The 55,160-nt window shown below is 69.2% G+C and carries 57 protein-coding genes (1 of these 57 running past the window's edge); 29 read left to right on the top strand and 28 right to left on the bottom strand.

Annotation, left to right across the window (positions count from 1 at the left end; all coding sequences use genetic code 11):
• The 3 genes from CEF10_RS07570 to CEF10_RS07560 form a co-directional block, all read right to left on the bottom strand.
• Positions 1-1,403 carry the 5' portion of an error-prone DNA polymerase gene (locus CEF10_RS07570; protein ID WP_101067530.1) on the bottom strand. It extends 1,474 nt beyond the left edge of the window, so only the first 1,403 of its 2,877 coding nucleotides appear in the window; its start codon is at positions 1,401-1,403; its stop codon lies beyond the left edge, outside the window.
• A 92-nt stretch (positions 1,404-1,495) separates the two neighbouring features.
• Positions 1,496-1,987, bottom strand: a complete 492-nt coding sequence (locus CEF10_RS07565; RefSeq protein ID WP_101067529.1) for a hypothetical protein — start codon at positions 1,985-1,987, stop codon at positions 1,496-1,498.
• A gap of 99 nt (positions 1,988-2,086) precedes the next feature.
• Entirely contained in the window at positions 2,087-2,569 is a 483-nt protein-coding gene (locus CEF10_RS07560; protein ID WP_101067630.1) for an RNA pyrophosphohydrolase, read from the bottom strand.
• Positions 2,570-2,745: 176 nt separating this feature from the next.
• Here CEF10_RS07560 and CEF10_RS07555 point away from each other — a divergent pair, with 176 nt between their 5' ends.
• On the top strand, positions 2,746-3,552 hold the full coding sequence (locus CEF10_RS07555) for a mechanosensitive ion channel family protein (RefSeq protein ID WP_101067528.1): 807 nt from the start codon (positions 2,746-2,748) through the stop codon (positions 3,550-3,552).
• A gap of 45 nt (positions 3,553-3,597) precedes the next feature.
• Here the strand turns inward: CEF10_RS07555 and ald are convergent, their stop codons facing one another.
• Positions 3,598-4,716: an alanine dehydrogenase gene (gene ald, locus CEF10_RS07550; protein WP_101067629.1), complete on the bottom strand. Its 1,119-nt coding sequence runs from the start codon at positions 4,714-4,716 to the stop codon at positions 3,598-3,600.
• Between the two features lie 136 nt (positions 4,717-4,852).
• Here ald and CEF10_RS07545 point away from each other — a divergent pair, with 136 nt between their 5' ends.
• Entirely contained in the window at positions 4,853-5,311 is a 459-nt protein-coding gene (locus CEF10_RS07545) for an Lrp/AsnC family transcriptional regulator (protein WP_101067527.1), read from the top strand.
• Positions 5,312-5,377: 66 nt separating this feature from the next.
• Here the strand turns inward: CEF10_RS07545 and pnp are convergent, their stop codons facing one another.
• Entirely contained in the window at positions 5,378-7,519 is a 2,142-nt protein-coding gene (gene pnp / locus CEF10_RS07540) for a polyribonucleotide nucleotidyltransferase (protein ID WP_101067526.1), read from the bottom strand.
• A gap of 47 nt (positions 7,520-7,566) precedes the next feature.
• Between pnp and CEF10_RS17510 the strand changes: the two genes are divergently transcribed.
• A complete protein-coding gene (locus tag CEF10_RS17510; RefSeq protein WP_456300078.1) occupies positions 7,567-8,211 on the top strand; it encodes a GFA family protein in 645 nt (214 codons plus the stop codon).
• A 137-nt stretch (positions 8,212-8,348) separates the two neighbouring features.
• Here the strand turns inward: CEF10_RS17510 and rpsO are convergent, their stop codons facing one another.
• From rpsO to rbfA, 6 genes are all read right to left on the bottom strand, one after another.
• Positions 8,349-8,618 (bottom strand): 30S ribosomal protein S15, encoded by a 270-nt coding sequence (gene rpsO, locus CEF10_RS07530; RefSeq protein WP_101067524.1) that lies wholly within the window; start codon positions 8,616-8,618, stop codon positions 8,349-8,351.
• A gap of 160 nt (positions 8,619-8,778) precedes the next feature.
• Entirely contained in the window at positions 8,779-10,017 is a 1,239-nt protein-coding gene (locus CEF10_RS07525; protein WP_101067523.1) for a calcium-binding protein, read from the bottom strand.
• 79 nt (positions 10,018-10,096) lie between these two features.
• Positions 10,097-10,621, bottom strand: a complete 525-nt coding sequence (locus CEF10_RS07520; protein ID WP_101067522.1) for a DUF1643 domain-containing protein — start codon at positions 10,619-10,621, stop codon at positions 10,097-10,099.
• Positions 10,622-10,661: 40 nt separating this feature from the next.
• On the bottom strand, positions 10,662-11,573 hold the full coding sequence (gene truB / locus CEF10_RS07515) for a tRNA pseudouridine(55) synthase TruB (protein WP_101067521.1): 912 nt from the start codon (positions 11,571-11,573) through the stop codon (positions 10,662-10,664).
• Positions 11,574-11,628: 55 nt separating this feature from the next.
• Complete coding sequence (locus tag CEF10_RS07510; RefSeq protein WP_101067628.1) at positions 11,629-12,336, bottom strand: phosphodiester glycosidase family protein; 708 nt, start codon at positions 12,334-12,336, stop codon at positions 11,629-11,631.
• Positions 12,337-12,388: 52 nt separating this feature from the next.
• The gene (gene rbfA, locus CEF10_RS07505; protein WP_101067520.1) at positions 12,389-12,784 is read right to left on the bottom strand and encodes a 30S ribosome-binding factor RbfA; all 396 of its coding nucleotides are present in this window, start codon (positions 12,782-12,784) and stop codon (positions 12,389-12,391) included.
• Positions 12,785-12,871: 87 nt separating this feature from the next.
• Here rbfA and dapB point away from each other — a divergent pair, with 87 nt between their 5' ends.
• On the top strand, positions 12,872-13,690 hold the full coding sequence (dapB, locus tag CEF10_RS07500; protein WP_101067519.1) for a 4-hydroxy-tetrahydrodipicolinate reductase: 819 nt from the start codon (positions 12,872-12,874) through the stop codon (positions 13,688-13,690).
• Positions 13,691-13,741: 51 nt separating this feature from the next.
• Entirely contained in the window at positions 13,742-14,095 is a 354-nt protein-coding gene (locus tag CEF10_RS07495) for a dihydrodipicolinate reductase (protein ID WP_101067518.1), read from the top strand.
• Positions 14,096-14,106: 11 nt separating this feature from the next.
• Here the strand turns inward: CEF10_RS07495 and CEF10_RS07490 are convergent, their stop codons facing one another.
• Positions 14,107-14,289: a DUF1674 domain-containing protein gene (locus CEF10_RS07490; protein ID WP_101067517.1), complete on the bottom strand. Its 183-nt coding sequence runs from the start codon at positions 14,287-14,289 to the stop codon at positions 14,107-14,109.
• Positions 14,290-14,357: 68 nt separating this feature from the next.
• Between CEF10_RS07490 and CEF10_RS07485 the strand changes: the two genes are divergently transcribed.
• The 11 genes from CEF10_RS07485 (at position 14,358) to CEF10_RS07435 (ending at position 26,934) form a co-directional block, all read left to right on the top strand.
• Entirely contained in the window at positions 14,358-15,626 is a 1,269-nt protein-coding gene (locus CEF10_RS07485; RefSeq protein WP_101067516.1) for an RsmB/NOP family class I SAM-dependent RNA methyltransferase, read from the top strand.
• A gap of 147 nt (positions 15,627-15,773) precedes the next feature.
• Positions 15,774-17,474 carry a heparinase II/III family protein gene (locus CEF10_RS07480; RefSeq protein WP_232796436.1) on the top strand — a complete coding sequence of 567 codons (1,701 nt, stop codon included), beginning with the start codon at positions 15,774-15,776 and terminating at the stop codon, positions 17,472-17,474.
• Between the two features lie 28 nt (positions 17,475-17,502).
• Positions 17,503-19,092, top strand: coding sequence for a bifunctional phosphoribosylaminoimidazolecarboxamide formyltransferase/IMP cyclohydrolase (gene purH, locus CEF10_RS07475; RefSeq protein ID WP_101067514.1), 1,590 nt, complete (start codon positions 17,503-17,505; stop codon positions 19,090-19,092).
• 10 nt (positions 19,093-19,102) lie between these two features.
• Positions 19,103-19,573 (top strand): signal peptidase II, encoded by a 471-nt coding sequence (lspA, locus tag CEF10_RS07470; protein WP_101067513.1) that lies wholly within the window; start codon positions 19,103-19,105, stop codon positions 19,571-19,573.
• A 52-nt stretch (positions 19,574-19,625) separates the two neighbouring features.
• Positions 19,626-20,162 carry a DUF3035 domain-containing protein gene (locus CEF10_RS07465; protein WP_101067627.1) on the top strand — a complete coding sequence of 179 codons (537 nt, stop codon included), beginning with the start codon at positions 19,626-19,628 and terminating at the stop codon, positions 20,160-20,162.
• Between the two features lie 90 nt (positions 20,163-20,252).
• Complete coding sequence (locus CEF10_RS07460) at positions 20,253-21,596, top strand: M16 family metallopeptidase (RefSeq protein ID WP_101067512.1); 1,344 nt, start codon at positions 20,253-20,255, stop codon at positions 21,594-21,596.
• A complete protein-coding gene (locus CEF10_RS07455) occupies positions 21,593-22,906 on the top strand; it encodes a M16 family metallopeptidase (protein ID WP_101067511.1) in 1,314 nt (437 codons plus the stop codon). The genes CEF10_RS07460 and CEF10_RS07455 overlap by 4 nt, the downstream gene beginning before the upstream one ends.
• 156 nt (positions 22,907-23,062) lie before the next feature.
• Entirely contained in the window at positions 23,063-23,995 is a 933-nt protein-coding gene (locus CEF10_RS07450) for a metal ABC transporter solute-binding protein, Zn/Mn family (protein ID WP_198586163.1), read from the top strand.
• Positions 23,996-24,009: 14 nt separating this feature from the next.
• Entirely contained in the window at positions 24,010-24,804 is a 795-nt protein-coding gene (locus CEF10_RS07445; protein ID WP_101067510.1) for a metal ABC transporter ATP-binding protein, read from the top strand.
• Positions 24,805-24,808: 4 nt separating this feature from the next.
• Positions 24,809-26,008 (top strand): metal ABC transporter permease, encoded by a 1,200-nt coding sequence (locus CEF10_RS07440; protein WP_101067625.1) that lies wholly within the window; start codon positions 24,809-24,811, stop codon positions 26,006-26,008.
• Positions 26,005-26,934 carry a metal ABC transporter permease gene (locus CEF10_RS07435; RefSeq protein ID WP_101067509.1) on the top strand — a complete coding sequence of 310 codons (930 nt, stop codon included), beginning with the start codon at positions 26,005-26,007 and terminating at the stop codon, positions 26,932-26,934. The genes CEF10_RS07440 and CEF10_RS07435 overlap by 4 nt, the downstream gene beginning before the upstream one ends.
• A gap of 9 nt (positions 26,935-26,943) precedes the next feature.
• On the opposite strand, the gene CEF10_RS07430 is transcribed toward CEF10_RS07435, so the two are convergent.
• The 3 genes from CEF10_RS07430 to CEF10_RS07420 all read right to left on the bottom strand — a co-directional run bounded on the left by CEF10_RS07430 (position 26,944) and on the right by CEF10_RS07420 (position 31,314).
• Positions 26,944-27,687 carry a 2-dehydro-3-deoxygalactonokinase gene (locus tag CEF10_RS07430; RefSeq protein WP_101067508.1) on the bottom strand — a complete coding sequence of 248 codons (744 nt, stop codon included), beginning with the start codon at positions 27,685-27,687 and terminating at the stop codon, positions 26,944-26,946.
• A gap of 35 nt (positions 27,688-27,722) precedes the next feature.
• Entirely contained in the window at positions 27,723-29,474 is a 1,752-nt protein-coding gene (locus CEF10_RS07425) for a SulP family inorganic anion transporter (protein ID WP_101067507.1), read from the bottom strand.
• Positions 29,475-29,640: 166 nt separating this feature from the next.
• The gene (locus tag CEF10_RS07420; RefSeq protein ID WP_101067506.1) at positions 29,641-31,314 is read right to left on the bottom strand and encodes a bifunctional protein tyrosine phosphatase family protein/NAD(P)/FAD-dependent oxidoreductase; all 1,674 of its coding nucleotides are present in this window, start codon (positions 31,312-31,314) and stop codon (positions 29,641-29,643) included.
• Between the two features lie 238 nt (positions 31,315-31,552).
• Between CEF10_RS07420 and CEF10_RS07415 the strand changes: the two genes are divergently transcribed.
• On the top strand, positions 31,553-31,840 hold the full coding sequence (locus CEF10_RS07415; protein ID WP_101067505.1) for a sll1863 family stress response protein: 288 nt from the start codon (positions 31,553-31,555) through the stop codon (positions 31,838-31,840).
• A 40-nt stretch (positions 31,841-31,880) separates the two neighbouring features.
• Here CEF10_RS07415 and CEF10_RS07410 read toward each other — a convergent pair whose 3' ends face one another.
• The 3 genes from CEF10_RS07410 to CEF10_RS07400 form a co-directional block, all read right to left on the bottom strand.
• Positions 31,881-33,233 carry an aminotransferase class III-fold pyridoxal phosphate-dependent enzyme gene (locus CEF10_RS07410; protein ID WP_101067504.1) on the bottom strand — a complete coding sequence of 451 codons (1,353 nt, stop codon included), beginning with the start codon at positions 33,231-33,233 and terminating at the stop codon, positions 31,881-31,883.
• A gap of 102 nt (positions 33,234-33,335) precedes the next feature.
• Positions 33,336-33,917: a DUF1523 family protein gene (locus CEF10_RS07405; protein WP_101067503.1), complete on the bottom strand. Its 582-nt coding sequence runs from the start codon at positions 33,915-33,917 to the stop codon at positions 33,336-33,338.
• Between the two features lie 11 nt (positions 33,918-33,928).
• The gene (locus tag CEF10_RS07400) at positions 33,929-34,195 is read right to left on the bottom strand and encodes a hypothetical protein (protein WP_101067624.1); all 267 of its coding nucleotides are present in this window, start codon (positions 34,193-34,195) and stop codon (positions 33,929-33,931) included.
• A gap of 155 nt (positions 34,196-34,350) precedes the next feature.
• Here CEF10_RS07400 and CEF10_RS07395 point away from each other — a divergent pair, with 155 nt between their 5' ends.
• Together CEF10_RS07395 and CEF10_RS16850 are read left to right on the top strand one after the other, a co-directional pair.
• Complete coding sequence (locus CEF10_RS07395) at positions 34,351-34,773, top strand: protease inhibitor I42 family protein (protein ID WP_101067502.1); 423 nt, start codon at positions 34,351-34,353, stop codon at positions 34,771-34,773.
• Positions 34,774-34,901: 128 nt separating this feature from the next.
• Positions 34,902-35,078, top strand: coding sequence for a hypothetical protein (locus CEF10_RS16850; protein ID WP_157932974.1), 177 nt, complete (start codon positions 34,902-34,904; stop codon positions 35,076-35,078).
• A 36-nt stretch (positions 35,079-35,114) separates the two neighbouring features.
• On the opposite strand, the gene CEF10_RS07390 is transcribed toward CEF10_RS16850, so the two are convergent.
• A complete protein-coding gene (locus CEF10_RS07390; RefSeq protein ID WP_101067501.1) occupies positions 35,115-36,323 on the bottom strand; it encodes an aminopeptidase P family protein in 1,209 nt (402 codons plus the stop codon).
• A gap of 158 nt (positions 36,324-36,481) precedes the next feature.
• On the opposite strand from CEF10_RS07390, the gene CEF10_RS07385 reads away from it, so the two are divergent.
• On the top strand, positions 36,482-37,477 hold the full coding sequence (locus CEF10_RS07385) for a P1 family peptidase (RefSeq protein ID WP_101067500.1): 996 nt from the start codon (positions 36,482-36,484) through the stop codon (positions 37,475-37,477).
• A gap of 118 nt (positions 37,478-37,595) precedes the next feature.
• Here the strand turns inward: CEF10_RS07385 and CEF10_RS07380 are convergent, their stop codons facing one another.
• On the bottom strand, positions 37,596-38,384 hold the full coding sequence (locus tag CEF10_RS07380; protein ID WP_101067499.1) for an alpha/beta hydrolase: 789 nt from the start codon (positions 38,382-38,384) through the stop codon (positions 37,596-37,598).
• Positions 38,385-38,468: 84 nt separating this feature from the next.
• Here CEF10_RS07380 and CEF10_RS07375 point away from each other — a divergent pair, with 84 nt between their 5' ends.
• Both CEF10_RS07375 and CEF10_RS07370 read left to right on the top strand, forming a co-directional pair.
• Positions 38,469-39,938 carry an NAD-dependent succinate-semialdehyde dehydrogenase gene (locus tag CEF10_RS07375; RefSeq protein WP_101067498.1) on the top strand — a complete coding sequence of 490 codons (1,470 nt, stop codon included), beginning with the start codon at positions 38,469-38,471 and terminating at the stop codon, positions 39,936-39,938.
• Positions 39,939-40,040: 102 nt separating this feature from the next.
• Positions 40,041-41,279 (top strand): META domain-containing protein, encoded by a 1,239-nt coding sequence (locus tag CEF10_RS07370; RefSeq protein WP_101067497.1) that lies wholly within the window; start codon positions 40,041-40,043, stop codon positions 41,277-41,279.
• 22 nt (positions 41,280-41,301) lie between these two features.
• Here the strand turns inward: CEF10_RS07370 and CEF10_RS07365 are convergent, their stop codons facing one another.
• Complete coding sequence (locus tag CEF10_RS07365; protein ID WP_101067496.1) at positions 41,302-41,838, bottom strand: invasion associated locus B family protein; 537 nt, start codon at positions 41,836-41,838, stop codon at positions 41,302-41,304.
• Between the two features lie 191 nt (positions 41,839-42,029).
• Between CEF10_RS07365 and CEF10_RS07360 the strand changes: the two genes are divergently transcribed.
• Entirely contained in the window at positions 42,030-43,025 is a 996-nt protein-coding gene (locus CEF10_RS07360) for an asparaginase (protein ID WP_101067495.1), read from the top strand.
• A 273-nt stretch (positions 43,026-43,298) separates the two neighbouring features.
• Positions 43,299-43,553 (top strand): EF-hand domain-containing protein, encoded by a 255-nt coding sequence (locus tag CEF10_RS07355; protein ID WP_101067494.1) that lies wholly within the window; start codon positions 43,299-43,301, stop codon positions 43,551-43,553.
• A gap of 45 nt (positions 43,554-43,598) precedes the next feature.
• On the opposite strand, the gene serB is transcribed toward CEF10_RS07355, so the two are convergent.
• A complete protein-coding gene (gene serB / locus CEF10_RS07350) occupies positions 43,599-44,471 on the bottom strand; it encodes a phosphoserine phosphatase SerB (RefSeq protein WP_101067493.1) in 873 nt (290 codons plus the stop codon).
• A 155-nt stretch (positions 44,472-44,626) separates the two neighbouring features.
• Between serB and CEF10_RS07345 the strand changes: the two genes are divergently transcribed.
• On the top strand, positions 44,627-45,784 hold the full coding sequence (locus CEF10_RS07345; protein WP_101067492.1) for a phosphoserine transaminase: 1,158 nt from the start codon (positions 44,627-44,629) through the stop codon (positions 45,782-45,784).
• Between the two features lie 83 nt (positions 45,785-45,867).
• A complete protein-coding gene (gene serA / locus CEF10_RS07340) occupies positions 45,868-47,463 on the top strand; it encodes a phosphoglycerate dehydrogenase (protein WP_101067491.1) in 1,596 nt (531 codons plus the stop codon).
• Between the two features lie 207 nt (positions 47,464-47,670).
• Here the strand turns inward: serA and CEF10_RS07335 are convergent, their stop codons facing one another.
• From CEF10_RS07335 to CEF10_RS07320, 4 genes are all read right to left on the bottom strand, one after another.
• Complete coding sequence (locus tag CEF10_RS07335; protein WP_101067490.1) at positions 47,671-48,414, bottom strand: DUF6969 family protein; 744 nt, start codon at positions 48,412-48,414, stop codon at positions 47,671-47,673.
• 78 nt (positions 48,415-48,492) lie between these two features.
• Complete coding sequence (locus CEF10_RS07330) at positions 48,493-49,245, bottom strand: fused DSP-PTPase phosphatase/NAD kinase-like protein (protein WP_101067489.1); 753 nt, start codon at positions 49,243-49,245, stop codon at positions 48,493-48,495.
• 21 nt (positions 49,246-49,266) lie between these two features.
• Positions 49,267-49,884, bottom strand: a complete 618-nt coding sequence (locus CEF10_RS07325; RefSeq protein WP_101067488.1) for a DUF6691 family protein — start codon at positions 49,882-49,884, stop codon at positions 49,267-49,269.
• Complete coding sequence (locus CEF10_RS07320; RefSeq protein WP_269801317.1) at positions 49,884-50,441, bottom strand: YeeE/YedE thiosulfate transporter family protein; 558 nt, start codon at positions 50,439-50,441, stop codon at positions 49,884-49,886. The genes CEF10_RS07325 and CEF10_RS07320 overlap by 1 nt, the downstream gene beginning before the upstream one ends.
• 242 nt (positions 50,442-50,683) lie before the next feature.
• On the opposite strand from CEF10_RS07320, the gene CEF10_RS07315 reads away from it, so the two are divergent.
• Complete coding sequence (locus tag CEF10_RS07315; protein ID WP_157932973.1) at positions 50,684-51,265, top strand: hypothetical protein; 582 nt, start codon at positions 50,684-50,686, stop codon at positions 51,263-51,265.
• 17 nt (positions 51,266-51,282) lie between these two features.
• Here CEF10_RS07315 and CEF10_RS07310 read toward each other — a convergent pair whose 3' ends face one another.
• A complete protein-coding gene (locus CEF10_RS07310) occupies positions 51,283-51,663 on the bottom strand; it encodes a hypothetical protein (protein ID WP_101067485.1) in 381 nt (126 codons plus the stop codon).
• 89 nt (positions 51,664-51,752) lie between these two features.
• On the opposite strand from CEF10_RS07310, the gene CEF10_RS07305 reads away from it, so the two are divergent.
• Complete coding sequence (locus tag CEF10_RS07305; protein ID WP_101067484.1) at positions 51,753-52,478, top strand: metallophosphoesterase family protein; 726 nt, start codon at positions 51,753-51,755, stop codon at positions 52,476-52,478.
• Positions 52,479-52,576: 98 nt separating this feature from the next.
• Positions 52,577-53,752, top strand: coding sequence for an acetyl-CoA C-acyltransferase family protein (locus CEF10_RS07300; RefSeq protein WP_101067483.1), 1,176 nt, complete (start codon positions 52,577-52,579; stop codon positions 53,750-53,752).
• A gap of 3 nt (positions 53,753-53,755) precedes the next feature.
• Here CEF10_RS07300 and CEF10_RS07295 read toward each other — a convergent pair.
• A partial coding sequence (locus CEF10_RS07295) for a penicillin-binding transpeptidase domain-containing protein (RefSeq protein ID WP_101067482.1) occupies positions 53,756-55,160 on the bottom strand: 1,405 nt, incomplete at its 5' end.

The raw sequence follows: 55,160 nt of genomic DNA, 5'->3' as shown, positions 1-55,160 counted from the left end.
CAGACCTGCGAGGACAGCGCCGCGACCGTGTCGCCGCTCAGCCCCATGGCCTTGCCCACCTCGCGCAGCGCGCGCTTGGCCCGGTAATGGATGACGGTGGCACACAACCCCGCGCGGTGGCGACCGTAGCGGTCGTAGATGTGCTGGATCACCTCCTCGCGGCGCTCGTGCTCGAAGTCCACGTCGATGTCGGGCGGCTCGTCGCGGGCCTCGCTCACGAAGCGCTCGAAAACCATGGTGCCGATCTCGGGGCTGACCGAGGTCACGCCGAGGCAGTAGCAGACCACCGAGTTGGCGGCCGAGCCGCGCCCCTGGCACAGGATGCCGCGGCCGCGGGCGAAGGCCACCACGTCGTGGACGGTCAGGAAATATGGGGCGTAACCCAGCTTGCCGATCAGGGCCAGTTCGTGCGCCAGCTGCGCCCGCACCCGCTCCGGCGCGCCGTCGGGGTAGCGCCACGCGAGCCCCGCCTCGGCCAGCCGGCGCAGACGGGCGTCGGGCGCTTCGCCGTCCGCGACCTCGCCGGGGTATTCGTAGCGCAGTTCGTCCAGAGAGAACGCCAGCCGCCCGGTCAGCGCGCCGGCGCGGTGCACGGCCGCTTCGTGCCCGGCGAAGAGGCGCAGCATCTCGGCCTCCGAGCGCAGGCGGCACTCGGCGTTGGCCAGCGCCGCGCGGCCCAGCGTGTCCACCCGCAGCCCTTCGCGGATCGCGGTCAGCACGTCGGCCAACCGCCGCCGCCGCGCGTGGTGCATGATCGGTGTGGCCGACGCGAGCGTGGGCACCCCCAGATCGGCCGCCCGGCCTGCCAGCCAGTCGAAGCGCGCGGCGTCCTGCCCGTCGTAGCGCGGCGCCATCAGCAGGTGCACCGCCCCGGCGAAGTGCCGCGCCAGCCGCGCGGCTTGCGCGTGCCACGCCTCCGCCTCCACGTTTTCGGGCGGATGCAACAGCAGCTCCATCCCCCCGGCGCCATCCAGCACGTCCTCAAGTGTCAGCCGGCAACCGCCCTTGTCCGCCCGCCGCTTGCCCAGCGTGAGCAGTCGGCACAGCCGGCCCCATGCGGCGCGGTCGCGCGGCATCGCCGTCAGCCGCGGCCCGTCCCCGGGGCACAGCCGCGCGGCCGGGATCAGCCGGGGCACGCAGGCCCAGCCCGGCGGGTCCGGGCGCCACGCCGGATCGGGCGGGCCGATGGGGCCGTCACGCGCCTCGATCGCCTGCCGCTCGGCCACCTGCCGGACGATCTCGCGCGTTTTCACATGCGCCCGCACCAGCCCCGCGACCGAGTTGTCGTCGGCGATGGCCAGCGCCGGCAGGCCGAGCGCGGCGGCACGCTCCACCAGTTCCTCGGGGTGCGAGGCGCCGGTGAGGAAAGTGAAGTTAGAGGTGATCGACAACTCGGCGAACATGACGAGTCGGGAGTATATTCACCTTTTGTTCCATTTCGAGTCCGGAACGCCACCGGCTTCGCGGAACTTCGCGTCATGCGGCCCCGGCGGCCTCACCGCCGCCCCGGCACCTCGGAAACGCACGGCCCGCCGCGAAAACACTGCACGATCCTGTCGCGTTGTTCCCGCGACGGCGCCGACAGCGCCATGCCCCCGCAGGGGTCAAGCACCAGGTCATGGCCGCCGTCCCTCCGCCGCAGGAACGCCAGGTGCTCGGTGCCGGATTCCGGGCTGGGGCACCACACGCCGAAGCATTCGACGACCAGCGTGATCGGCCGGTCGAACGGAACGACGAACCCCTCGCGCGACAGCGCCTTGCCGGTGAATCGGGCCGGCAGGCGGGTTTCGCTGTCTGACTGGTCCTCGGCGTTCGCCCGCGGCAGGCGCGATTCGTCGAAGGTCAGACGGCCATGCACCACCACGTAGGCGGCCTCGGCCGCGTCTGCCTGCTGGTAGAGATAGGGGGCATCCCGCGGCAGGCAGCTCAGCGCCAGTGCCGGACCGCCAAGAAGAAACGCGACGAGGGGGGCAATGAAACGGGTCATGGCGCAGCTCCCGGTGCACGTCCGGTGGCCGCGGGCGATGCCGCCGACGGCCCCGACGCCACGAGCCTGCCAGCACCGCCCGCGCCGGACAAGGCCGCGTCACAGCTTGTCGGCGAACTCCGCCAGTACCTGTTCATAGACCTTGCGCTTGAACGGAACGATCCGTGCCGGCAGGTCGTCGGGATCCAGCCAGCACCATTCGGAGAATTCCGGGTGGCCGGTGTCGATGTTCACCTGGTCGTCGCGACCGTGGAAGCGCAGAAGAAACCACTTCTGCTCCTGCCCCTTGTAACGGCCCTTCCAGATGCGTGGCACGATATCGTGCGGCAACTCGTAACGCACCCAGCCCTCGGTCTCGGCCTCCACCGTGACAAGATCGGGCGGCACGCCGGTTTCCTCCCACAACTCGCGCAGGGCGGCGTCGCGCGGGGATTCGCCCGCGTCCACGCCCCCCTGGGGCATCTGCCAGGCCGGGGCATCGTTGTCGATCCGCTGTCCGACGAAGACACGCCCGTCCTCGTTGGCCAGCATGACGCCCACGCAGGGGCGGTAGGGCAGTTTCTCGATCTCTTCGGGGGTCATCATGTTCCCTGCTGTGAGGCTCCTCCCTATTGCCGCCGGCATGCGCTCCGGTCAACCGACCTGACGCGTGGCCGGCACGCAGAAAAGCTTGGCAATCGCCGCCCTAGCCCTGTAGGGGCGTCACCGTGCAGGTGCGGCACCGGGCCGCACCGCGATTCATTGGAGGCATGCGAAACATGGACGCGATTTTCGAAAGCCTTGGCGCCTATGCGCCGCTCGTCATCAACGGGGCTAAGGCGCTGGTCGTCCTTATCCTGGGCTGGATCGTCGCCGGTGCTGTCAGCGGGCTGCTGCGCCGCCGGGTCAACGCCAACCCCCGCATTGACGACACCATCGGCAGCTTCGCCGCGAGCATCGTCAAATGGGTGATCCTGCTGATGGTGCTGATCGCCGTGCTCGGGCTGTTCGGGATCGAGGCCACGAGCCTCGTGGCCGTTCTGGGTGCCGCAACGCTGGCCGTCGGGCTGGCACTTCAGGGCACGCTGAGCGATCTGGCGGCCGGGTTCATGCTGATCCTGTTCCGCCCCTACAAGCTGGGCCAGTACGTGGACATCGGCGGCACCGCCGGGACGGTGGCCGACCTGAACCTTTTCTTCACCGAACTGGTAACCCCCGACAACGTGCAGATTGTCGTGCCCAACGGGCAGGCGTGGGGCGCGATCATTACCAACTATTCGCACCACGACACCCGGCGTCTCGACCTGACCTTCGGGATCGACTACGGCGACGATGCCGACAAGGCGATGAAGATCATCGCCGACCTCGCCGCGAGGGACGCGCGTGTCTTCGACGACCCCGAACCCTGGGTCCGGGTGACGAACCTGGGCGACAGCAGCGTCGACCTGACGGCGCGGCTGTGGTGCAACGCCGCCGATTACTGGGACCTCAAGTTCGAGCTGACCAAGGCGATCAAGGAAGCCTTCGACGCGGGCGGCATTACCATCCCCTATCCCCACGCGGTCGAGATCCAGAAGGCCGGCTGAGCCGGCGGCGCGCGGGGCCGGCCGCCCGGCCCCGTCCATCGGCGATCAGCCCTTCACGATCTTCTGCGGCGAGATCACGTCGATGCCCAGCGCGCGGCCCACGGCGTAATAGGTCAGTTGCCCCGCGTGCACGTTCAGCCCTTCCAGCAGGTGCGGGTTGTCGGCGCAGGCCTGTCGCCAGCCCTTGTCGGCCAGTTCCAGCATGAAGGGCATCGTCGCGTTGCCCAGAGCCATGGTCGCCGTGCGCGCCACGGCGCCGGGCATGTTGGCCACGCAGTAGTGCATGATGCCGTCGACCTCGTAGATCGGATCCTCGTGCGTGGTGGGCCGCGAGGTCTCGAAACAGCCGCCCTGGTCGATGGCCACGTCCACGATGGCGGCCCCCGGCTTCATCATCGAAAGCTGGTCGCGCGTGATCAGCTTGGGCGCCGCGGCGCCGGGGATAAGCACGGCGCCGACGACCATGTCGGCCTCGGCCACGAGGTCGGCGTTGTTGCCGGCGCTCGCGTAGCGCGTCTTGAACAGCCCCGAGAACGCGTCGTCGAGGTAGCGCATCCGCTCCAGCGACCGGTCGAGCACGGTGACATCCGCGCCCATGCCCGCGGCCACCCGTGCGGCATGCGTGCCGACGTGGCCGCCGCCGATCACGGCGACGCGCGCGGGCTGCACGCCGGGCACGCCCCCCATCAGCACGCCGCGCCCGCCGTTGGCCTTCTGCAGCGTCCAGGCGCCCATCTGCGGCGCCAGCTTGCCCGCGACCTCGGACATCGGCGCAAGCAGGGGCAGCCCGCCGTTCCGGTCCGTCACGGTTTCATAGGCGATCGCGGTGCAGCCCGACTCGAGAAGGTCGCGCGTCTGCGCCGGGTCCGGCGCCAGGTGCAGGTATGTGAACAGCACCTGGCCCTCGCGCAGCATCTTGCGTTCGTCCGGCTGCGGTTCCTTGACCTTCACGATCATCTCCGCCTTGGCGAAGACTTCCTCGGCGGTGTCCACGATCACCGCGCCTGCGGCACTGTAGTCGTCGTCGTGGAACCCCGCGCCGACACCGGCCCCCGACTGCATCAGCACCTCGTGGCCGTGCGCCACGGCTTCGCGCGCGGCGTGCGGCGTTATTCCGACCCGGAATTCCTGCGCCTTGATCTCGGTGGGGCATCCGATCTTCATGGCCTTCTCCTCCAATACCCTTTGGGCCATTTTGCCGCAGTCCCGCCGCAAGGCGGTTGAATTTTTCCTCGCATACGGCCCGGTTCCTTGAATATACTTCGCGAATTAGCTCGTTTTTCTGAAAGGTCTTGCATACATGCCGCTTGATGGAACGGATCGCCGTCTGCTTTCGGTGCTGCAGCGGCGCGGGCGCATCTCCAACGCCGATCTGGCCGAGGCGGTGAACCTGTCGGCCAGTGCCTGCCACCGGCGCGTCCAGCGGCTGGAGACCGAGGGCTACATCCGCGGCTACGTCGCGCTGCTCGACGCGCGCAAGATCGGGGTGCCCGCCACCGTCTTCGTCGAGATAACGCTGTCGACGCAGGCCGACGAGGTGCTGGAGGCCTTCGAAACGGCCGTCTCGCGCATCCCCGACGTTCTGGAATGCCACCTGACGGCCGGGACGGCCGATTACATCCTCAAGGTCGTCGCCGAGAACACCGAGGATTTCGCGCGCATCCACCGCCAGTACCTGACCCGCCTGCCCGGGGTGGCGCAGATGCAATCAAGCTTCGCGCTGCGCACCGTCTGCGACACGACGGCCCTGCCGGTGTGACGCGGCAAAGAAAAACCCCGGCGGATGGCTCCGCCGGGGCGATTGGCACGGGACCGGGGCGTTGCCTCAGCCGTCGGCCTTTTCCTTGTTCTTCGGCGCGATTTCCTCGCCCGTCTCCTGGTCGACCACCTTCATCGACAGGCGCACCTTGCCGCGGTCGTCGAAGCCCAGCAGCTTGACCCAGACCTCCTGGCCTTCCTTGAGCATGTCCGAGGGATGGTTCAGGCGCCTGTCGGCGATCTGGCTGACATGGACCAGCCCGTCGCGCTTGCCGAAGAAGTTCACGAAGGCGCCGAAATCGACGATCTTGACGACCGTGCCGCGGTAGACCTTGCCTTCTTCCGGCTCCGCCACGATCGAATGGATCATGTCGTAGGCCTTCTGGATCGATTCGGCGTCGGGCGAGGCGATCTTGACGATGCCGTCATCGTTGACATCGACCTTGGCACCCGAGGTTTCAACGATCTCGCGGATGACCTTGCCGCCCGAACCGATGACCTCGCGGATCTTGTCGGGGTCGATCTGCATCGTCTCGATACGGGGCGCGTGGATGGAGAAATCGCCCGCCTCGGACAGGGCCTTGTTCATCTCGCCGAGGATGTGCATCCGGCCGTCCCTGGCCTGTGCCAGCGCCTGCTTCATGATCTCGGGCGTGATGCCGGCGACCTTGATGTCCATCTGAAGCGAGGTGATCCCGCTTTCGGTGCCGGCGACCTTGAAGTCCATGTCGCCCAGGTGGTCCTCGTCTCCGAGGATGTCGGTGAGCACGGCGAAGCGCCCGTCGTCTTCCAGAACCAGCCCCATGGCCACGCCGGCGACCGGCGCCTTCAGCGGCACGCCCGCATCCATCATCGACAGCGACGAGCCGCAGACCGTGGCCATCGAGCTCGACCCGTTCGATTCGGTGATCTCCGAGACCAGCCGGATCGTGTAGGGGAAGTCCGTCGCCGACGGCAGCACCGCCTGCAGCGCCCGCCACGCCAGTTTCCCGTGTCCGATCTCGCGGCGGCCCGGCGGCCCGACGCGGCCCGCTTCGCCGACCGAGTAGGGCGGGAAGTTGTAGTGCAGCAGGAAGTTGGACCGGAAGTTGCCGTGCAGCGCGTCGATGATCTGTTCGTCGTCGCCGGTGCCCAGCGTGGTCACCACCAGCGCCTGCGTCTCGCCGCGGGTGAAAAGCGCCGACCCGTGGGTGCGTGGCAGGAAGCCCACCTCGGATTCTATCTGGCGCACGGTCTGCAGGTCGCGCCCGTCAATCCGCTTGCCGTCGTTCACGAGATCGCCGCGCAGCACGGTCGATTCGAGCTTCTTGAGCGCGGCGTCGAGGTTCGGGTCGGCGGCCTGCTCCTCGGACAGCTCGGCGGCGATCGCCTCGCGCGCCGCGGCGATGGCGGTGGTGCGTTCCTGCTTGTCACCGATCGCGTAGGCATCGCGCATCCTGGTTTCGCCCGCCGCCTTCACGGCGTCGAAGAGGGCCGAGTAGTCCGGCGGCGTGAAGTCGAAGGGCTCCTTCGCCGCGTCCTCGGCCAGGTCGATGATGAGGTCGCAGACCGGCTTGATCTGCTCGTGCGCGAACTGGACCGCGCCCAGCATCTCGTCCTCGCTGAGTTCGTAGGCCTCGGATTCGACCATCATCACGGCATCCTTGGTGCCCGCGACCACGAGGTCCAGGCGATGCTCGGGATCGTTGCGCAGATCCTGCATGTCCTCGACATCCGGGTTGAGGATGTATTCGCCGTCCGCGTACCCGACGCGGCAGCCGCCGATCGGCCCCATGAAGGGCACGCCCGAGACGGTCAGCGCCGCCGAGGCGGCGATCATGGCCACGATGTCGGGGTCATTGACCAGATCGTGGCTGAGCACGGTGCACATGACCAGCACTTCGTTCTTGAAGCCGGGCACGAACAGCGGCCGGATCGGCCGGTCGATCAGGCGGGCGGTGAGCGTTTCCTTTTCCGTCGGGCGCGCCTCGCGCTTGAAGAAACCGCCGGGCACCTTGCCCGCCGCATAGTATTTTTCCTGGTAGTGGACGGTCAGCGGGAAGAATCCCTGACCTTCCTTTTCCTCCTTGGCGAAGGTCACGTTCGCCATCACGCTGGTTTCCCCCAGCGTGGCAATGACCGAACCATCGGCCTGACGGGCCACCTTGCCCGTTTCCAGCGTGAGGGTATCCTCCCCCCACTGCATCGATTTCGTCGTCACGTTGAACATCTGCGTATCCTGTCTGGGCTCCCTCGGCGGTCCGAGTACCCGTTTTCATGGCGGCCCCATTGCCGCCGACCCCTCCATCATTCCCTCGAGTGCCGGGGTCGTGGCACAGCGTCTCAGATACGCGCGCCATACACGGGATGGCGGCGTTTGGAAAGTGCCGCGTTCGGCCCGGGACGACGGCCGCCTTTTGCGCCACGGGCCACGGCATGGGACGATCATGGCGGAAGGAGGGGACGACGCCGGCCGGCAATGACCAGACCGCGACCTGCAGTTGCGGCGCAATGCGCCTTCGGCTCCGGGGGGCGCCGCTGTTCCGCGCGCTGTGCCACTGCACGATACGCCAGGCGTTCAATGACGCGCCCCGTGCCGACATATGCGTGTTCCGCGACCGCGACGTGATCCGCAATGCCCGCGAGACGGTCGCGTCCAGGGTGCACAAGCAACCACCCTTCGTCCGCCGTGGCACCTGCACCGACTGCGGCCGGCCGGCGATGGAAACGCTTTGGCTGCCGATGCTGCCGCGGATGGTGGCCATCCCGAGCGGCAGCATCGCCGCCGGCAGCGCCATCAGGCCGCCGGATTTCAACATGTTCTACCACCGGCGGCAGGCCGATGCCGAGGACGCCCTGCCCAAGCACAGCGGGTTCCTCAGCAGCCAGGCCCGTTTACGCTGGCGGCCCTGCGCGGGCTGATGCCCGGCGCACAACGTCCGGAATGACCCGGCACTGCAAGGGACAGGAAAACGGGGCTCTTGAACGCGCAAACGCCCGCGCCGTGTGGCGCGGGCGTTACGAAAGATCGCTCTCGGAGGGCCGTCCGGCCCGCGCGTTCAGCGGCGGATGCCCAGCCGCTTGATCAGGTCGCGGTAACGCTCGACGTCCTTGCCGTGAAGGTAGTCCAGCAGCTTGCGGCGCTGCGCGACCATCTTCAGCAGGCCGCGGCGGCCGTGGTTGTCCTTCTTGTGGGTCTTGAAGTGCTCGGTGAGCGCCTTGATGCGCGTGGTCAGGATCGCGACCTGCACCTCGGGCGACCCGGTGTCGCCGTCCTTGGTCGCGAATTCCTTCATCACGCGGTCTTTTTCCTGCGGTGTGATCGACATCGGGGTCTCCTTTTCAGTTCGGCGTTTCGGGCACGAGCCGGGATGTCGTCCAGCAAGGTCCGTAGAGATGCGCCGCCCGGGCACGCCGGGCAACGAGCGGGCCGTATAAGAGAAATGCGCGCGAAAGAAAAGACGTAAATCGCGCGGCCCGCCGCAGCGGCTAGCGGATCAGCGCCGCCGCCGGCGCATCCCGGGGCAGGATCGTGACGTGCACCGGCGCGATCCGCCCCGCCCCCTCGACCACGGCGACGCGCGCACCGTCCAGCGTGACGTGCTGGCGGTCGGCATCGCCGGCATCGTCCTCGATCCCCAGCGCGGGCGGCGCGTCGGGGTCGAGCCGGTCCACGAGGATCACCAGCCGGTCCTCTTCCGGCGAGAAATCGGTGATTTCTACCGGCCCGGTCGCTCCACCCGCGATGCGGATCTCGTCCTTGCCCTCGCCGCCCGTCACCGTGTCGGCCGGCCCGGCGATCAGAACGTCATCGCCCCCGCCGCCGTTGACGAAATCGCCCGTGCCACCGTCGCCGGTACCCGACACCGTGTCGTCGCCCCAGCCCCCGAACAGCGTATCCTGCCCGGCGTCGCCGAACAGCCGGTCGTCGCCAAGGTCGCCATGCACGGCATCGCCACCCTCGCCACCGCTGAGCGTATCCGCGCCCATGCTGCCGACAAGGCTGTCGGCGCCGGCGCCGCCGGCAAGGATGTCGTCGCCACCGTGCCCGAAGGCATGGTCCCTGCCGGGACCACCGGACAATTCATCGGCGCCATCGCCGCCGTGCAGGCTGTCATCGCCCCGGCCACCCCCGATGGTGTCGGCGCCTTTTCCGCCGCGCAGTTCGTCGTTGCCGTCCGCACCTTCGATCACATCGTCGCCGGCGTAACCGTTCAACCGATCGTCTTCCGGAAAGCCGGACAGGGTTTCGCCACCCGGAGCCCCGGCGACGACGCGCGGGCCGGTGTCCGTGTGCGCCCGCCCGGTCGTGTCCTCGGGGTCGTCCACCTCGGCCATCGTCTTGTCCGACGCCGCGTTGCCCTCGTCTTCGGCACCGTCCGAGGCACCGTCGGCCTCGGCCGAGGGCCTCTCACCCGGCGGTTCCGACGGCGTATCGTCGCCCCGGTCCGCCCCCGTTGGATCCGGGGGCGCGGTGTCGTCCACCGTGGCGCTCCCGGCGGCATCGCTGTCGTTGCTGGCGTCACCTCCTTCGCCCGGCGCGCGATCCAGATGTGCCAGAATGCCGTCATCGTCATCGACGCCATCATCGCGCCCTGAAGTTTCTTCCGGGTCCCTTTCCTCGGCGGTCTCCGCATCGTCGGGCGGCCCGCCACCTTCTTCGAAGTCCATCATGACAAGGGCCGTTGCCCCGACGGCAACGCCCATCAGGCCCATCACCAGCAGCATACCTGCAACCCATCACTCACCCACACCGGACATTCAGGCACGCGGTCCGCCGGCGGTCAAAGAAATCCGGGCGGACTGGTTAATCGCCGGGCACGGACGCCGGCCACGGGTCGGGCTGGCGGCTGTAGGCGATGTAGAGGGGATGGCGCGGGTGCCCCGCCTTGGTCAGCCCGAGGGTGTGGAGCGTCTTGCCCGAGGCCCGCAACAGCCGTTCGACGGCCCGGCCACGGTCGAGATGCGCACCGTGCGCCCCCCAGGCCGCGATGATCTTGTCGGCCCAGGGACAGCTTTCGGCAATCGCGGCGTCATTGTCCGGGCCCACCGGGTCGGCGGCCGCGCGCATGTCCGACGGGTCGGTCGCGCGGAAGGCGAAGATGTTGGTCACGCGGAAGGCCCCGAAGCCGAGCGCCCGCGCCCGGCGTTCGCAGCGTTCGACCGTTGGGTCGTTCTGCACCTCGGTGGCCGTGGACGGGTTGAGCATGACGAAAAGCGCACGCGGCCCCGTCGGATCCCACGTCCGGGTAAGCATGTAGCGATAGCGCTCGCAGTTCGAATACACCGCGGTCGAGGCGGCATCGCCCTTCGTGTGTTCGCGCGTGATCATGGCAGCGCTTTTGCCCCGCCCCGGCGGGCGGTGCAAGCGGTCAGGGCTGGTTGAAAACGCGGGCGGGCTGCAGTTCACCTGCCTTGAAGCGGCCCACGGCCACCGCCCGGCCGTCGCAGGCGGCCCAGCATTCCTCGCCGTACTCGATATCGTCCAAAGGCACCACCGGCGCCGGGTTGCCGTTCCGCAGCTTGGCCACCGAGCCGGTGGGGCACCGCACCTGCGGCAACTCGGAAAGCCCCGCCTCGAGCGGCAGAAGATGCGTGTCCAGCTCGGGTGTCCGGGCCAGTGCCTCGATCCGGTCGAGGGTCATGCCCTGCCCGGCCTCGAACGGACCTGACCACAGCCGCCGCAGCCACTCAACGTGCCCGTGGCAGCCCAGCGCCTCGCCCAGGTCGCGGGCGATCGCGCGAACGAAGCCCCCCTTGCCGCAGGTCATCTCCAGCGTGGCGTGATCGGCGTCGGGACGGTCGATCAACAAGAGTTCCTCTACCCACAAGGGCCGCGCCGCGATCTCGACATCCTCGCCCGCGCGCGCGAGCTTGTAGGCGCGCTCGCCGTCGATCTTCACCGCCGAATACTTGGGCGGCACCTGCATGATCTCGCCCACGAAGGCGCCCAGCGCCCGCTTGATCTCGTCGTCGGTGGGGCGATCGGGGCTTTCTGCGATGACTTCGCCCTCGGCGTCGTCGGTGTTGGTGGCCTGCCCCAGCCGCACGCCGAAGCGATAGGCCTTCAGCGCGTCGGTGACGAAGGGCACGGTCTTGGTGGCTTCACCCAGCGCCACGGCCAGCACCCCGGTGGCTTCCGGGTCCAGCGTGCCCGCGTGGCCCGCCTTCTTCGCCTGGAACGCCCAGCGCACCTTGTTGACCACCGCCGTCGAGGTCATGCCGGCGGGCTTGTCGACCACCAGCCAACCGGAGATATCGCGCCCCTTGCGCCTGCGTGCCATGCCCGGATCCCGTTTTCGCGTGAAGCATGCGCCCTAGCGAAGGCCGCCCGCCGCGTCAATCTCCGCCACGGTCCACCACGCCCACGATCGGCCCCATGGGAAAGCCGCCGTCGTGCCGGCCCAGCTCCGGCGCGTAGAGCCGCGAGATGTTGCCATCGAGGTAAAGCGCCTGCGGCGTCTGCAGGACATCCCGGAACAGCCGGCCAAAGGCGTGGAAGGTTACCGGCCGGTTCGAAACGGCAAAGACGGCACGGCGCCCGTCGGCAGAGGTGCCGACACCGTTGCGGACATAACGGCTGTCACTGTCTTTCAGGAAACGCGGATGCAACCGCCCATCGATCACCAGCATCGGCCCCGACTGCGTGGCGTCGCGGCACCCGGGGGCCTGCGCAATGTAACGTTCCGTCTCGATCACGCGCACGCGGGCATCGTTGATGCACAGCACGCCGTTGGGCAGCAGCCCGAAGTTGCCCGGCCCCGCGCCGCGCACCACGCCTTTGACCTGGCGTCCCGCCTCGACGTAATGGCCAACCGGGCTGCGATCGGGGTGATACATGCCCGCGTTCATCGCGAAGGCCAGCTCCGCCCCCTGCCCGGCCAGCAGCGCGCGCAGGTTCTCGAAGCTGCCCAGCCGCCGGCCCGTTTCGGGATGATCGAGAAACAGGCGCAGGTCCTCGCGCGTGGCATCGACTTCGCAGACGGTGTATCCGGTGTCCGCGTGGGTCAGTTCGCGGCACTCGACGGCATCCGCGCGCCCCGGCATCGCCAGCAGTGGCAGCAATGACAGGATGACGGCCCATATCCCGCGCACGGGCCTACTCCTCGAGATCCTGACGCACCTTGTCCTGTGCGAGCAACCGGCGGGTTTCGTCCATTTGGTCGAAGGTCCGGTCGAGGCGGAAGCGCAACTCGGGTGCGAACTTCAGCTCCAGCTTGCCGCCGATGACGCGGCGCAGCTCGCCCTGGTTGCGTGCCAGCAGCCCGATCAGGTCGTCCTGCCCCTCGCCGCCCAGCGGCAGGACGAAGGCGGTCGCGACCTTGAGATCGGGGGACACCCGCACCTCGCCCACCGTCACCGACATGCCGTTGAGGTCGGGGTCATGGATGTCACCGCGCATCAGGGTTTCCGACAGCGTGCGCCGGATCAGCTCGCCGACGCGAAGCTGACGCTGGGAGGGGCCTGTGCCCTGGCGGGACTTGTTGCGTGCCATGGCCGAGCATCTAAGGGTTCGCAGAAGTTTTGCCAAGCGCCGATGCCCGCGCTAAGCAGGACAAAACCAGCGAACCGGAGAATACGGATGAGCGAAATTCCAGGCATCGTCGTGACAGGCGCCTCCGGGCGGATGGGCCGGATGCTGATCCGCACCATCACCGAAAGCCCGCGCGCCCGCCTGAGCGGCGCGGTGGAACGCCCCGGCCACGACTGGATCGGCCGCGACGCCGGCGAGGCGATGGGGGGCGCGGCCCTGGGCGTGACGGTCACCGACGACCCGCTGGAGGCGTTCGCCCCCGCGCACGCGGTGATCGACTTCACCGCCCCCGCCGCAACGGTGGAGTTCGCGGGGATTGCCGCGCAGGCGCGGGCCGTCCACGTCATCGGCACCACGGGCATGACCGCACAGGACCTCGAGGCGATCGCCGCCGCTGCGCGCCACGCCATCGTGGTGCGCGCCGGCAACATGAGCCTTGGCGTGAACCTTCTGACACAGCTCACGCGCAAGGTCGCCGCGGCGCTGGACGAGGATTACGACATCGAGATCGTTGAATCGCACCATAACCAGAAGGTCGACGCGCCCTCGGGCACGGCGCTGATGCTGGGCGAGGCCGCCGCCGAAGGCCGGGGCGTGTCGCTCGACCACGTGGCCGATCGCGGCCGCGACGGCATCACGGGGCGGCGCGAACGGGGCCACATAGGGCTTTCCGCGATTCGCGGCGGCGACATCGTGGGCGAGCACGACGTGATGTTCCTCGCCGCGGGCGAGCGGATCGTGCTGCGCCACATCGCCACCGACCGCGCGGTGTTCGCCCGCGGTGCGCTCAAGGCCGCGCTGTGGGGGATCGGGCGCAAGCCGGGGGAATACGACATGATGGACGTCCTCGGCCTGCGCGAAAACTGATCCGGCGCACCCTCGCCCGCGTATCCCGAACGGTATTCTCGGGAGGGCGACATGCGTGCGATCATCCTCATCCTGCTGTGCGCCGGGCTGGCGGGGCCGGCCGCGGCCGAAGGTTTCGACAAGGTGGACGACCGCGACCGCTTCATCTCGCTCGTTGATGGGCGGAAGCTGACGCGGTTCGGGATCCGGCTGGCCGTGACGCCGGACGGCGAGATCGCGGGCCGCGCGTTCGGCCGCGACGTCTCGGGCGCGTGGCGCTGGCGGTCGGGGTATTTCTGCCGCTCGCTCTACTGGGGCAGCACTGACCTTGGCCCGAATTGCCAGGCTGTGAAGGTCCAGGGGCGAACGCTGCGCTTCATCTCCGATCGCGGGCAGGGCCAGTCCGCCGATCTGCGGCTGCGCTGACCGCGGCCGCGTCAGAAGTCGATGGCGCGGCCCTTGATTTCCCAGTCACCGTAGCGCACTGGCTCAGGGCCGCCGCGTCCGCCGTACTCACGCGGGATTTCCTTTGCCTCTTCCTGCCGGCGGCGCTCCGCGGCCTCGGCCAGCGCCCGGCGGGCGGCGGCGGGAAGGCCGTCCTTGTCCGTGTCGTCGTCCATAGCGCAGGGTTCCTTTGCTGCCACACGCTTGATATACGCGCATTCCGTACCGCAGCAAGGAATCCCGCTTGAAAAACGCCGCCCCCTCCGCGCGCGCCGCTGCCGTCGGCCTTCTCGACAAGGTTCTGGGCGAACGGCGGCTGATGGCCGACCTGGTGGCCAGCGGCGCGCTGGCGTCTCTCGAACCGGCAGACCGGGCGCGCGCGCAACGCCTCGCGCTCGATGCGCTGCGGGGGCTGGACCGCGCGGATCGCGTCCTGAAGCCGCACCTGCGCAAACCGCCCCCCATGCACGTGCGCAACCTTCTGCGGCTGGCCACGGTGGAGCTGTGCACCGGCGGGGACGCGCACGGTGTCGTCCACGACGCGGTCACGCTCGCCGCGGCGCACCGCAAGCACCGTGCGCTCAAGGGGCTGGTCAACGCCGTGCTGCGAAAGGTTGCCCGCGATGGCCCCGGCGCGTGGAACGACCTTCCGGTCCCGCGGCTGCCCGCCTGGCTGCGCAAGCGGCTGATCGGCGCCTATGGGTCGGATGCGGTCGCGGCGATGGAACGGGCGCATTTCGCGCGCGCCCCGCTGGACCTGACCGCCAGGACCGACGCGGCGGCGGTGGCGCGGCAGGTGGGCGGCACGCTGCTGCCCACGGGCAGCGTGCGCCTTGACCGCGGCGCCCAGCTGTCGGTGCTGCCGGGATACGCCGAGGGCGACTGGTGGGTGCAGGACGCCGCCGCCGCCCTGCCGGCGCGCGTCCTGGGCGCGCGCCCGGGCGAGCGTGTGCTCGACCTTTGCGCCGCGCCCGGTGGCAAGACGATGCAGCTGGCCGCCGCGGGCGCCGCGGTGACCGCGCTCGACAACTCCGCCGATCGGATGGAGCGGCTGGCCGAGAACCTTGCCAGAACAGGGCTGGAGGCGGAGTGCATCACCGGTGACGCGCTGGCGCATGCGGGCGGCCCTTATGACGGCGTGCTGCTGGATGCACCCTGCTCGGCCACGGGCACGATCCGGCGGCACCCCGAGCTGCCGCACGTCCGCGACGGCCGCGAGATCGGCGCGCTGGCAAAGACACAGGCGGCGATGCTGGACCATGCGCTGGCGCTGGTGAAGCCGGGCGGGCGGCTGGTGTTCTGCACCTGCTCGCTACTGCCGGAAGAGGGCGAGCGGCAGATCGCGGCGGCGCTGCAACGGCACCCGCGTCTGCAGGTTGACGCGGCGGCGGGCGACCTGCCCGGCGTGGACCCGCAGTGGCGGACCGCCGACGGCGGGTTGCGCCTGCGGCCGGATTTCTGGCCGGAGCTGGGCGGCATGGACGGGTTTTTCATCGCCTGCCTTCGGCCATGAGGCGCCCGTTGCGCCCCTGGCGCGCGGGAACACCGTGACTCGCGCGCGGCGTCAGGGTATAGTGTCCGCAACAACGCCGCCAAGAGCGTCCCGAGGCCGAGCCCGATGTCGAAACCCGAAAAGCTGTCCGCACGATGGACGCGCCTGATGAACCGCGTTCAGGCGCGCCGCTCGGCTTTGACGCGCCCCGCGACAGCCTTCCTGTCCCAGCCCGAGCCGCGCACGATCGGCAGTTTCGCGCGGGGCCGGCAACTCGTGGCAGGCAATTTCCAGTTCGCCGGCCACCTGGTGCAGGCCCCGGAGGCAAGCCCGTGGGACATAGACCCGCCCGACGCGGCCTTCGCGCAGGCATTGCACGGGTTCGGCTGGCTCGACGACCTCGCGGCCACGGGCGACGCCCCCGCGCGGCGCTGTGCGAAGGACTGGCTGTGGCAGTGGATCGCCCGGTACGGCCAAGGCCGGGGGCCGGGCTGGACACCGGAACTGACGGGGCGGCGGCTGATCCGCTGGATCAACCACGCCCTGTTCGTCCTCAGCGGGCAGGATGCGGACGCTTCGGCGGCCTTCTATCGCTCGCTGGCACAGCAGACCATCTTCCTCGGGCGGCGCTGGCGCAGTGCACCCCCCGGCCTGCCGCGGTTCGAGGCGCTCACCGGGCTGATCTACGCCGGGCTCTCGCTGGAGGGGATGCATGCGCATGTGGCCCCGGCCGTGGCCGCGCTGGCCGACGCGTGCGAGACACAGATCGACACCCAGGGCGGGTTGCCCACACGCAACCCCGAGGAGCTGCTCGAGGTCTTCACCCTGCTGACCTGGGCGGCGGCGGCGCTCAGCGAATCCGGCCACGCGCCGGGACATGCCCACTGGGCGGCGATCGAGCGGATCGCCCCAACGCTGCGCACCCTGCGCCATGCCGACGGTGGCCTCGCCCGGTTCCACGGTGGCGGGCGCGGGCTGGAAGGGCGGCTGGATCACGCGCTGGCGGCCAGCGGCGTCAAGACCCGTGCGCCCGACGGGCTGTCGATGGGTTACGCGCGGCTCAGCGCAGGGCGCACGAGCGTCATCGTCGACGCGGCCCCGCCCCCCAGGGGGGCGGCCTCGGTCAATGCCCACGCCTCCGCCCTGGCGTTCGAACTCACCTCAGGGCGGCGCCCCCTGATCGTCAACTGCGGCTCCGGGGTCAGCTTCGGCGCCGAATGGCGGCGCGTCGGCCGGGCGACGCCATCGCATTCCACGCTCGTGATCGCGGGACAGTCGTGCGCCCGGCTCAAGCGCGGCGGCACCTACCCCGAACCGCTGGCCCAAGGCCCGCGCGACGTCCCCGTGAAAATGAGCCAGGCGCCCGACGGGCTGCGCTTCGAGGGCGGGCACGACGGCTATGGCGCCGAGTTCGGACTGATCCACGGCCGCAGGCTCGAAGTGACCTTCGACGGCCGCGGGCTGGCGGGCGAGGACCTGATCGTGGCGATCCGCGAATCGCAGAAGAAGCGTTTCGACAAGGCCCGCGCGAGCCTGGAGATGGACGGGATCCCCTTCGACATCCATTTCCACCTGCACCCCGACGTCGACGCGGCCCTCGACATGGGCGGCACGGCAGTGTCCATGGCACTCAAGAGCGGGGAGATCTGGGTGTTCCGGGGCGACGGCGAGACCGAATTGTCGCTTGAACAGTCCGTCTACCTGGAAAAGAACCGGCTGAAACCGCGTGCGACCAAACAGATCGTTCTATCGGGCCGCGCGATGGATTATGCGACACGCGCGCGGTGGTCGCTGTCGAAGGCGCAGGATACGCCGGTTGGCGTGCGCGACCTGAAGCAGGACCCCGTGGACCCGACATTCGACGACTGACCTCAACCCGACCCAGGACGCCTTTGACATGACCGATCTCGTGCCCCTGCGCCGTGCGCTTCTTTCCGTTTCCGACAAGACCGGCCTCGTCGAGTTGGGTGAGGCGCTTGCCGCCCGCGGCGTCGAGCTGGTCTCGACCGGGGGGACGGCACGGACACTGCGCGAGGCCGGGCTGGCGGTGCGCGACGTGGCCGATCTGACCGGCTATCCCGAGATGATGGACGGTCGCGTGAAGACGCTGCATCCTGTCGTGCACGGCGCGCTGCTGGGCCGGCGCGACGACGAGGACCACATGGGGGCAATGGCCACCCACGGCATCCGGCCCATCGACCTGCTGGTCGTCAACCTGTATCCCTTCGAAGAGACGGTCGCCAAGGGCGCCGACCACGCCACCTGCATCGAGAACATCGATATCGGTGGGCCGGCGATGATCCGCGCGGCCGCCAAGAACCACGACGCGGTGGGCGTGGTCGTCGACGTGGCCGACTACGCGCCGCTGCTCGAGGAGCTCAAGGCCAACGACGGGCAGACCTCGCTGGCGTTCCGGCAGAAACTGGCGCTCACGGCCTACGGCCGCACGGCGGCCTATGACGCGGCCGTCTCGAACTGGATGGCGACCGCGCTGGACGAACCCGCGCCGCGGCGGCGCACCTTTGCCGGGACGCTGTCTCAAACCCTGCGCTACGGCGAGAACCCGCACCAGCAGGCCGCCTTCTATACCGACGGGACGGACCGCCCCGGCGTGGCCACCGCCGAGCAGCTTCAGGGCAAGGAACTGTCCTACAACAACATCAACGACACCGACGCGGCCTTCGAGCTGGTCAGCGAGTTCCTGCCGGGCGACGGGCCGGCCTGCGCGATCATCAAGCATGCCAATCCCTGCGGCGTGGCGCGGGCCGACACGCTCAGGGCGGCCTACAGGAACGCCTACGACTGCGACCGCACCAGCGCCTTCGGCGGCATCGTCGCGCTCAACCAGCCGCTCGACGTGGAGACCGCAGGCGAGATCACGCAGATTTTCACCGAGGTCGTGATCGCCCCGGCGGTCCACTACGACGCGCGCGACATCTTCGCGAAGAAGAAGAACCTGCGGCTTCTTCTGGCGCCGGGGCTGGCCAACCCGGCCGAGGCCGGCCTGGCGCTGCGCCAGGTCTCGGGCGGCATGCTCGTGCAGGACCGCGACAACGGCCACCGGCATGAAAGCGACCTGAAGGTGGTCACGAAACGCGCGCCCGACGCGCAGGAGATGGCCGACATGCTCTTCGCGTGGCGCGTCGCCAAGCACGTGAAATCCAACGCCATCGTCTATGCCCGCGGCGGCGCCACCGTGGGGATCGGCGCGGGCCAGATGAGCCGCGTTGACAGCTGCCGCATCGCCGCGCGGAAATCCGCCGACATGGCCGAGGCGCTCGGACTGGCCGAGGCGCCCACGAAAGGGTCGGCCGTGGCATCGGACGCGTTCTTTCCCTTCCCCGACGGGCTGTTGACAGCGGCAGAGGCCGGTGCGACCGCGGTGATCCAGCCGGGCGGGTCGATGCGCGACGACGAGGTCATCGCCGCCGCCGACGAAGCCGGGCTGGCGATGATCTTCACCGGCATGCGCCACTTCCGGCACTAGGGGGCACGGAATGAAAACGGTCTTCTGGACAGGGTTCTGGGTTTTCCTCGCCGACCAGGTCACGAAGTACATCGTCGTGCACGCGATGGGCCTGCAGCGCGTGGGCAGCATCGATTTCTGGCCACCCTACCTGAATTTCCGCATGGCCTGGAACACGGGCATCAACTTCGGGCTGCTCTCGGGCGAGGCGGGGCTGACCCGCTGGATCCTGATCGCCGTGGCAGTGGCCATCTGCCTGGCGGTGGTGTGGTGGGTGCACCGCGATCCTGCCGGCCCGTGGCAGCGGATCTCGGCCGGGCTGCTGGTGGGCGGCGCGCTGGGCAACGTCGTCGACCGGCTGCTTTACGGCGCCGTGGCAGATTTCGTGAACATGTCCTGCTGCGGCATCGACAACCCGTTCTCGTTCAATGTCGCCGATGTCGCCGTGTTTGCCGGCGCGCTGGGGCTGATCGTCTTTTCCACCGACAAAAAGGCCCCGTGACCTCGGCGCGGCGATGCGATAAGGCTGGCGGCAAACCTTCAGGAGTATGGCGATGAGCATGTCGCGGGGATTGATACTTGTTATGGTGACGGCGCTCGGGCTGGCGGCGTGCAGTTCCGGCGAGGTCAAGCAGCTGTCCAAGATCCGCAATCCCGACGACGGCCCCGACGAGTTCTCGATCATACCCAACAAGCCGCTCGAGGCACCCGAGAACTACTCGGAGCTGCCACCGCCGACCCCGGGCGGGAGCAACCGCACCGACCAGAACCCCAAGGCCGAAGGCATCGCGGCGCTCGGCGGGCGACCAGACGGCTCGGCGGCCGGGGGCGTCCCCAAGGCCGACAGTGCGCTGGTGCGGCACGCCGACCGTTATGGCGCACCGGAAGGTATCCGCCAGAAAGTGGCAAGGGAAGACCGCGAGCTGCGGCGTCGCAAGGGCAGGCTGAACCTGCTGGGGATCGGTCCCTACGACAGCTACACGGAAGCCTACCGCCAGCAATGGCTGGACCCCTATGCCGAACTGCGTCGCCTGCGCCGGCGCGGGGTGACGGTGCCATCGGCCCCACCGGAACCCGAAGAACGGTTCTGATCGTCCCCGCCGCACCGACGGCGGCGGCTTGAACAAACGCGGCATCGCTGTATGTCTGATGCAGGCACGGCTTGTGAAGGACAGCACGCGATGCTCAGACTGATCGGACCTCTCCTGCTGGCGGCAGGCCTCGCCCTGCCGGTGCAGGCCGCCACGACACCGGCAGACGACGTGACGCGCTTCGCGCTCGACAACGGCATGGAGGTCGTGGTGATCGAGGATCACCGCGCCCCGGTGGCGGTGCACATGGTGTGGTACCGCGCGGGGGCGGCGGATGAACGCCCCGGCGTTTCCGGGGTCGCGCATTTCCTGGAACACCTGATGTTCAAGGCCACTGACGACCTGGACTCCGGCGAGTTCTCCGCCACGGTGGCGCGCCACGGCGGCAGTGACAACGCCTTCACCAGCCAGGATTACACGGCCTATTTCCAGCGCGTGGCCGCGGACCGTCTGGGCCGGATGATGCAGATGGAAGCCGACAGGATGGTCGATCTGCGCCTGACCGAGACCGACATCAAGACCGAGCGCAACGTCATCATCGAGGAACGCAACCAAAGGGTCGAGAACAATCCCGGCGCCCTTTTGCGGGAACAGCAAAGGGCCGCGCAATACCTGAACCATCCCTACGGCACCCCCATCATCGGCTGGCAGGCCGAGATGTCCGAACTGGGCATGGAGGCGACGATGGACCACTATCGCACCTACTATGCACCGAACAACGCCGTTCTCGTGGTCGCCGGCGACGTCACCACCCAGCAGGTGCGCACCCTGGCCGAAAAGCACTACGGCCCCCTTCCCGCCAACCCCGACCTGCCCGAACGCGCACGCCCGCAGGAGCCGCGACAACTGGCCGAGCGGCGCCTGGTGCTCGAGGATCCGCGCGTGTCCCAGCCCTACGTCAGCCGCTCCTACCTTGCCCCGGAACGCGACAGCGGCGCGCAGGAACGTGCGGCCGCACTGACACTTCTGGCCGAAATCCTTGGCGGGGGCCAGACCTCCATGCTCAATCGGGAACTCCAGTTCGAGAACAAGACGGCGGTCTACACCTCCGCATGGTACCGCGGAATGTCGCTTGACGACACGACGTTCAACCTGACGGTCGTGCCGGCCGCGGGTGTGACCCTGGAGCAAGCCGAAACGGCGATGGACAGGGTGCTCGAGGAACTGCTGGCCACGGGCATCGACGACGACCAGTTGGCCCGGATCAAGACACAGATCCGTGCCTCGCGGATCTACGAGCGCGACGACGTGACGGCACGCGCCCGGCGCTACGGCCGCGCCCTGACACAGGGCCTGACGGTGGACGACGTGCACGCCTGGCCGGAGATCCTCCAGGACGTGACCGAAAAGGACATCCTGAACGCGGCGCGCGACGTTCTTGACCGCAAGCGCGCCGTGACCGCCCACCTGAAAACCCCGGAGGTGACGCAATGATCCGTCTGGCTTTCGCCGCTCTGGCGTTTCTGGCCGCCGCGCCTGCGCAGGCGGAGATCGACATTCGGGAGGTCACGACGCCGGGCGGCATCGACGCGTGGCTCGTGGAGGATCACAGCATCCCCTTCGTCGCGCTCGAACTGCGGTTCCGCGGCGGCGCGGCGCTCGACCCGGCGGGCAAGTCGGGGGCCACGAACCTGATGTCGGGCCTGCTTGAGGAAGGGGCCGGTGACATGGATGCGCGCGCCTTCGCCCGCGCGACCGAGCGTCTGGCGACCTCCTTCGAATATGAAACCAGCGACGACGCCGTGTCCATTTCGGCCAAGTTCCTGACCGAGAACCGCGCCGAGTCGGTGCGGCTGCTGCGCGAAAGCCTCGTGAACCCGACGTTCTCGGAAAAGGCGCTGGAACGCGTCCGGGGGCAGGTCCTTTCGGTGATTCGGTCGGACAAGACGGAACCGCGGGCGATCGCAGGCCGCGCCTTCGACAAGCTCGTGTTCGGCGACCATCCCTACGCCCGCTCCAGGAACGGCACGACTCGATCGGTCACCGGCCTGACGCGCGAGGACATCGTGAAAGCCCACCGCGCCGCGCTGGCGCGCGACCGGGTTTACGTCAGCGCCGTCGGGGACATCGACGCCGAGACGCTGTCGGCCCTGCTCGACCGGTTGCTCGGCGACCTGCCCGAGACCGGCGCAGCCCTGCCCGGGCCGGCCGATCCGAACCTGCCCGGCGGCACAAAGGTTGTGGACTTCGACACGCCGCAATCCGTGGCCATGCTGGCGCAACCCGGCATCGACAGGGACGACCCGGATTTCTTCGCCGCCTACATACTCAACCACATTCTCGGCGGGGGCTCGTTCGAGAGCCGGCTGATGAACGAGGTGCGCGAAAAGCGCGGGCTGACCTACGGTGTCTATTCCTACCTCGTGGATCGCGATCATGCACAACTCTGGATGGGGTCGGTGTCCTCGTCGAACGACCGTATCGCCGAGGCCATCGCGGTCATCCGCGACCAGTGGCGCCGGATGCGCGAGGACGGCGTGACCGCCGAGGAGCTCAAGGACGCGAAGACCTATCTCACCGGCGCCTATCCGCTTCGTTTCGATGGCAACGGGCCAATCGCCAACATCCTCGCGGCCATGCAGATGGAAGGGCTTTCGCCCGGCTACATCGACAACCGGAACGACAAGGTGCGTGCCGTCACCCGCAAGGACGTCAACCGGGTGGCACGCGACCTGCTGGCACCGGAGAAACTGACCTTCGTCGTCGTCGGCCAGCCCGAGGGATTGAAGGCAACCATCAACTGAAAGCGCGACAAGGGGAGCGGTCCGAACATTCGAAGTGTTTTTGCAATTAAGTCGCAACTGCATTGACTTTCGGGCAACGCGCCACCATTGTTCCGCGGCAAGCCGACCTTCCGACAGGAGAACCCCGTGACACCGACCCGCCGCTCATTGATCGCCATGCTGGCCGCGGCCCCGTTGGCCCCTGCGGGTCTGCAGGCGCGCACTGCCCCGCTCGACGTCGTGGCGACCACCGGCATGATCGCGGATGCCGCGCGCCAGGTCGGCGGCGACCGCGTGTCGGTGAAACCGCTGATGGGCCCGGGCGTCGATCCGCATTCCTACCGCCAGACGCGCAGCGACATCGTCGCCATGACCCGCGCCGACCTCGTTCTCTGGCACGGGCTCTACCTCGAGGCGCAGCTCGAGCGGTTCCTGCTCAAGCTTGCCGAACGCGCCAACGTGACCGCGGTCGGGGAATCGATGCCCCGCGAAAAGCTGATCGGCCACGAGGATTACGAGGGCAAGTTCGACCCCCACGTCTGGATGGTGCCCGAGTTGTGGACGCATGTCGTTCGCGCGGTCCGCGATGCCCTCGCCGACGCGGCCCCCGGCGACGCCGCTGGATTCGACGCGGGACTCGAGGCCCATCTGGCGGACATCGCGAAGGTGGGCGATTATGCCCGGCGGACGCTGGCCACCGTCCCCGCCGGGTCGCGCGTGTTGGTGACCGCACACGACGCCTTCGGCTATTTCGGCCGCGCCTACGGGTACGAGGTCGTGGGCATCCAGGGCATCTCCACCGAATCCGAGGCCGGGCTGAACCGCATCGAAACGCTCGTCGACATGCTGGTGCAGCGCGATATCCGCGCCGTCTTCGTCGAAAGCTCGGTCTCGGATCGCAACGTCCGCGCGCTGGCCGAGGGGGCCGCGGCACGCGGTCACGACGTCTCGGTCGGCGGCGAGCTTTTTTCCGACGCGATGGGCGTGCCGGGCACCTACGAAGGGACCTACATCGGCATGATCGATCACAACGTGACCACCATTGCCCGCGCGCTGGGCGGAGATGCGCCCGCGCGCGGAATGGATGGCCGGCTGAGTGCCGGACTCTGAGGAAAGGAAACGCCGTGCATCTCGAACTCGCCAGCCGCGACGGACATATCGAGCCGGCCGAGGGGATCTCGCAAAGCCCGCTGGCCGTGCGGGGGCTGACCGTTTCCTACGGCGAGAAGCCGGCCGTCTTCTCGGTCGACGCGACCTTCGCGCCGGGCGCCATGACGGCGATCGTCGGCCCCAACGGCGCGGGCAAGTCGACGCTGCTCAAGGCCGCGCTGGGGATCGTCCAGCCCTTGTCGGGACGGGTCACTTGCTGGGGCCGCCCCCTGCACACGCAGCGCCACAGGCTGGCCTATGTGCCCCAGCGCGCCAGCGTGGACTGGGATTTCCCGGCGCGTGTGCGCGATGTCGTGCTCATGGGCCTCTACCGCGAGCTGGGCCTGCTGGGCCGGGTGCGCGCGCGGCATGTCGAGACGGCGATGGCCTGCCTTTCGCGTGTCGGCATGGAAGGGTTCGCGGACCGCCAGATCGGCCAGCTTTCCGGCGGTCAGCAGCAGCGCGTTTTCCTGGCCCGCGCGCTGGCCGAGGGCGCGGACCTCTACCTGCTCGACGAACCCTTCGCCGGCGTCGACGTGGCGACCGAGAAGGCCATCATCGGTGTGCTGAAGGACCTGCGTGAACAGGGCCGGACGGTGGTGGCGGTGCACCACGACCTGAGCACCGTGCCCGACTATTTCGACCGCGCCTTCGTCATCAATACCCGGGCCATCGCCGAAGGGCCCGTGGCGCAGGCCTTCGTGCCCGAAATCCTGCAGGAAGCCTACGGCGGCCGGCTGGCGGGTGCGCAGATCGGGGCGGCGGGCTGACCGCATGATCTGGGACGCGCTGACGCTGCAGCTGGGTTACAACGCCACGCTTGTCACCATCGGCGCGGCGCTGCTGGGAATCGCCGCCGGGGTCACGGGCACGTTCCTGTTCCTGGGCAAGCGCGCGCTCGTCAGCGACGCGATCAGCCACGCCACCCTGCCGGGCGTCGGGCTGGCCTTCATGGTCATGGTCGCGCTGGGCGGCGACGGCCGTGCGCTGCCGGGGCTGCTGGCGGGCTCGGCGCTGTCGGCCGGTGCCGGGCTTGTGTGCGTCAGCTGGCTCAGCCGCCGCACCCGGCTGGCCGAGGACGCGGCGATCGGCGCGGTGTTGTCTGTTTTCTTCGGGCTGGGCGTTGTGGTCCTGACGGTCATCCAGTCGATGAGCGCCGGCCGGCAGGCGGGGCTGGAAACCTTCCTGCTGGGCGCGACCGCCGGCATGCTGTGGAACGACGCGGTGGTCATCGCCACCGGCGGCGCCCTGGTTCTGTTGCTCGCCCTGCTGCTGCGCCGGCCGATGACGCTGGCGGCCTTCGACCCCGAATATGCCGTGGGCACGGGCATGAACCTGCGCCGCGTGGAACTGGCAATGATGGGGCTGGCGCTGGCCATAACGGTCGTGGGGCTCAAGATCGTGGGCCTGATCCTCATCGTCGCGCTGCTCATAATTCCCGCGGTGGCCGCACGGTTCTGGACGAACCGGGTGGGCGGTGTCGTGCTGATCGCCGGCGCGCTGGGCGGCGCGTCGGGCTACGCCGGCGCGGCGCTGTCGGCCACCGCGCCGAACCTGCCCACCGGTCCGATCATCGTGCTGGCGGCCTTCGCGCTTTTCCTGCTGTCGCTGCTGGCCGCGCCCGGGCGGGGCGTACTGGCCGCCGTCCTGCGCCACCTGCGGTTCCAGCGCCGGGTGCACCTGCGGCAGGGCCTGCTGGCGCTCGCGCAGGGTCAGCCGATCTACGAGCCGCTCACCCTGCGGCTGATGCGCCGCGCCGGACTGGTCCGCGCCGACGGCGTTGCCACGGAAAAGGGCCGCGCGCGGGCGGCGAAGGCCCTGCTGGATGAACGCCGCTGGGCCCTGCTGCGCAGCGACCCGCGGCAGGAAACCGCGGCGGCGCGGTACGACGGGCTCACGCCGCTGGACACCTTGCTGACGCCCGACCAGATCGTGGAACTCGACCGCAACCTCGGCCCGAGGACGGCGCCATGAGCGGATACGAATTCGTCGCGCTGTCGCTGCCGCCGCTGCTGATCGGCATCTTCGCCGCCGTGGCCTGCGCGCTGCCGGGCAATTTCCTGTTGCTGCGGCGGCAGGCGCTGATCGGCGACGCGATCAGCCATGTCGTCCTGCCCGGCATCGTCCTGGCCTTCCTGGTGACAGGCACGATCTCGGCCTGGCCCATGATGCTGGGCGCCGGCGCCGCGGCGCTGGTGACGGTGGTCCTGATCGAGGTGATCCGCCGGCTGGGACGGATCGAGCCGGGGGCCGCGATGGGCGTGGTGTTCACCGCGATGTTCGCCGGCGGCGTGCTGCTGCTGGAACAATCCGACACCTCGGATGTCCACCTTGACGTGCAGCACGCGCTATACGGCAACCTCGAAAGCCTGATCTGGCTGGATGCCACCGGGTGGGGATCGCTTCTGGACCCGGTGGCGCTGGCCGGGCTGCCGCCCGAGCTGGGGCGGATGGCCCTCACACTGCTGTTCGTGGCGCTTTTCACGGCGGTGTTCTGGCGCCCGCTGAAGCTGACCACCTTCGACGAGGGCTTCGCACGAACGCTGGGTCTGCCCGCCGGGGCTCTGGGGCTGGCGCTGGTGATCGTGGCGGCCATCGCGGCGGTCGCCGCTTTCGACGCGGTGGGCTCGATCATCGTCATCGCCATGTTCATCTGCCCGCCCGCCGCCGCGCGGCTCATGACCAACCAGCTGGAGCGCCAGATCGGCTGGAGCGTGGGCTTCGCGGTGCTCTCGGCAGTGTTGGGTTACATGCTGGCCGGCTACGGCCCGCTCTGGCTCGGCTTCGAGAATGCGGTCAGCGCGGCGGGGATGATCGCGACCGTGTCGGGGCTGATCCTTGGTCTCGCGGCGGTCTTCGGGCCATGCCGGGCGCGCGCGGGCGCACCGGTCGCAGACTGAGGCGCGCCGTCAGCCGGTCAGCCCGAGTGCGCGACCCAACGCCGCCAACCCGCTCGCCAATGCCTGATCGGTATCCGCGCGCGTGACCGGCACACCCTGCGCCTCCAGCGCGGCGGCCCGGCCCGCGGCCGCGTCGCCGGCGGTGACCACGATCACCTCCTGCCCCAGCCAGTAGGGGCGCGCGGCGGCCAGTTCGGCCCCGATCAGGTGCCCGGAAACGGCGCCCGGCCGCGCAGCGAGGGTGGCCGCCCGCAGATGCGCGGCCAGCCGTTCCGGCCGGCTGAGCGTGTCGGCGACGGCGTCGGCGTCCACCTCCGGCCCGCTGCCCAGCGCGGCCGCAAGACGGCCTGTCAGGGCACCCTGGAAACTCACGGCTTCACCCGCGCTGACATGCACCCATTGGGCGAGTGTGTCCGAGACAAGGCAGATCACCCCGTCCCAGTCGGGGCGCGCGGCCACCACACCGGCCAGGCGCAGGCGCGCCCAGCCATCGATCTCGTCGCGCGGTTCGGGCTGCGTCATGGGTGGCACCTGCCTGCCCTGCCGGGGCAACACGGAGGCGGGCACCGCGTCACCCGCGCCCGCGCCGACACGAACAGCGGGCAACCCGTCGGCGCCCAGCGCGACCACAGCCTCCGCTTCGCCGTCGAAGCACCCTTGCCGCACAAGCCTGCCGCCCTTCATCGCGCAGGCCAGCGTCCCGGGGCCATGGGGCCCCAGCGCGATCCAGTCGGGCGTGTCGGAGTCGGTCATGGGGCCGGTCTGGCGCAACCGGCGGACCGCGTCAATCAGGCGGCATCCGGCCGGTCGCCCGGCGTGAGCGCCTCGGCGGCGTCGTGCTGCGACAGGAAGACATCGCCGGTCAGCTCGTCCAGGAAATGGCTGCGCTTGAGCCGGTCCATGACGGGGCCCTTCACCTCGCTCAGGTGCAACTTGATCCCCATGCCGTCCAGTCGCGTGTTGATCTCCTCGAGGCTTTCCAGCGCGCTCATGTCGATCTCGTTGACGGCCGAGCACATCAGGACGACGTGGCGCACGGCCTCGTCGCCAACCACCCGGTCATAGACGTAATCCTGAAGGTAGGAGGCATTGGCGAAATAAAGGCTTTCGTCGATTCGCAGCGTGACGACCGCGGGATGCGTTTCCACCGAATGGCGGCGGATATTGCGGAAGTGCTGGGTGCCCGGCACGCGCCCCACCTCGGCCACGTGGGGCCGCGATGTCTTGTAGAGGAACAGCGCCAGCGACAGCACCACACCGGCGGAAATGCCGGCCTCGACCCCGATGCCCAGGGTGACGAGGATCGTCGCCGCGACGGCCGAGAAATCGACCTTGGAGTAGCTCCAGGCGTGTTTCAGCGTGCCGAAGTCGACGAGGCTGAGCACCGCGACGATGATCGTCGCCGCCAGCGTCGCCTTGGGCAGGAAGAACAGCAGCGGCGTCAGGAACATCGTCGCCAGCGCGATGCCCACGGCCGTGAAGGCGCCCGCCGCCGGGGTCTGCGCGCCCGCGTCGAAGTTCACGACCGACCGCGAAAAGCCCCCGGTTACCGGGAAACCGCCCGACAGCGCCGAACCGACGTTCGCCGTGCCCAGCCCGATCAGTTCCTGGTCGGGGTCGACGCGCTGACGCCGCTTGGCCGCCAGCGTCTTGGCGACCGAGATCGTCTCGACGTAGCCGACGATCGAGATCAAAAGCGCCGGCATCGCCACCTGCCCCCAAAGCCCGAAGTCAGTGGACGGGAACACCAGCCCCGGAAGCCCCTGCGGCACCGTGCCCACGGTGGCCACGCCGGCGTCGTCAAGCGCCAGGCCCCAGGTCGCCAGCGTCGTCGCCACGACCGCGAGCACCGGCCCGGTGCGGGAAAGCACGCCGGCCAGCGTGCCGGTGATGCCGATTCGGTTCAGCAGCGGCTTGAGATTGCCGCGCACCCAGAACAGGAACGCCGTGGCCGACACGCCGAGGGCCACGGTGGGCCAGTTGACCTGGTCGAGGTGCGCCCACAGCGTTGCCAGGATCTGCACCAGGTTGTGGCCGTGCGCCTCGATGCCCAGGATATGCCGCAGCTGGCTCGCGGCGATGATGAGGCCCGAGGCTGTGATGAACCCCGAGATCACCGGGTGGCTCAGGAAATTGGCCAGGAATCCCAGCCGCAAAAGCCCCATGGCCGTCAGCATCAGACCCGACAGGAAGGCCAGGAGGATCGCGGCGGTGTAGTATTCCGGCGTGCCCTGTGCCGCCAGTTGGCCAGCGGCGGCGGCCGTCATGAGCGAGGCGACGGCGACCGGCCCCACCGCCAGCGCCCGCGATGTGCCGAAGACGGTGTAGATCACCAGCGGCGCGATCGAGGCATAAAGCCCCACCTCCGCCGGAAGCCCGGCCAGAAGGGCATAGGCCAGCGACTGCGGGATCAGCATGATGGTCACGATCACCGCCGCGACGATATCGCTGGTCAGGGTCTCGCGCGTGTAGCTGCGCGACCAGTCGAGGATTGGCAGGTATCGCGCCATCCGGGCGCGGGCGGGGGTGGAAGAGGCCATCGTCGGGTCCTGTTTGCGCGGGTCTTGCGTGTTGCGCCTTATATTCCAGAAATGGAATAATCAAAGGCCGGATCGTTGTTCCGGCACGATCGATCATGCGCGCCCGGATCGCGGGCGCGGCGCCACCCGGTGTCGTGCCGGGCGGCGCATTCGGCACCGGTGCGGTTCAGCTGGCCGAAACCTTTTCGGGCTTGGCCATCCATTCGCGCCCGCGCAGCATCGCCTTCCAGTAGATCGGGGGCAGGATCTGCTCCTTCAGCCACCAGGCGGCGCGCGTGGGCTTGGTGCCGTCGATCATCCACTTCGGGAAACTGGGCTGCAGCGTGCCACCGTAACCGAACTCGGCCAGCACGATCTTGCCGCGCTCCACCGTCAGCGGGCAGGAACCGTAGCCGTTGTAGACCGCCGTGGGCGAGCGCCCGTCGATGTCGTCGGCGATGTTCTCGGCCACCACGGGCGCCTGGACCCGCGCCGCGGCCGCTGTCTTGGCGTTCGGCGCATTGGTCACGTCGCCCAGGCTCCAGATGTTCTCGAACCGCTTGTGGCGCAGGGTGGACTGGTCCACGTCGACCCAGCCCACGTCGTCGGCCAGCGGCGAAACACGGATGAAATCGGGCGCGGTCTGCGGCGGGCAGACGTGCATCATGTCGAATTCCACGGTCACGCGCTCGGGGTCCGTGTCGGGCTTCTTCACCTCGAAGGTCGCCGTCTTCGCCGGCCCGTCCACGGCAACGAGATCGTGGAAGAAGTTGAGCGTGGCGTCGTATTTCTCGACGTATTTTTCCAGCGCGGGCACGTAATCCTTAACACCGAAAAGCACGCCGCCGGCGTTCATGAACTGTATGTCGATATCCTTCAGGACGCCTTCGCGAAACCAGTGGTCGCCCGACAGGTACATCGCCTTCTGCGGCGCGCCGGCGCACTTGATGGGCATCGGCGGCTGGGTGAAAAGTGCGCGTCCCTTCCTCATGCCCTTGACCAGCTCCCAGGTATAGGGCGCGAGGTCATAACGGTAGTTCGAGGTCACGCCGTTGCGGCCAAGGGTGTCGACCAACCCCTCGACGCCGCTCCAGTTCAGCTTGAGGCCCGGGCAGACGATCAGGCGATCGTATTTCACCACGCGGCAGCCATCGAGGACGACGGCATCGTTCCACGGCTCGAAGGCGGCCACGGCCGACTTGATCCAGTGCACGCCCTTGGGGATCAGGCTGCCCATCGTCCTGGCCGTTGTCTCGGGGTCGAACACGCCACCGCCCACGAGCGTCCAGCCCGGCTGGTAATAGTGCACGTCGGCCGGATCGAGAATGGCGATTTGCAGTTCCGGCTTGCGCGCATGCAGGCTGGAGGCCGCCGCGATGCCGGCCGCGCCGCCGCCGACGATCACCACGTCGAACCGCGCGTCACCGCTTTCGGTGGGGGTGCGGCCACCGTTGACGATGCGGCGCACGACGCCGGCCATGTCGTACCCCGCCGCGCGGGCACTCTCGAGGATGTCGGAGGGCTCTTTCGTCTTGGCCGCGGCAAGCGCCCAGGCTGTCGCCGACCGCGTGCCGCTGCGGCAGTAGGCGAAGACGGGCCCCGGCAGCTCCTTCATCGCCCGGTCGAAGTCCTCGGCGTCGGAATCGCTGACCTTGCCGCCCGAGATCGGCAGGTAGCGTGCCTCGAGCCCGGCGGCCTCGGCCGCGGTCTCGACTTCCTCGAAGGTCGGCTGGTCGGCGCCTTCGCCGTCGGGACGATTGCAGATGATCGACCGATAACCGTGGTCGGCCAGCGCCTTGACATCATCCGGCGCGATCTGCGGCGAGACGGTCAGGTCGTCGGAAATCTTGCGCAGGTCCATTTTGGGGTCTCCTTGGGTTTTCACGTCATATAGGACATTTTGAATGTGTATTTCAATCCCGGCCGGCCGTTGTGACGATCTGACGCCCCGCAGACACGCGCGCACAGCCCCCTTCGCTCACCCTTGGCGCGCGCGTGCGTCCGGTTGATGGCCCGCCGCGGCCTGCATACATCATCTGGAAATTCGTGGCCGCGCAAACGGCGTGGGCGACCGGTGATTTTCGAACGGAGATGGTTTCATGGACGAAAGGAAAACGTATGAAGAGAAGCTTCAGGCGAAGCTCGACGAATGGAACGAGGATATCGCCAAGCTTCAGGCCAAGGCGGACGAAGCCCGCGAACAGGCCCAGGACGAGATCCGCGAGCGCGTCGAAGACCTGAAGAAGCGCCGCGAAGAGCTCGAGGAAGAGTTGCAGAAACTGCGGAAGTCGAACCTCGACGCCTGGTCGGACCTGAAGGCCGGCTGTGACCGTGCCTGGCACGCGATGGGCGAGGCCATGCGCAACGCCTTCAATAGGCATGACTGAGCGCGCGATTTGACGGGCGACCGCGACACGTGATGCCACGTCAGGCGGCTGCGAGCCCCGTGTCCAGCGCCGACAGGATCGTGTCGATCTCGGCCTCGGAAATCGTCAGCGGCGGCGACATCAGGATGTTGTGCGCGCCAAGACGCACCATGGCCCCCGCATCGTAGGCGGCGGTGTGCACGCGCGTCATGGTTTCGGCGTCCATCGGCGTCTTCGCCGCGCGGTCGCTGACCAGTTCCATCCCCAGCATCAGGCCATGACCCCCGCGCACGTCGCCAACGATGTCATGTTTCTCGGCCAGCTTCTTCGCACCCTCGTGAAGCTGCGTGCCCCGCGCGGCGGCGTTCGCCTTCAGGTCCAGCCGCTGCGTCTCGGCCAGCGTGGCCACGACCGCGGCCGCGCCCACAGGGTGCGCCGAGTAGGTGTAGCCGTGCCAGATGCTGCCCTCGGCGGGCTCTGAACTTTCGAAGACCTCCGCCACCTTCTCGCTCATCAGGGCGGCCCCCACGGGGAAATAGCCGCTGGTGATACCCTTGGCCGTGGTCATCATGTCGGGCTGCACGCCCCAGTGCCGCGCGCCCGACCAGTCGCCCAGCCGCCCGAAACCCGTGATGACCTCGTCCGAGATCATCAGGATGCCGTAGCGGTCGCAGATCTCGCGCATCCGGCTCATGAAGCCGGCGCCGGGCACGATCACGCCGCCCGCGCCCTGGACGGGTTCCATGATGAAGGCGGCGATGCTGTCGGGGCCCTGGAACTCGATCTCGTCCACGGCGGCCGCAGCGATCCGGTCGGCCAGCTTGTCCGGGTCGGTTTCGTCGAACGGGTTGCGGTAGGTATAGGGCGACGGCAGGTGGAAGCACCCGGCCAGAAGCGGTTCGTAGCCGATGCGGAAGCGATTGTTTCCGTTCACGCTCGCCCCGCCGAAATGCGTGCCGTGATACCCCTTCTTCAGGCTCAGGAACTTGGTGCGCGCCGGCTGGCCGCGCAGGCGGTGATACTGGCGTGCCAGCCGCAGCGCCGTGTCCACCGAATCCGACCCGCCCGAGGTGAAGAAGGCCCGCGCCATCCCGTCGGGGGCAAAGAACTCCTGCACCGCGTAGGACGCCTCGATCGCGGGCGGGTTCGTGGTGCCGGCAAAGGCCGAGTAATAGGGCAGCTGCCAGAGCTGGTCGGCGATCGCCTGTTTCACCGTGTCGTTGGAATAGCCGAGGTTGACACACCACAGGCCGCCCACTGCGTCCACGGCGCTGTGGCCGTCGATGTCGGTGATGCGCACGCCATCGGCGCCCTTGATGATCCGCGGCGCGTTTTCCTGCGCCTGGCCCGGATGCCCCATCGGATGCCACAGGTGACGCGCGTTCATCTCGCGCAGGAAATTGTCGTCCTTCATCGGGTGCCTCCGGATGGCCGCATTTGATCAAATCCTGACACCGCGCGCCACGCCTGTCCAGCGCCGTTCACCGGCAGCGCCGTTGCCGCGCGGTCAGCCCCATCAGCCCCAGCCGTCGGTCAGGTCATCGATCGCCGGGTCGATACGGTTCTCGCGGAACCGCTTCCAGCGCACCCAGATCCCCCAGACCAGCGCGGCCAGCACGGTCAGGAAGATGATGTTGAACCACGGGATGATCCGCACGTCGGGGCTTTCGACCGCCCACAGGCTGATCGCGTTGGGATAGATCGACAGGAACTCGTTGCGCCAGCCGTAGTGGCGGATCGCCACCCACTGCGGCGCCCCCTCGCTCTTTTTCGAGATCAGGTCGGCCGCCTCGGCCTGGAGGTTCGAGGTGTCGAACTTGAAATACGGCGGCCAGCCCCAGCCCGTGTCCTCGTTGCGATAGATCATCGGGTCGTCGTCGGCCTGGAACGTCTGGATGAAGAACACGTCGCGGGTGGCCCGGTTCGGGTCGCCCCCGGTGTCGGCGTTGGCCCAGAACAGCGCGTTGTCGCCGGGATCCACGCGTTTCTCGTAGGTGTCGGTGATGCGCACCACGTCGTGCTGGGGCAGGGTGTAGTGGAGGAAGGCAAGGACGATCAACCAGAACAGCCCCCAGAACCCCCATTTGACATAGACCATTCGACCGCTCCTCACATGAAGTTCACGACGTAGATGATGGTGAGCACCGCCAGCACCGGCACGATGTAGACCAGCAGCAGCGCCTTGCGGCGCAGCGAATGGTCATAGTCCTCCATCCCTGCCCGGACATAGGCATCCCGGTCGCCCGGTCGGCCGATCTCCTCCCACTCGCGGCGCAGCTTGCGCTTGCGCACCGACCGCGACCAGAGCGACACCACGACATAGACCGCCGTCAGGAACAGGAACCCGAAGATGACCAGTCGCAGAAGCTGCAGCATGCCGTTGCCCCCGGCGCGCGTGGATGTGACGGGCGCCCGGCCCCTCATACCGTGCAAATGCGCGCCGTGCCACCGCCTTTCAAGCGTGCCGCGCGCGGACTTGCCACACCCGTCCGCGCGGGTATCCTGAGGTTCCTGGCCGAAACGGAGATCACATGCCGCGCGCTACCGTCCTTGCCCTTTGCATTGCCACCCTCCCCGCCCCGCCCGCCGGTGCCGAGGAGGTGGACCCCCTACATGCCGAAACCCGCGCGATCGCCGTCACCGTTGGCGAGACGGCGGAAGTCTCGGCCGAAACCAACCCCTCGACCGGCGCGGCGTGGCGGCTCAACGAAACCGCCAGCCGCAACCTTGCGATCCTCGACATCGAGGCGCTGGGCACGGCGGCGGCCGGCGAGACCGAAGGCGACCTTCCCATCGTGGGGGCGCCGATGGTTGCGACATGGGCCGTGACCGGCCGCACGGCGGGCAAGGCCCGCATCGTTCTCGATTACGGCCAGCCGTGGCGACCCGAAGATATCTGGCGGCGTCTCGAGATCGCGGTCACGGTTGCGGCGCCGGGCAGTGACGGGTCCTAGGCCGGGCTGACGGCCGCGTGACCCAACGGGCGCGGGCGCTTCCATTGTGCCGGGTGCGTGCGCGCAGGCCCCGATCGGTGTGCAGGAACGGCGCCGCTCACGCCGGGCTGGCGGGCTTGTCACCAGATATGACCGGGCCGGTCCTTCCGGTTCCGGCCAGGGCTTCCGATCTCGGTTTCACGCGGCCGCAACGCGCCGCACCACGCAAACCGAGGAGACGCCAGATGACCCGTGTGATCTATCCGACCGCCGCCGCCTTCACCGCGCTGATGTTGGTGTGGGCCGTGACCGCAGCGGCGATGTGACCCCTGTGCGGGCGCCCCTGCCCGGGGGCGCCCGGCTCACCCCACCACGTTGAATCCCGGCCCGTAAGGGTAGCCGGTGATGTTCTCGCAGCCGTCCTCGGTGATGATCAGGATGTCGTGTTCGCGGTAGCCGCCCGCGCCGGGCTGCCCTTCGGGGATGGTCAGCATCGGCTCCATCGAGATCACCATGCCGGGCTCCAGCACGGTGTCCACGTCCTCGCGCAGCTCCAGCCCGGCCTCGCGCCCGTAATAATGGCTGAGGATCCCGAAGGAATGCCCGTAGCCGAAGCTGCGGTAATGCAGCAGCCCGCGGTCCGAGAGGAAGGCATTGATCGCCGCCGTAACCTCGGCACAGGACACGCCCGGCCCGAGTCGGGAGATACCGTGTTCGTGCGCAGCGACGTTGGCGTCCCAGATCGCGGCGGAGGCGTCGTCGACCTCGCCCAGGAACATCGTGCGCTCCAGCGCCGTGTAATAACCCGAGATCATCGGAAAGGTGTTGAGCGACAGGATGTCGCCGCGCCGCAGGTGCCGCCCGGTCACCGGGTTGTGTGCCCCGTCGGTGTTGATGCCCGACTGGAACCAGACCCAGGTGTCGCGGTACTCGGCATCGGGGAAACGGCGGGCGATCTCCAGCTCCATCGCGTCCCGTCCGGCCATCGCCACGTCGATCTCGCGCGCGCCCTCGCGAACGGCCTCGCGGATCGCGTAACCGCCCGCGTCCGCCACCGCGGCGCCCTGCCGGATCAGCGCGATCTCGGCCGGCGATTTCCTCATGCGCTGGCGCATGGTGGCCGGGGCGATGTCGACCATCGTGAGCGGTGCCAGAAAATCCTCCAGCGCGTCGCGCGCCTGAAGCGTAAGATGATCGCCCTCGTAACCCACGACGCGCCCCTCGCCCGCGACCGCGCGGATGGCGCGCCAGAAGTTGCCCTGCCGCCAGTCGGTGTAGGTGATGTTGTCGCCGTGGCACCGCCGCCACGGCTGGCCGCCGTCGATGCCCGCGCTGACCGTCACGCTCTCGCTTTCGGTCACCACCAGCGCGTAGGGCCGGCCGAAGGAACAGTAGAGGAACCCGCTGTAATAGGCGACGTTGTGCATCGAGGTCAGCACGCAGGCCGTCACCCCGGCCTCGGCCATTGCCGCGCGCAGCCCCTTCAGCCGCGCGGCATACTCGATTTCGGCAAAGGGCAGCGTGGCCTTGTCGCCGTTGTGGAAGCTATAGAAATCTGGGCGGTCCGTCATGTCGACCCTCCTTGCAAGGAAAGGTCCCGGCGTTCAGGACTGTTGTGGGAAAACGGCGGCCCGCGCAATCGGGGCGACGCCATCGCCCGGGGCCGCGCCTTTCCTTGCCGATCCGGCGCGATCTGGCAAGATGATTGAAACCGCCAGGGGAGACGCCCATGACCGCCTCGCCAGGTCCGGCGAACCTGATCACAGACGTGCCGGGGCTCGCCGTCGGCAACGCGCAGGACGATGCGATCAAGACCGGGGTGACGGTCCTGACCGCCGACGCGCCCTTCACCGCCGGCGTGCACGTCATGGGCGGCGCGCCGGGCTCGCGCGAAACCGACCTGCTGGCCCCCGACAGGACGGTCACGCAGGTGGACGCGCTGGTGCTCTCGGGCGGCTCCGCCTTCGGGCTCGACTCCGCTTCCGGCGTGGCCGAGGGGCTGCACGCCCGCGGGCGCGGATTCGCGGTGGGGGCCGTGCGCGTGCCCATCGTTCCGGCGGCCATCCTCTTCGACCTGCTCAACGGCGGCGAGAAGGACTGGAAGGCGTCCCCTTACAAGGCGCTCGGGGCCGCCGCGCTCGATACCGCGGGCGCGCAGTTCACGCTCGGCACCGCCGGCGCGGGCACCGGGGCCACCACGGCCACGCTGAAGGGCGGGCTCGGCTCGGCCTCGCTCGTGCTGCCCTCGGGCGTGACGGTGGGCGCGCTGGTGGCGGTCAACGCGCTGGGCTCGGCCACCGTGGGCGGCGGGCGGCATTTCTGGGCGGCGCCGTTCGAAATGAACGACGAATTCGGCGGGCTGGGCCCCGCCCCGGCCTATCCCGACACGACCCGACCGCCCACCAAGCTCGCGGCGCACGCCAACACGACCATCGGCATCGTCGCCACCGACGCGGCCCTAGACAAACCCGCCTGCACCCGCATGGCCACCGCCGCGCACGACGGGCTGGCGCGCGCGCTGGTCCCGTCGCACACGCCGATGGACGGCGACCTTGTCTTCGCCGTCGCCACCGGGGCGCACGACCTCGACGCCCCGCTCGCGGACGCGCTTGTGCTGGGCCACGCCGCGGCCAGCTGCATGGCGCGGGCCATCGCGCGCGCGGTGTTCGCGGCGACCCCCGCACCCGGCGACGCGCTGCCCTGCTGGTCCGACCGGCACACCTGATCTTCATCTTGCCCGAAATACTCCCGCCGGAGGCATCCGCCGGTGCCCCACGCGTCACCGCCGGTGTGACGGCCGCACCGGGACGCCTTCGGCGCGCGCAGTTTACGCTGGATGAAGATCACGGGCAAAGCGTCGCGACCAGCTCGCTGCCGGGGTCGGCCAGGGCCTCGATCACGTCGAAGTGGTGCCGGCCTTCGGCCACGACGCGGGCACAGCCCCATGCATCCGCAAGCCAGCGCGCCTGGTCGAGGAAAGCGGGCCGCTCGTCACCCCCCACCCAGACCGTCACGGGCACCTCCATCGGCGTCATGAGCACGGGGCTTTCGGCCTCGGCGGCGGCCATGTCGAGGCCCAGCGTCTCGTTCATCGTGGTCTCGAGCAGCGGGCGCAGATCGGCCACGGGCGAGATCGGCACGACGCGGGCAAGCCGCGCCGCCACCCCGGCCGGCAAAATGCCGGGCACGGCCATCCGCGCCACGAGGTGCCCGCCGGCGGAATGACCGGCCAGCGCCAGTGGCCCGCCGACCCGTCCGGCCGCCGCCGCAACGGCCCGGCCCACCTGCCGCGTGATCTCGGCAATCGTCACGTCGGGGCACAGGTCGTAGGTGGGCACGGCCACCGCCCAGCCGCGCGCCAGCGGCCCTGCGGCCAGGTGCGACCAGAAACTGCCGTCGAACCGCAGCCAGTAACCGCCATGCACGAAAACCGCGAGCCCACGCGCCGTGCCTTCGGGGTGGAACAGGTCGAGGCGGTCGCGCGCGCCGGGGCCATAGGGCACGGCCAGTTCCGCGCGTTGCGCTTCGGCCAGCGCAGCGCGGAATTCCGCCGCGCGCGCCGCCCATCGCGGCGGGTAATCCTCGGCGCCGGGAATATGCGCGGCGTTGGCATAGGCATCATCCAGTTCCATTTCGCGTCTCCGGTGGTTAGCCTGCGCGCAAGGTAACCGCGACCGCCTCGTCATTGCGAGGCGAAACGCAAGAAAGGGGACGCCATGACCGAGACCGACCTGAAATCGCTGCTGAAGGATCCGGGCCTTCTGGCCGAGCAGGCCTACCTGGCCGGGGAGTGGGTGGACGGTGACGAGGGCACCTTCGAGGTGCACAACCCCGCCCGCGGCGACACCATCGCCAATGTCGCCGACCTGTCGCGCGCGCAGGTGGCCCATGCGATCGACCGGGCACAGGCCGCGCAGAAGGACTGGGCGCAGTGGACGGGCAAGGAACGCGCCGCCGTGCTGCGCCGCTGGTTCGATCTGATGATCGAGAACCAGGACGATCTGGGCACGATCCTGACGGCGGAACAGGGCAAGCCGCTGGCCGAGGCAAAGGGCGAGATCGCCTATGGCGCCAGTTTCGTGGAGTTCTTCGCCGAGGAGGCCAAGCGCATATACGGCGAGACCATACCGGGCCACCAGCGCGACAAGCGCATCACCGTCATAAAGCAGCCCGTCGGCGTGGCCGCCTCGATCACGCCGTGGAACTTCCCCACCGCGATGATCACACGCAAGGCCGCGCCGGCGCTGGCCGCCGGCTGCGCCTTCGTGGCCCGGCCCGCGGAGCTGACTCCGCTGTCGGCGACGGCGCTGGGCGTCCTGGCCGAGCGTGCCGGCATCCCCAGGGGCGTGCTTTCGATCGTGCCGACCTCGCGCGCCAGCGAGACGGGCAAGGAATTCTGCGAGAACCCGGCGGTGCGCAAGCTGACGTTCACCGGCAGCACGCAGGTGGGGCGCATCCTGCTGAGACAGGCCGCCGACCAGGTCATGAAATGCTCGATGGAGCTGGGCGGCAACGCGCCCTTCATCGTCTTCGACGATGCCGACCTCGACGCCGCGGTCGAGGGCGCGATCATGTGCAAGTTCCGCAACAACGGGCAGACCTGCGTCTGCGCCAACCGCATCTACGTCCAGTCCGGGGTCTACGACGCCTTCGCGGAAAAGCTCAAGGCGGCGGTGGCCAAGCTGAAGATGGGCGACGGGCTGGAGGAGGGCACCGCGCTCGGCCCGCTCATCAGCAGCGAAGCCATCGAGAAGGTGCAGGCACACGTGGCCGACGCCACCGCCAAGGGCGCCGAGGTCATCATGGGCGGCGAGGCGGCGCAGGGGCCGGGCAACTTCCTGCCGCCGACCATCGTCACCGGGGCCACCCGCGACATGGCCTTCGCCAACGAGGAAACCTTCGGCCCCCTCGCACCGCTGTTCCGCTTCGAGGACGAGGACGACGTGATCGAGATGGCCAACGACACGATCTTCGGGCTGGCGAGCTATTTCTACGCGCGTGACCTGAGCCGGGTGACGAAGGTGGCCGAGGCGCTGGAATACGGCATCGTCGGCGTGAACACCGGCATCATCTCGACCGAGGTCGCCCCCTTCGGCGGGGTCAAGCAGTCGGGCCTGGGCCGCGAGGGCAGCCACCACGGAATCGACGAGTTCCTCGAGATGAAATACATCTGCACCAGCGTCTGACCGGCCCGGCCGGCGTCTTACCGCGCCCGCCGGCCGGCCGTCTCGCTTTCGCCACGGGACTGCTCTAGACTCTTCCGCGAAGATCCTTCCGGAAGGTGCCGCATGTCACGATTCCTTGCCGTTTTCGCGTTGGTCTGCGCCTGTGCGGGCCTGCCGGCCGCTGCCCAGCAGGGCGGCGAAGACACGCGCACGATCAGCGGCGCGCTGCGCTACGACGCGAAGATGGCCCTGCCGCCGGCCGCCGAGGTGGTCGTGGAGGTGCGCGGCGCGCTGGATGCCCGGCTCGGGCAGGCCACTTTCGGGGCCGACGGGCAGCAGGTGCCGTTGCCGTTCTCGCTCGATGTGCCGGCAGAGCTGTCCGGCCGTTTGCGCGCGGTGATCCGCCTGGGCGGAAAGCCGCGCTGGCTGGTCCGCGACGTGCCCGTGCGTGCCGACGCCACCGACCTTGGCGAGATCGCGATGACACTGGCCACGCCGCTGGCCTTCGCCACCCGGTTCGACTGTGGCGGCACGCCTGTCGCTTTCGGCATGCTCGACGACCGGGCGGTCCTGCGGGTGGGCGAGCGCGACATCCCGATGCAACCCGCGAAGGCGGCCACCGGTGCGCGCCACGTCGCCACGGGCGGCGAGAACGCTGAGATCCGGACCACGGGCGACACGGCCCGCGTCACCGTCGACGGCCGCACCCTGCCCGACTGCAAGAAGGCCGATCCGCACGCGGCACCCCCCTACCGCGCCGGCGGCAACGAACCCGGCTGGGCGGCCGTCATCGACGCCGAGCGGATCGAGATCACGGCCGACTACGGCGCCGTCACGCACAGCCTGCCCCGCCCGGGGGTCACGGCGACGCGCGGCGCCTACCGCCTCGACATGCCCGCGATCGACGCGCAACTGATCCTGCGGGAAAGCATCTGCCGCGACTCGGCCACCGGCATGCCCCACCCCCATCGCGCGGCCCTGAGGCTGGGCGACCGGCGGATGACGGGCTGCGGCGGCGACCCCGCCAGCCTGCTCATCGGGCCGCGCTGGGAATTGACACAGGCGGCCGGCCACGGTGTCCTCGACCCGGAGCGCGCGCTGCTTCGCTTTGACGCGCGGGGCCGCGTCAGCGGGCATACCGGATGCAACCGCATCGTCGGCGGCTACGACCTGACGGGCGAGGGGCTGAGCTTCCGCCGGATGGGGGCGACGATGATGGCCTGCCCCGATGCAGCAATGGAACAGGAACGCCGGATACTGGATGCGCTGGCGCGTGTCGTGCGCTTCGACATCGGCGCTGGCGGGGCGCTGCAGCTGCTCGATACGCAGGGCCGGGCGGTGGTGACAGCGCGGCGCCCCTGATCGCCGGCGCCGCGCGGCGGCGTCACTTCGCGCAGCGTTCCTGTGCCTCCTCGACGGCCGCGGTGTAGCCCATCAGCGAAAAGGTGTCCTTGGTGGTGGTGCCGCGGCTGGAGATCCCGGTGAGCACGGCATCGGCGCCGGCCTTCATCCGCTCGATGATCTTGGCATCCTCCGCCTTGCTGGCGGGCCAGGCCCACTCGCCCTCGGTGAACAGCTCGAACTCGTCGCCGCCGATGTCGATGTTGACCGTCGAGCCCTCGGCGAAGGGATAGCCGCCGGTGAAGGTGACCTGTCCCTCGACCCCGGCCTCGGGGCGGTAGAAGGTCATCAGGAGAATATCGCCGCGGCGCACGGCGACCACGCGACCATCCTTCGTATTGACGGTCTTGGTCGGGGCGGAAACGGCCCAGCACTCGTGCGGATCCTGATCCTCGAACACGCTCCATGCGGTGTCCGCCGCGACCTGGTTCGTGCTTTCTTCCTGCTCCTGCGCCGCGGCCCCCGCGCCCGCCAGAACCAGCGCGACACCGGCCGCAACACCTGAAATGCGTGATACCATCGTCTGTCCAGCCTCCAAGCTGTCCCTTGCCTCAATACCCCGGCCGCGTGCCGCGTTCTTCGGCGCTTGCATGACTTTGGCGCGCGGCCAGTTTCCCTTCGGGCGTTGTAACAATAGACTGAAACCAAACAGAAGCGAAAGATTCGATTGGCGGAAATCCGCGAACCCGCCGGTCCGAAAGGAGGCACCGAATGACAGGCCCTGTCCCCTTTACCGAAGTCTGGCGCGGCCCGCTGCCCGAAAGCGTGCATACAGGCCACGCGGCCGTCTGCGATGCACACGGCGAGATCCGCCATGCCTGGGGCGATCCGGGCGTGCAGGTCCTGCCGCGCAGCTCGGCCAAGATGATCCAGGCGCTGCCGCTGGTGGAAAGCGGCGCGGCGGACGCGGCCGGGCTGACGTCAGAGCACCTCGCGCTGGCCTGCGCGTCGCACAACGGGGCGCCGATGCACACCGGGCGCGTGCGCCAGTGGCTGGCCGACCTCGGGCTGGGCGACGACGACCTGCGCTGCGGCGCACACGAGGCGAAGGACGATACCACGTTCCGCGCCATGATCCGCGCGGGCGAGACACCCGGGCAGGTGCACAACAACTGTTCGGGCAAGCATGCGGGCTTTCTGACGCTGGAGCGTCACCTCGGCGGCGGCGCCGAGTACATCGATATCGACCATCCCGTGCAGCGGGCCTGCCTCGAGGCGTTCGAGGAGACAACCGGAGAGGCCAGCCCGGGCCACGCGCTCGACGGGTGCTCGGCGCCCAATTTCGTCACAACCTTGCACGGCATGGCGCGGGCCATGGCCCGTTTCGCCGCCGCGCGCGCGGGGGCGGATGCCCGCCAGGACGCCGCCCGCCGGCTGTGGCAGGCGATGATCGCCCATCCCGAACTGGTCGCCGGCGAGGGGCGCGCCTGCACCGAACTGATGCGCGCCTGTGGCGAACCGGTGGCGCTCAAGACCGGGGCGGAGGGCTTCTTCGTCGCGATCCTGCCCGAACGGGGCCTCGGCGTCGCGCTGAAGATCGTCGACGGCGCGACGCGGGGGGCCGAATGCGCCGTCGCCGCGATCCTCGTGAAGCTGGGTGCGCTCGACCCCGATCACCCCGCCACGCGGCGCGTCATGAACGCGCCCATCGTCAACTGGCGCGGGCTCGAGACGGGGTCGATCCGCCCTGCCCCGGACTTCCCCTGAGCCAGCGGCCAGCCGCCGATCCGCGCCCCTGCCCCTGGATGCACGGGGTTCCGCGCAAACCGGCCTGACGCCTGCGCCACCATGCGCCGATCCAAAGACCACGTGCCGAGGGCGGCGCTGCACCGCTGACGCCGCGAGCCTGTTCCGGCTTGTTTCCGCGGATCCGCCCGGCTGGCGGGCACAAACCGGCGACACGCCCGCGCGGCAGCGCCACGCGGCCGCGGGCGGACAAAGCCACCCGCGCAACCAAGAAACGGACAAGGGGAAGCGACCATGACGACTCGGCTGATGATGGCGGGAATCGCACGCGTGCTGACGGTGCCGGGCGCCACCATGGCCAAGACGGCGAGGATGGACGCCGAGGGCAACGGCAAAGTCACCAAGTCCGGATGCCAGCAGGTCCACCCCGACATGCAGGAGGGCACCTTCGCGAGCGTCGATACCGATGCCAGCGCCACCCTGAGCACCGCCGAGATCGACGCCGCCCGCGACGCCGGCATTCTGCCGGGCGAGAGCTCCGGGGGCTGACCCGGCCACCACCCTTCCGGCCCGCCCCGCGACGGAACTGGCCGGTCAGGGTTCTGCGAACTCGTCCCGCGCGTATCCCTGCAGGTAAAGCAGCGCCGTCAGGTCGCCGTGGTTGATTCGCACCTCGCAGGCCTCGGCCACGCTCGGCTTGGCGTGCAGCGCCACACCCATGCCCGCGCGTTCCAGCATGCCCAGGTCGTTGGCCCCATCGCCGACGGCCAGCACGTCGGCCTCGGAGATGCCGAGCCGCCTGGTCACCTCTTCAAGCGCGTGCACCTTCGCGTCGCGCCCCAGGATCGGGCGGGCAACATCGCCCGTCAGGCGACCGTCCCGTTCCAGCAGCGTGTTGGCCCGGTTTTCATCGAAGCCCAGGCGCGCCGCGACAGGGGCGGTGAAGGCGGTGAACCCGCCCGACACCAGAACGGCCCGCGCGCCATGCGCCTTCATCGTGGCCACCAGCGTGCGCCCCCCGGGGGCAAGTGTGATCCGCGCGTCGAGCACCTGTTCGATCACGCCGGCGTCGAGGCCCCTCAGCTGGCGCACGCGTTCCACAAGCGCCTGCTCGAAATCCAGTTCGCCGTTCATCGCCCGGGCGGTGACCGCGCGCACCGCTTCGCCCGCGCCGGCCGCGTCGGCCAGTTCGTCGATGCATTCCTGCCCGATCATGGTGCTGTCCATGTCGGCCAGCAGCATCTTCTTGCGCCGCGCCTGCGCGGGCTGGACGACAAGATCCACCTTCCGTGCCTGCAGGTCCGCCCAGGCGTCCCAGCGATTGGGCGGAACCTCCGGCAGGGCGAATTCCGCGGCCTCGTCGGGCGAAAGCCAGCGGGGATCCCCGCCGCCCCAGGCGCGGCGCAGGGAATCGACGAGGGCGGCATCGAGTCCGCCGGGGGCGGCAACAAGCGTGGCGATGAACATACGGGAAGTTTCCGATCGTGGTCGTTTTGGTCGCATTCGGGCACTGAACCGGCGCTATAGCGACATTTCTGCACTTGCGAAAGGCCCGGAACCGCCGTATGCCCATCCGTGGGACACCCCTCCCCAACGAGGGGCGGTTATCTGGAAGGATAGACATGACAACGATCGAAAAACCGGCAACGCGGCCGGGCAATCCGCGTTTTTCCTCGGGCCCCTGCGCCAAACCCCCGACATTCGACCTCAACGCGCTGGCGGGCGCGCCACTGGGCCGCAGCCACCGCGCGACGGTGGGCAAGTCCCGCCTGAAGGCAGCGATCGAGGGCACGCGCGAGATCCTCGAGATCCCGGCGGACTACCGTATCGGGATCGTGCCCGCCTCCGACACCGGCGCGGTCGAAATGGCGATGTGGACCATGCTGGGCGAGCGCAAGGTCGAGATGCTGGCCTGGGAAAGTTTCGGCGCGGGCTGGGTGACCGACGCGGTCAAGCAGCTCAAACTCGACGCCGAGGTCAAGGAAGCCCCCTACGGACAGATCGTGGACCTGTCCACCGTCGACACCGACAACGACGTCGTCTTCACCTGGAACGGCACGACCTCGGGCGTGCGCGTGCCCAACGGCAACTGGATCAAGGACGACCGCAAGGGGCTGACGATCTGCGACGCGACCTCGGCGGCCTTCGCGCAGCGCCTGCCGTGGGACAAGCTGGATGTCACGACCTTCTCCTGGCAGAAGGTGCTGGGCGGCGAGGCCGCGCACGGCATGATCATCCTGTCGCCGCGCGCCGTCGAGCGGCTGGAGACCTACACCCCGCCCTGGCCTCTGCCGAAGATCTTCCGCCTGACCAAGGGCGGCAAGCTCAACGAGGGCATCTTCGAGGGCGCGACGATCAACACGCCGTCGATGCTGGCGGTCGAGGACTACCTGCAGGCGCTGGAATGGGCGCGCTCGGTCGGCGGGCTGGAAGGGCTGCGCGACCGCGCCTACAACAACCTCGCCGTGGTCCAGACCTTCGTCGCCGAAAACGACTGGCTGGCGTTCCTCGCCGAGGAGCCGGAGTATCGATCGAACACCTCGGTGTGCCTCAAGTTCACCGATGATCGCATCTCGGACCCGGCGGCGTTTGCCAAGGCCGTGGTCAAGCGGCTGGAAGACGAGGGCGTGGCCCATGACGTGGGCGCCTACCGCGACGCGCCCCCGGGCCTGCGCATCTGGTGCGGCGGCACGGTCGAGGCCACCGACGTGGCCGCGCTGATGCCCTGGATCAAGTGGGCCTACCTCAGCGAGCTCGAAGCCCTCTCCGAATCCGCCTGAAGCGCGCACGCCGCGCACGGACCCCGCAGGGTGCGCGATCTCGTGCACCCTCCCCGGACACCTACATTCAAAGGACCAGACAGATGGCTCCCAAGGTACTCGTCTCCGACAAGCTCTCGGAAACCGCCGTGCAGATCTTCCGCGACCGCGGCATCGACGTCGACTTCATGCCCGAGGTCGGCAAGGACAAGGAAAAACTGGCCGAGATCATCGGCAATTATGACGGGCTGGCGATCCGCTCGGCCACCAAGGTCACGGAGAAGATCCTCGAGAAAGCCGACAATCTCAAGGTCGTCGGCCGCGCCGGCATCGGCACCGACAACATCGACAAGGACGCGGCCAGCAAGAAGGGTGTGATCGTGATGAACACGCCCTTCGGCAACATGATCACCACCGCCGAGCACGCGATCGCGATGATGTTCTCTGTTGCCCGCCAGATCCCCGAGGCCAGCGCCTCCACCCAGGCCGGCAAGTGGGAGAAATCCAGGTTCATGGGCGTCGAGCTGACGGGCAAGACGCTGGGCGTCATCGGCGCCGGCAATATCGGCGGCATCGTCTGTGACCGCGCCCGCGGGCTGAGGATGAAGGTCGTGGCCTACGACCCCTACCTCAGCCAGGAAAAGGCCGACAAGATGGGCGTGGAGAAGGTCGAGCTCGACGAGCTGCTCGCGCGCGCCGATTTCGTCACGCTTCACGTGCCGCTCACCGAGCAGACGAAGAACATCCTGAGCCGCGAAAACCTGCAGAAGATGAAGAAGGGCGCGCGTGTCATCAACTGCGCGCGCGGCGGGCTCGTGGACGAGCAGGCCGTTGCCGACCTGATCCAGTCCGGGCACCTGGGCGCGGCCGCCTTCGACGTCTTCGCCGAGGAACCCGCGACCGACAACCCGCTGTTCGGCCTGCCCAACGTCGTGTGCACGCCGCACCTGGGCGCGGCCACGACCGAGGCACAGGAGAACGTCGCCCTGCAGGTGGCCGAGCAGATGTCGGACTACCTGCTCACCGGCGCGGTCACCAACGCGCTCAACATGCCCTCCGTCACCGCCGAGGAGGCCAAGGTCATGGGACCCTGGATCGACCTGGCCGACCATCTGGGCAGCTTCGTGGGCCAGATGACCGACGAGCCGATCAAGGCCATCAACATCCTCTACGACGGGGTGGCAAGCGAGATGAACCTCGACGCGCTGACCTGCGCGGCAGTGGCGGGCATCATGAAATCCTTCAACGCCGAGGTGAACATGGTCTCCGCGCCGCTGATCGCGAAGGAGCGGGGCGTCAAGATCTCCACCACCCACCAGGACAAGTCGGGCGCCTTCGAGGGTTACATCAAGCTCACCGTCGTCACCGACAAGCGCGAACGCTCGATCGGCGGCACGGTGTTCTCCGACGGCAAGCCGCGGTTCATCCAGATCAAGGGCATCAACATCGACGCCGAGATCGGGCCGCACATGCTCTACACCACCAACCAGGACGAGCCCGGGATCATCGGCACGCTGGGCCGCACCATGGGCGAGGCCGGCGTGAACATCGCCAACTTCACCCTTGGCCGCACCAAGGAGGGCGGCGAGGCGATCGCGCTGCTCTACGTCGATGCGCCGGTGGACTCGACGGTGATAAAGAAACTCAAGGACACCGGCCTGTTCCGCCAGATCCGGCCGCTCGAATTCGACGTGGCCTGAAGCGATCGCGCGGAGAACGAGCGCAGTTTCAACGCGCCGCCCGTCACGAGGCGGCGCGTTTTCGGTTTCGGGGACACGCCGATTTCGTGAAAGCGCGCACGCCCGGGACCGGTTGAAGGGCGTCCGATGGCCGAAAGCGGCAAGCACACGGCCGGTATTTCGTGCGCCGGAACGCTGGCCGCGTGGCGTCTGTGTGCGGCTTCGACGTCAGCCCGACGGCTCGATCTCCAACGCCGCTTCCAGATCGACGATCTGGCGCGACAGGTCGATCCGGCAGCCGGACACGCGGTAAAGGTCGCGGTCCTCCAGGACATCGCCGCCACGGGCCGCGCGCCACTGCGCGATGCCGGCGTCACGCTCGGCGATAAGCCGCTCGATCTGGGGGCGGAACAGGCCCATCATCCCGGCAAGCCAGTCCCGGGTGTGGCGATAGGGTTCCCTTGGCGCAAGATCGAAGGCGCGAACCATCGCCGTCACCTCGTCGCCGTCGCGCCAGTCCTCGCCGGTGACCCAGCGGTTGGTGGTAAACAGCGCGATGGGACGGCTCAGCGCGTCCATCGAGATGCCGATCAGGTGGCAGGGGCGGCGACCGGCCGCGTCCTCGGGCGCGTGCGAACAACCGTGCCCGCCCCCCTCCGCGGTGGTGCGGGCGGGCGTGTCCGGGTAGGCGAAGACGTGGAAATGGCCATGCTCGCCGGGGCCGCGGTGCTCCTCCGGGTGGGCATGGTAGTAGAACTGCACGCCGTTGTCGCGGTCGCGGATGTCGTGCTCGGGGTAGTGCGCCCAGGCCTCGATCCGCTCGGCGCCGGGCATCAGCGCGGAGACGACCGTCTGCCCCGCCGCGTCCAGCGCCTGCGCGGCCAGCAAGACGCGCTCGGCGGCGGCGTGCATCGCTTCGAGATCGGCGCGCGGGTAATCGCCAAGCGGCGGGGCGGGGGCGGCGTCTGTCATCACGGCACTCGTTTCGGCGACGGGGGCGGGCGCAGTCAAGCGCACCGCCCCCGAGTTGGTGTCATGCGGCCGGGCCGGTCACTCCTGCTCGGGCAACGGGTCCATGCCGAGGATCTCGCGCACCTTCCATTCGCGGCTGGGCTTGAGGCCAACGGTGCGCCCCTCCTGCACCGCGATCTTGGCGGGCACGCCGGCCTGGGCCCGGTAGAGCGCCCAGGACGCCCCAACCCGGTTCGAGGACTGACAATGCATCAGGATGGGGTAGTTGTCGGGGTCGTTGACGATCTCCGCGATGCGGTCGACCTGATCGGCCACCGGCGCCCGCTCGGAGACAGGCACGTTGAGGTAGGTCAGCCCGGCGGCCTCGGCGCGATCACGCTCGTCCGCCGCGCCCTCCTCGGCGGTATTGAGGCTCAGCACCGTCTTGAAGCCCACGGCCTTGATCATGGCGTAGCCCTTGTCGGTCACCACGCCGCCGGTGCCCACGTAGGGTGCGGCGCGCAGGTAGTTCTCGACCACGCCCGGCATGGTGTCGCCATAGGCGGCCTGGGCGTAGCCCGCCGGCACGTCGAAAGGGTTGTCCGCCGGGGTCTCGGCGGTCGCGGCATAGTCCGGGGCGTCGGCCTCGTCGCCCGCGTCGCCGGCCACGGCGCATGGGTTGGCAATCGCGCAGGGGTTGGCGATCGCGCAGGGGTTGCTCTGGGCGTGAGCGGCCGACACGATCTGCGGCAGGACGCCGGAGCGCGTGCCGGTGTCCGCATCGGTTCCCGCCGCGCCGGCGGCGACGGCAGCCGCGGGCAGCAGGGCGAGAAGGGATTTGCGTTTGCTCATGGCGTATCCTTTCGTTTGACTTCAGGTGTGCTTGTCGACGGTGTCTGGCGCCGCGTCACCGGCCGGGCCGATCGGCCCGCCGAAGCGGCGCTCCAGCGCGCTGCCGACCCGGAATCCGGCGACCGCCAGCACGACGAGCGCCAGCAGGATCGCCCACGTCGGCAACCCGAAGAGCTCGGGCAGGGTCTGGCCCTTGGGCCCCTGGGCCGCGAAATACAGGCCCTTGAGCGGCTCGTAGGCCCAGGCGAAGACCCAGACGCCGACGACCATGCCGACCATGAAGACCAGCGCGTCCAGCCGCCCCGAGGCCAGTCCGGCGACCGAGGTGCCCGGGCAGTAGCCACCGATGGCGAATCCCGCGCCGATGAGCAGCCCTCCAACGGCGATCGCCCAGAAGAAACTGGTTGGCACGTAGACCTTGTCGGGCCCGAAAACGCCGAAGACATCCAGAAGCCAGAGGCCCGTCGCCGCCACGATGACAGCGGTGAACATGACCTTGAACACCGCCCAGTCCTGCAGCCGGAACTGCGCGGTCAGCTTGCGCGGGCTGCCGAAGCCCGCCGCCTCCAGGAAATAGCCGAAGAGCACCCCGGCCAGCAGACCGGCGGCGACGCCGTTGTCGTAGAGCGGTTGTTCCATCACTCCCAGACCCTCCGCGTCAGCATGGAAAACAGAAAGCCCCCGATGAAGAAGGCGATGAGAAAGATGAAGGCGGCCACCGCCAGCGTCGCACCGCCCGACAGGCCCAGCCCCGAGGTGCAACCCCGGGCCAGCCGCGCGCCGAAGCCGGTGAGCACCCCGCCTCCCAGCGCCAGCGCCAGCCGCAGACCGGCGCTTGTGCGTGGGCCGCGTTCGACCGACGGGCGGAAGCGCCGCGCGGCGAAGCTGCCCATCAGCGCGCCCACGAACAGGCCGGCGACCTCCCAGGTGATCCAGGCCAGAAGCGGTGCCCCGGCATCGATATACCGGCCGAGATACGGGTTCCCCGCCGTCGCCTCGGGCATCAGCCATCCGCCGGCGGCCGCGGCGGCGCGCGTGAAGAACCCGCTCGATCCGAGCCCGTGCCCGGTGATGACGAAGGTCAGAAGAAGCGCAAGGCCGAGGCCCAGTCCGGCCAGAAGCGGCGGCCAGTAAGCGCGGGGACGATCCTGCATCTTGGTCTCCTTTTGCTCGGGATGCGCCGCATGGCCCGGCAGCGCGCAGGCCCTGATCCGGCCGGCGGCGCGGCATCACCAAAATATTCTAATACAAGAATGTGTCAAGCGCCGGGACGGCGCGTTCTTCGTTTCGGAAACTCTTGGGGTTTGGCGGCATTTCCACGCTCGGGAACGGTTGAAAGGCGACCGATTCCCGGTAAGTGGAGATCCGTGGCTGGCCTTGTTTTTGCCGGCATGCTTGCAGGTGGCACCGCCAATGCGCTTGGTTCCTTCGACTTGACTTGGGTGGCACACCGCCGACGGCCGAGATCCTTCCCGAAACGGGAACAGGGCCGCTGGACGGCATGGTCTTCACCGGTCGCACGGGGCCCACGGGCCAGCCCCGCGACGTCGTCGACACATTCGTCTTCAAGGATGGCACCTTCGTCTCAAGGGAATGCGAGGCGCGCTGCGACGACCCGGCGACCGGCAAAGGACGGCGCCTGATCGTGGCGGCCCAACCGCAGCGCGGGCCGCGCCGTGCCGCCGCGCTGATCAGCCTCGCGCGCGATCTCGGCCTTGCCCGCACCGCCCGGCTTCTGGCGCGGTTCGATGCCGTGCCCGGCGAAGCACGGCTCGCCTTCCTGCTTTCGGCGGCGCCGAACCGGCTGGCCGAGCGCCTGCTCACCCATCGTCACATCGCGTTGGGCCTCGCGATCAATTCGCCAGGCAACTTCCTGGTGGGCGGTGGCGGCGGCATCGCGATGATGGCCGGGATGAGCCGGCTTTTTTCGCTCCCGGCGGTCGTTGTCACCGTGGCGAGTGCCGTGGCGCCGGTTCCGGTTGTCGTGCTGCTGCTGGGACCGGCCGTCATGGGCAAGTGAAAGGGCGCTGGTCCCGCTCAGCCGGGCTTGAAATCGGCGGTCCCGCGCATCACGACGCCGAGAAAGCACAGCATCCCGGCCAGCACGATCACCGAGCCCAGCTTGCCCAGCACCTCGCCCTGCTGCGTCAGCGCCATGACGATGCCCGGAATCAGCACCGCGACCCCGACGACCGACAGCGCGACGTGCAGCCGCGCCAGCCATCCGGCCGCCGCGCCGGGCACGAGATGATAGTAGAAGGCGAAGATCGCGAAGCTCACCCATCCCAGCAGGTTGAGATGCGCATGCGCCGGCGCCAGCGTGTGATCCTGAGTGGCCGCCATCATGATTCCCCAGCCCATGCCGATGATGGCACTGAGAATCGCAAGCAGCATGAAGGCCCTTGAAATGCCCGTCATGGCGTTTCCTTTCACTGTCCGTGTCCGCGCCTCCATGATGCCCGATCGCCCGCGTTTTCCAAGCATTCCTTTCATGCTAGGGCTGGGGCATGGCCGATCCCGTTTATGTCGTCCCCGATATCCACGGCCAGAAGGCCGGCCTCGACGCCGCGCTCGAGATGATCGCGGCCGACGGCGGCGCAGGGGCCCGCACCGTCTTCCTGGGCGACCTCGTGGACCGTGGCCCCGACAGCCGTGGCGTTGTGCAGACACTTCTCGACGGTCTGTCGGCGGGACGCGACTGGATCGTGCTGCGCGGCAACCACGACCAGATCTTCATCGACGTTCTCGACGCCGCCGAGACGGGCCTCGGCCCCGAAGGCGTCGCGCTGGGCTGGTTGTCGGGCAACATGGGTGGCGCGGCGACGCTGGCCTGCTACGGGCTTGAGCCGGCGCAGGCGCTCGATGATCCCGCGGCCCTGCTGCGCGCCGTGCCGACGGCCCACCGCGAATTCCTGCGTGCCCTGCGCTGGCACCATGCCGAGGGCGACCTGTTGTTCGTGCACGCCGGCATCCGCCCCGGCGTGCCGCTCGGGCGGCAGGACCCGGACGACCTGATCTGGATCCGCGAGCCGTTCCTGTCGGACCGCCGCGATCACGGCCCGCTGATCGTGCACGGCCACACGCCCATCGAGTTTCCCACGCATTACGGCAACCGCGTCGACCTCGACGCCGGGGCCGGTTGGGGCCGTCCCCTGATCCCGGCCGTTTTCGAGGGCCGCGACGCCTGGATGCTGACGGAAACCGGCCGCGCGCCCCTGGTTCCCGCCGTGTGACGCCGCCGCGCGCGGCGCCGGTGACGGCACGTCCCGATTGCCAAGCGTCGGGGCATTTCCTAGGCTTCCGGTCGAACGCTCAATCCGCGGAGTTTCCAATGACCGACATCGTTCTTCTCGACGGCGCGCGCACCGCCATCGGCACTTTCGGCGGCAAGCTGGCCGGCACCCCGCCCACCGCACTGGGCGCGACCGTAACCGCCGCCGCGCTGGAGCGCGCGGGCGTCGAGCCGGGCCAGGTGGGCCATGTCGTCTTCGGCCATGTCATCAACACCGAACCGCGGGACATGTACCTGTCGCGCGTCGCCGCGATCGACGCGGGCATTCCCGACACGGTGCCGGCGATGAACGTCAACCGGCTCTGCGGCTCGGGCGCGCAGGCGGTCGTCTCGGCCGTGCAGTCGCTGGCCATGGGCGACGCCGATTTCGCCGTGGCCGGCGGGTCCGAGAACATGAGCCGCTCGCCCTTCATCATCCCCGACCAGCGCTGGGGCGCCAAGATGGGTGACGTGAAGACACGCGACATGATGCTGGGCGCGCTCAACTGCCCCTTCGGCACCGGGCACATGGGCGTGACGGCCGAGAATGTCGCCCACGAACACGAGGTCAGCCGCGCGGATCAGGACGCCTTCGCGCTGGAAAGCCAGACCCGGGCGGCGCGCGCAATCGAGGAAGGCCGCTTTGCCGACCAGATCGTGCCGGTCGAGGTGAAGATCAAGCGCGACACCGTGGCCTTCGACACCGACGAGCACCCCAAGCCCACGACGGCCGAGGGGCTGGCGGGGCTCAGGCCCGCCTTTGCCGGGGAGGGCAGCGTCACCGCCGGCAACGCCAGCGGCATCAACGACGGCGCCGCCGCGATGGTGCTGGCCCGCGCCGAGGCGGCCGAGGCCGCCGGGCTGACCCCCAGGGCGCGCGTTGTCGGCTATGCCCACGCGGGCGTGCGGCCTGACGTGATGGGCCTCGGCCCGATCCCGGCGGTGGACAACCTGCTGCGCAAGACCGGGCTGTCGGCGGCCGATTTCGACGTTATCGAATCGAACGAGGCCTTCGCGGCGCAGGCCATCGCGGTCAACCGCAGCCTCGGGCTGGACCCGGCCAAGGTCAACCCCAACGGCGGCGCCATCGCGCTGGGCCACCCCGTCGGTGCGACGGGCGCGATCCTGACGATCAAGGCGCTTTATGAGCTTGAGCGGATCGGCGGCACGCGGGCGCTGGTGACCATGTGCATCGGCGGCGGCCAGGGCATCGCGCTGGCGCTCGAACGGCTCTGACGCTCAGTCGATCCGCACGGTCACGGCCGCCGCGCGGCCCTCGGCGTCGATCACCGACAGGCGCGAGAACCCGCGTCCCAGCCCCGGCAGGTGCGCCTGGCGACGCCGGACGCCGGTCAGAACGGGCGCCCCGTTCGCCATCCAGGTGAAGGGCGGCGTGCCGTCGCGCACCTTCACCGGTACGCCGGCATCCGCCAGCGGCAGGCGCGCCCCCTCCGGCGGAAATGACAGTTTCGGCGCATCCTCCGCCGCGCGGAAAACAGCCTCGCGCCCGGTGAAACGCCGCAGGGGTTGCGGCAATTCCGCGGTGGGCACCAGAAGCGCCTGCGGCGGCGCGGGCGGCAACGGGTCGGGCGCGGGCTTGAGCCGCTGGAACGCCTCGAACAGCACGGGCGCCGCCAGCTCGCCGCCGAAGGCGCCGGGCACCGGCGTGCCGTCGGGCCGGCCGATCCAGACGCCCGCCACATGCGCCCCGTCGAACCCCACGGCCCAGGCGTCGCGATGCCCGTAGGAGGTGCCGGTCTTGTAGGCCAGCCGCCCCGCCGGCGCACCCGGCGGCGGGGCAAGCCCGGCCAGGATGTCACCCACCTGCCAGGCCGCGGCGCGACCCATAAGGCGGGGGCCGCCGGCGGTTGGCCCGGTGGTCGCGTTCCACCACAGTGGCCGCGCCAGACCCCCCTGCCCCAGCATGGCGTAAAGGCCCGTCAACTCCGTCAGGGTCAGCCCCACGCCGCCCAGCCCGACGGCCAGCCCCGCGCGATCGCCCGGAAGCGCGGGGGCCGCCCCGGCGCGGCGCATCAGTTCCATCAGGTGGGCCGGCCCGATCTCGTCCAGCAACAGGACCGCCGGCACGTTCAGCGACAGCCGCAGCGCCCGCGCCGCCGACAGTTCGCCCCGGAACCGGCCGTCGAAGTTCTGCGGCGCGTAGTCGCCAAAGGCGACGGGGCGGTCACGGATCAGCGTCTGCGGATGCGCCAGCCCCCGGTCGAAGGCCATGGCGTAGATGAACGGCTTGAGCGTGGACCCGGGCGAGCGGCGCGCGCGCGTCATGTCGACGAAACCGTGCCGCCCGGTCGGCGCGTCGTAACCCGCCGACCCGACCGAGGCCAGGATCTCGCCCGTGCGATGATCGGCCACCAGCATCGCCACCGACACCCCCTCGGGCAGGTCGCGCGCCGTTTCTCGCGCGACCCGTTCCAGCCCCGCCTGAAGGGTGGCATCGACCGTCAGCCGGTGGCGCGTGGCCAGAGGAGCGCTGCGACGTGCAAGGTCCGACAGGTGCGGCGCAAGCGCGGGGAACGGGTGGCGACCGGCCGGGACCGGCGCCTGCCGCGCGGCACGGGCCGCCGCCGCATCCAGCACCCCGGCCCGCAGGGCCCGCGCCAGAACCCGGTCGCGCGCGGCGCGG

Source organism: Roseovarius salinarum, from assembly GCF_002834145.1.
GTDB classification, from domain to species: Bacteria; Pseudomonadota; Alphaproteobacteria; order Rhodobacterales; family Rhodobacteraceae; genus Roseovarius; species Roseovarius salinarum.
Note: the sequence above shows the minus strand (reverse complement) of the source record. Positions and strands in the feature narration are given on the sequence as shown.

Bases quoted from the DNA above. Each gene is read 5' to 3' on its own strand.
- CEF10_RS07565 (WP_101067529.1), bottom strand. From the start codon at position 1,987: ATGACCCGTTTCATTGCCCCCCTCGTCGCGTTTCTTCTTGGCGGTCCG.
- CEF10_RS07560 (WP_101067630.1), bottom strand. From the start codon at position 2,569: ATGACCCCCGAAGAGATCGAGAAACTGCCCTACCGCCCCTGCGTGGGC.
- CEF10_RS07555 (WP_101067528.1), top strand. From the start codon at position 2,746: ATGGACGCGATTTTCGAAAGCCTTGGCGCCTATGCGCCGCTCGTCATC.
- ald (WP_101067629.1), bottom strand. From the start codon at position 4,716: ATGAAGATCGGATGCCCCACCGAGATCAAGGCGCAGGAATTCCGGGTC.
- CEF10_RS07545 (WP_101067527.1), top strand. From the start codon at position 4,853: ATGCCGCTTGATGGAACGGATCGCCGTCTGCTTTCGGTGCTGCAGCGG.
- pnp (WP_101067526.1), bottom strand. From the start codon at position 7,519: ATGTTCAACGTGACGACGAAATCGATGCAGTGGGGGGAGGATACCCTC.
- CEF10_RS17510 (WP_456300078.1), top strand. From the start codon at position 7,567: ATGGCGGCCCCATTGCCGCCGACCCCTCCATCATTCCCTCGAGTGCCG.
- rpsO (WP_101067524.1), bottom strand. From the start codon at position 8,618: ATGTCGATCACACCGCAGGAAAAAGACCGCGTGATGAAGGAATTCGCG.
- CEF10_RS07525 (WP_101067523.1), bottom strand. From the start codon at position 10,017: ATGCTGCTGGTGATGGGCCTGATGGGCGTTGCCGTCGGGGCAACGGCC.
- CEF10_RS07520 (WP_101067522.1), bottom strand. From the start codon at position 10,621: ATGATCACGCGCGAACACACGAAGGGCGATGCCGCCTCGACCGCGGTG.
- truB (WP_101067521.1), bottom strand. From the start codon at position 11,573: ATGGCACGCAGGCGCAAGGGGCGCGATATCTCCGGTTGGCTGGTGGTC.
- CEF10_RS07510 (WP_101067628.1), bottom strand. From the start codon at position 12,336: ATGCCGGGGCGCGCGGATGCCGTCGAGTGCCGCGAACTGACCCACGCG.
- rbfA (WP_101067520.1), bottom strand. From the start codon at position 12,784: ATGGCACGCAACAAGTCCCGCCAGGGCACAGGCCCCTCCCAGCGTCAG.
- dapB (WP_101067519.1), top strand. From the start codon at position 12,872: ATGAGCGAAATTCCAGGCATCGTCGTGACAGGCGCCTCCGGGCGGATG.
- CEF10_RS07495 (WP_101067518.1), top strand. From the start codon at position 13,742: ATGCGTGCGATCATCCTCATCCTGCTGTGCGCCGGGCTGGCGGGGCCG.
- CEF10_RS07490 (WP_101067517.1), bottom strand. From the start codon at position 14,289: ATGGACGACGACACGGACAAGGACGGCCTTCCCGCCGCCGCCCGCCGG.
- CEF10_RS07480 (WP_232796436.1), top strand. From the start codon at position 15,774: ATGAACCGCGTTCAGGCGCGCCGCTCGGCTTTGACGCGCCCCGCGACA.
- purH (WP_101067514.1), top strand. From the start codon at position 17,503: ATGACCGATCTCGTGCCCCTGCGCCGTGCGCTTCTTTCCGTTTCCGAC.
- lspA (WP_101067513.1), top strand. From the start codon at position 19,103: ATGAAAACGGTCTTCTGGACAGGGTTCTGGGTTTTCCTCGCCGACCAG.
- CEF10_RS07465 (WP_101067627.1), top strand. From the start codon at position 19,626: ATGAGCATGTCGCGGGGATTGATACTTGTTATGGTGACGGCGCTCGGG.
- CEF10_RS07460 (WP_101067512.1), top strand. From the start codon at position 20,253: ATGCTCAGACTGATCGGACCTCTCCTGCTGGCGGCAGGCCTCGCCCTG.
- CEF10_RS07455 (WP_101067511.1), top strand. From the start codon at position 21,593: ATGATCCGTCTGGCTTTCGCCGCTCTGGCGTTTCTGGCCGCCGCGCCT.
- CEF10_RS07450 (WP_198586163.1), top strand. From the start codon at position 23,063: ATGCTGGCCGCGGCCCCGTTGGCCCCTGCGGGTCTGCAGGCGCGCACT.
- CEF10_RS07440 (WP_101067625.1), top strand. From the start codon at position 24,809: ATGATCTGGGACGCGCTGACGCTGCAGCTGGGTTACAACGCCACGCTT.
- CEF10_RS07435 (WP_101067509.1), top strand. From the start codon at position 26,005: ATGAGCGGATACGAATTCGTCGCGCTGTCGCTGCCGCCGCTGCTGATC.
- CEF10_RS07430 (WP_101067508.1), bottom strand. From the start codon at position 27,687: ATGACCGACTCCGACACGCCCGACTGGATCGCGCTGGGGCCCCATGGC.
- CEF10_RS07425 (WP_101067507.1), bottom strand. From the start codon at position 29,474: ATGGCCTCTTCCACCCCCGCCCGCGCCCGGATGGCGCGATACCTGCCA.
- CEF10_RS07420 (WP_101067506.1), bottom strand. From the start codon at position 31,314: ATGGACCTGCGCAAGATTTCCGACGACCTGACCGTCTCGCCGCAGATC.
- CEF10_RS07415 (WP_101067505.1), top strand. From the start codon at position 31,553: ATGGACGAAAGGAAAACGTATGAAGAGAAGCTTCAGGCGAAGCTCGAC.
- CEF10_RS07410 (WP_101067504.1), bottom strand. From the start codon at position 33,233: ATGAAGGACGACAATTTCCTGCGCGAGATGAACGCGCGTCACCTGTGG.
- CEF10_RS07405 (WP_101067503.1), bottom strand. From the start codon at position 33,917: ATGGTCTATGTCAAATGGGGGTTCTGGGGGCTGTTCTGGTTGATCGTC.
- CEF10_RS07400 (WP_101067624.1), bottom strand. From the start codon at position 34,195: ATGCTGCAGCTTCTGCGACTGGTCATCTTCGGGTTCCTGTTCCTGACG.
- CEF10_RS07395 (WP_101067502.1), top strand. From the start codon at position 34,351: ATGCCGCGCGCTACCGTCCTTGCCCTTTGCATTGCCACCCTCCCCGCC.
- CEF10_RS16850 (WP_157932974.1), top strand. From the start codon at position 34,902: ATGACCGGGCCGGTCCTTCCGGTTCCGGCCAGGGCTTCCGATCTCGGT.
- CEF10_RS07390 (WP_101067501.1), bottom strand. From the start codon at position 36,323: ATGACGGACCGCCCAGATTTCTATAGCTTCCACAACGGCGACAAGGCC.
- CEF10_RS07385 (WP_101067500.1), top strand. From the start codon at position 36,482: ATGACCGCCTCGCCAGGTCCGGCGAACCTGATCACAGACGTGCCGGGG.
- CEF10_RS07380 (WP_101067499.1), bottom strand. From the start codon at position 38,384: ATGGAACTGGATGATGCCTATGCCAACGCCGCGCATATTCCCGGCGCC.
- CEF10_RS07375 (WP_101067498.1), top strand. From the start codon at position 38,469: ATGACCGAGACCGACCTGAAATCGCTGCTGAAGGATCCGGGCCTTCTG.
- CEF10_RS07370 (WP_101067497.1), top strand. From the start codon at position 40,041: ATGTCACGATTCCTTGCCGTTTTCGCGTTGGTCTGCGCCTGTGCGGGC.
- CEF10_RS07365 (WP_101067496.1), bottom strand. From the start codon at position 41,838: ATGGTATCACGCATTTCAGGTGTTGCGGCCGGTGTCGCGCTGGTTCTG.
- CEF10_RS07360 (WP_101067495.1), top strand. From the start codon at position 42,030: ATGACAGGCCCTGTCCCCTTTACCGAAGTCTGGCGCGGCCCGCTGCCC.
- CEF10_RS07355 (WP_101067494.1), top strand. From the start codon at position 43,299: ATGACGACTCGGCTGATGATGGCGGGAATCGCACGCGTGCTGACGGTG.
- serB (WP_101067493.1), bottom strand. From the start codon at position 44,471: ATGTTCATCGCCACGCTTGTTGCCGCCCCCGGCGGACTCGATGCCGCC.
- CEF10_RS07345 (WP_101067492.1), top strand. From the start codon at position 44,627: ATGACAACGATCGAAAAACCGGCAACGCGGCCGGGCAATCCGCGTTTT.
- serA (WP_101067491.1), top strand. From the start codon at position 45,868: ATGGCTCCCAAGGTACTCGTCTCCGACAAGCTCTCGGAAACCGCCGTG.
- CEF10_RS07335 (WP_101067490.1), bottom strand. From the start codon at position 48,414: ATGACAGACGCCGCCCCCGCCCCGCCGCTTGGCGATTACCCGCGCGCC.
- CEF10_RS07330 (WP_101067489.1), bottom strand. From the start codon at position 49,245: ATGAGCAAACGCAAATCCCTTCTCGCCCTGCTGCCCGCGGCTGCCGTC.
- CEF10_RS07325 (WP_101067488.1), bottom strand. From the start codon at position 49,884: ATGGAACAACCGCTCTACGACAACGGCGTCGCCGCCGGTCTGCTGGCC.
- CEF10_RS07310 (WP_101067485.1), bottom strand. From the start codon at position 51,663: ATGACGGGCATTTCAAGGGCCTTCATGCTGCTTGCGATTCTCAGTGCC.
- CEF10_RS07305 (WP_101067484.1), top strand. From the start codon at position 51,753: ATGGCCGATCCCGTTTATGTCGTCCCCGATATCCACGGCCAGAAGGCC.
- CEF10_RS07300 (WP_101067483.1), top strand. From the start codon at position 52,577: ATGACCGACATCGTTCTTCTCGACGGCGCGCGCACCGCCATCGGCACT.